Raw genomic sequence first — 54,752 nt, 5'->3', positions numbered from 1 at the left:
GAAAGCCAATCACAGCATCCGGAAGAAGTCACCATGTCCAAGCCACGCATTCTGGTCACGCGCCGCTGGCCCGCAGCGGTCGAACGCATTCTCTTTGACCGTTTTGATACAACGCTGAATCTGGATGACGTCGCCATGAGCGGGCAGGCGTTGAGCGAAGCGCTGGCAGAGTACGATGCGGTTCTGCCTACTGTCTCCGACCGATTGCCGGCGGCTGTCTTCGACGGTGCGATGCCGCGTGCGCGCATACTCGGCAATTTCGGGGTCGGCTACAATCATATCGACACCAACGCAGCCAAGGATCGCGGGATCGTGGTGACAAACACGCCCGGCGTGCTGACGGACTGCACGGCTGACATCGCCATGCTGTTGCTGCTGACGGTCGCCCGGCGGGGTGGTGAGGGCGAGCGGCAGGTGCGTTCCGGTGAGTGGGCCGGTTGGTGCCCGACACACATGATCGGAACGAAGGTCACCGGCAAAACGGTCGGCATTATCGGCTTCGGACGTATCGGCAAGGCGTTCGCACAGCGCTGTCATTTCGGTTTCGGCATGGACGTGGTCTTCTACAACAGGTCACCAGTCGATCCTGCTGAAGCAGCGCGCCACGGCGCGCGGCAATTGCAAACGGTCGAGGACGTATTGGCGCTATCCGATTTCGTTTCCCTGCATTGCCCCGGCGGCGCGGAAAACCGGCACCTGATGAATGCTGCGCGGCTTGCGACGATGAAGCCGGGCGCGTTCCTGATCAATACGGCGCGTGGCGATGTCGTCGATGAGGCCGCGTTGATTGCGGCTCTGCAGGACGGTGTCATCCGCGGTGCGGGGCTCGACGTCTACGCGGCCGAGCCAAACGTGCCTGATGCGCTAAGAGCCATGGAGAATGTCGTTCTACTGCCTCATCTCGGGAGCGCAACGGAGGAAACCCGTACGGCGATGGGGATGAAGGTGGTGGATAACGTAACCGCCTTCTTCGAGGGAAGGTCGCCGCCGGATCGCGTTGTTTGAGCTGTCGGCTCGATCTGCCGGATGGTGGGATCAGGTCTCGTGCAGGACATGAGCGGCCTTGACGGCGGCGGAGGCGCGGTTTTCGACGCCGAGCTTCACATAGATCTGTTCGAGATGCTTGTTTACGGTGCGCGCCGACAGGCCGAGAATCTCGCCGATATCGCGGTTGGCCTTGCCCTTCGCAATCCACAACAACACTTCGGATTCTCTCTGTGTTAGCGAGAAATGCCGGCGCAGCACCTCGTCATCGGCGCGCGCATTGTTTGCCGTCAGGCGAAACAGATATTCGTCAGCACCGATCGCGCCCAAAAAGGCAAGCTGAAGCACCTCCTTGCCGGCATGCGAAAGCGAGATCGCGCCGTCGCGAGCTGAGGCCGGGCGGGTTTTCATCCACTCGGCAATCTTAGTGACCACCGTGTCCATGGCGTCGTCTCTGTCCATTGCAGCGTTGACGAGGCGTGTTGCCTGTGGCGTCGACCAGTGAATGTCGCCGTCGCCCTTGACCGCAAGCAAATGCCGGCCGGCAGCGTCCAGCGCAACGCGCGCGCTCTGTGTCGAACGTGCGTTGCGCAGGTGGACACCGATCCGCGCTCGCAGCTCGTCGATATTGATCGGCTTCGTCAGGTAGTCGACGCCTCCGGATTCAAGAGCGCGAACGACATGCTCGGTTTCCGTCAGACCGGTCATGAAGATGACCGGTATCTGGCTGATTGCCGGGTTCGATTTGAGTTTCCTGCAAGTCTCAAAGCCGTCCATAGATGGCATGACCGCATCCAGGAGAATGAGGTCTGGGGTAATGCGCTCCACAATATTCAGCGCAGCCGAGCCCGATGTGGCGATCAGTACGGAGAAGCCGGACTGCTCCAGAGCATCGGTCAGGAACCCCAATGCTTCCGGCGAGTCATCCACCAGCAAAACGATATCGCGCGGGAGCTCAGCCAAGGGTTTCTACCTTCTCATCAAAACGGTGGAGGAAGTTCATGAGGCCATTCAGATCGAATGAGGCCGCATAGGAACGAAGCTCCTCTGTAAATGGCTGATTTGCCTCATCCTTGGCAAGGTCGGTGAGCTTTGCTTCGATGCCTCTGATGTAGCCGATCTCGGCGAGCCGCAACAATTCCTGGACGTGTGCAGGCCCCGGGCTGACCAACGGTTGTTCGCGCTTGACAGCGGGTGGCTGGACGTCCTCCGCATAGAGCCATTTCAAGCCGAGATGGAGCGCAAGCTTGTCCCGCAGCTGCCTGATGTCGACGGGTTTTCCGATCGCATCGTCGTGGCTGTCGTCACTGTCGCGGTGAGCTGCAGCGTCGCCGATATTGGCGGACAGCATGACGATCGGAGCGGTTTGTCCATTGGCACGCAGGCGAGAAACGAGTTGCCAGCCATTCATGCCGGGCATCGAGATGTCGACGAGGAACAGATCGGGCTGAATGCCTTCGATCAAGGTTAGGCAGTCCGCCCCGCTCGCCGCCGTCAGGACGATGAAATCAAGTGGGGCAAGCACCTCGCGCATCATTTCGCGGTGATCCTCGTTATCGTCCACGACGACGATCGTGCGTCGAGGGCCGTTGTAACTGACGATCTTTTTTTCCTGCGGCGGGACGACCATTTCGCGAAGGACCGCTGAAAGCATGAGCCGAACCCGGAACACGGTTCCATGATCCTTCTCGCTGCTCACCGAGATTTCGCCGCCGAGCGTGTTGGTCAGCAGTTGCGTGATTGTCAGGCCAAGACCGAGGCCTGGCATCGGCCGGATGCTGTCGGCTTCTCCACGCTGGAACGGCTCGTAGATGCGGGTCAGATCCTTCTCGGCGATGCCGCGCCCGGTGTCGGTGACGGTGAAGGTCGCGACTTGGCTGCGATAGCCGACGTCGAAGGTGACGCTGCCTTCGTCCGTGAACTTGATGGCATTGGAAAGCAGGTTGACCAGAATCTGGCGCAGCCGCTTTTCGTCGGTGCGCACGAAATGGGGCAGGGCGGGCGAGCGGTCGTGATGGAAGGTCAGTCCCTTGGCTTGCGCCTGCGGGCGGAACATGTCGACGACCTGATCCAGGAAATCCTGGATGTTGATCTCATTGGAATAGACCTGCAGACGCCCGGCTTCGATCTTGGAAATATCGAGGAGGCCATCGATGAGGCCGGACAGATGTTCCGCGCTGCGGCGGATGACCTTGATCGAGGACTGGCGTGGAGCCGGGATCGTTTCGTCGCGCTCGAGAATCTGCGCGTAGCCGAGCACCGCGTTCAGGGGCGTGCGCAGTTCATGACTGAGACCGACCACATAGCGGCTCTTGGCCCGGTTGGCCGCCTCCGCCGTCTCCTTTGCGGTCTGCAAGGCGGCGTCAGTCTTCTTGTGGGCAGCGATTTCCTTCAACAGCAGCGTGTTTTGGCGGGACGACTCCTCTTCGGCTACCACGCGGCTGTCGTGCGCCAGGACATAGAACCAGCAGACGACGCCCGCAATCACGGCAAAGACGAAGAAGACGACGAGGATCGTTCCGTTGACGACCTCGGCGGTCTCCGGGGACGCTGAGGAAACCTGATGGGCGATCATCGCGAGGATGACGCCGACGGCCGTCAGCGCCAGCACGACGGCAATGCCGTAGCGACCGAGGCGGGTGGTCAGCTTCTCGACCACGGTTTCCGGCAGCACTGCCTTGGCGACCGTGCCGATCTGCGCGTTGAAGTGCGCCTTCGGCTTGCACATATCGTGGCAGCGGCTGTCGAGCGAACAGCAGAGCGAGCAGATCGGCGCCGCATAGGCCGGGCACCAGGCCATGTCTTCCGGCTCGAAGGGATGCTCGCAGACGGAGCAGGTGATGTTGGTGAGGTTCTTCCAGCTGTGGCGCGGCTTGCGGGCCAGATAGAACTGGCCTCTTGTCCCCCAGGCAATCAAGGGCGAAGCGATCAGCGCGACGACAAGTGTGATGTAGGGCGCCAGCGATGCGGCGATGGAGCCGAACACACCGAAATGCGCGATTAGCGCAATGCTAGCCGACAGCGTCATTGCGCCGAGGCCAACCGGGTTGATGTCGTAGAGGTGGGCGCGCTTGAATTCGATGCCGGCAGGGGCCAGGCCGAGCGGTTTGTTGATGAAGAGATCGGCCGAGATCGTGCAGAGCCAGGCCATGGCGATGATCGAGAAGATGCCGAGCGTTTCCTCGAGCAGCTTGTAGATGCCGAGTTCCATCAGCAGAAGGGCGATCGCGACGTTGAAGACGAGCCAGATGACGCGACCGGGATGGCTATGCGTGAGGCGGGAGAAGAAGTTCGACCAGGCGAGCGACCCCGCATAGGCGTTCATCACATTGATCTTCAACTGCGAGACCACCACGAAGGCCGCCATCAGCAAAAGCGCGGCATTGTGCCAGGGGATCATGTAACCGAAGGCCGTCAGGTACATCTGGGCCGGATCGGCGGCACGATCGACCGGCACGCCCGAAGCGAAGGTGAGTACGACGAGGAAGGAGCCCGCTAGCAGCTTCGGCGCCCCGATAATCACCCAGCCGGGACCGGCCAGAAACACCGCGAGCCGGTGGCGCCAGTTGCGCTGCTTTTCCGGCGGCAGAAAGCGCAGGAAGTCGGCCTGTTCGCCGATCTGCGACATCAGCGCCAGGATGACGGCCGAGGCGGCACCGAACTCGACGAGATCGAACGGTGCTACGGTGCCCGGCGGCCCGGAAGCATGGCGGATACCGGCAAAGGCACGCCAGAGATCGAACTTCTCCCAATCCATCACGGCGATGAAGAGGAAGGGCAAAATGTTGAGGACGATCCAGAAAGGCTGAGTAAGCAATTGGAACCGGCTGATCAGTCGGACGCCGTGCGTGACCAGCGGAATGACCATGACGGCGCTGATGATGTAACCGATCCATAACGGGATTCCGAGCGTCAGCTCCAGCGCGCCGGACATGATCGATGCCTCGATCGCAAACAGCATGAAGGTGAAGCTGGCATAGATCAGGGATGTGACCGTCGAGCCGATATAGCCGAAGCTTGCGCCGCGGGTGAGCAGATCGATATCGACGCCGTGGCGGATCGCATAGCGGCTGATCGGCAGGCCGATGGCGAGCATGGCGATGCTAGCGACGACAATGGCGAAAAAGGCGTTGGTCGTACCGTAAGAAAGGGTGATCGCACCGCCGATCGCTTCCAGCGCCAGGAAAGAGATGGCGCCGATCGCCGTCTGCGAGATGCGCTGCGACGAGAACTGCCGGGCGCTCTTTGCGGTAAAGCGCAGCGCGTAGTCTTCCAGCGTCTGGTTCGCCACCCAGCGATTGTATTCGCGCCTGACCGGAATGATGCGTTGCCGCGCTGCCATGCCTTGGTGCCAGCCCCTTTGTTCCCCTTGTCATGCGTTCGTAACACGGAACGACACGAGGCTTAAGAGTGCGGTGCAGCGCAAAACTGCACATTTCGCCCCGTCCACTACGTCATATTACGTATACGCTTTCGCAGTGCAGCACCGGATAGTCCCTTAAGCAACAGTTAACTGCCGTTTCGGCCTGTTGTCCAACAAGAAGAGGGGATCAACCAGATGAATCTCAAGTCCTATATCACGGGCGCCGCACTCGGCGCCGTCCTGTCGGCCACGGCCGCTTTCCATGGAGCCGTTGCGGCTGACGACACCATCAAGGTCGGCGTTCTGCATTCGCTGTCCGGCACGATGGCGATCTCCGAAACGACGCTGAAGGACGCCATGCTGATGCTCATCGACGAGCAGAACAAGAAGGGCGGCCTTCTCGGCAAGAAGCTCGAAGCTGTCGTCGTCGACCCGGCTTCCGACTGGCCGCTGTTTGCCGAAAAGGCACGCGAACTGATCGAAAAGGACAAGGTTGCGGCCGTCTTCGGTTGCTGGACGTCCTCGTCGCGCAAGTCGGTTCTGCCTGTATTCGAAGAGCTCAACTCGATCCTCTTCTACCCAGTCCAGTATGAAGGCGAAGAGTCTTCGCGCAACATATTCTACACGGGTGCTGCTCCGAACCAGCAGGCGATCCCTGCGGTCGACTACCTGATGGAAAAGGAAGGCGTTAAGCGCTTCGTTCTCGAAGGCACCGACTACGTCTATCCGCGCACGACGAACAAGATTCTGGAAGCCTATCTCGAATCCAAGGGTATTCCGAAGGAAGACATCATCATCAACTACACGCCGTTCGGCTTCTCCGATTGGCAGACGGAAGTGAAGAAGATCAAGGAATTCGGTTCCGCTGGCAAGAAGACGGCTGTGGTCTCGACCATCAACGGTGACGCGAACGTTCCGTTCTACAAGGAACTCGGCAACCAGGGCATCAAGGCAACCGATATCCCGGTCGTCGCCTTCTCGGTCGGTGAAGAAGAGCTTGCCGGTCTCGACACCAAGCCGCTTGTCGGCCACCTCGCTGCTTGGAACTACTTCGAGTCGGTCGAAAGCCCGGCCAACAAGAAGTTTATCAAGCAGTGGCACGAGTTCACCAAGAACGACAAGCGCGTGACGAACGACCCGATGGAAGCCGCCTATATCGGCTTCAACGCCTGGGTTAAGGCTGTTCAGGCTGCCGGCACGACCGACACGGATAAGGTTCTCGACACGATCATCGGCACCACCGTTCCGAACCTGTCGGGCGGGTATGCGACCGTTATGCCGAACCACCACATCACGAAGCCGGTGCTGATCGGCGAAATCCAGGGCGACGGCCAGTTCGAAATCGTTCAGCAGACCCCGGCGGTCGTCGGCGACGAATGGTCCGACTACCTGCCCGACTCCAAGGACCTGATCTCCGATTGGCGCAAGCCAATGAACTGCGGCAACTTCAATGTTGCCTCGGGCAAGTGCGGCGGCAAGGGCTCCTGAGTGCGTTCCACCCCGTCACTCTGACGCCTGAAGACTTCCGCCCGGTCTCTCCTGTCCGGGCGGAAGGTCCATCTCCGAAGCGCAGCCTTGATGCTTCGGACGGCGCCGGTTCCACGGTTAGGATCGATGCCGATTTGAAGGCTTAATTTTCTCGCTTGCGCCGGAAGGCCAACGATAACCGAGGCAACAAAGCCGATGTATCGCGCCATCAAGATTTTGCTTTTGACCCTATGCCTGGCAGTGCCGGCTTTTGCGACTGCGCTCAAAGCGCAGGAAGATATTCATCCGCTTATCGATGCGCTTGGCGTCGGCGATTTCCCTGAGCGCGAAGCCGCGATCAAGGCACTGGTCGCCTCCAAGGACCCGCGTGTCGGTGAGATTCTGCAGCTGCTGAGCGACGGCCAGCTTTACGTGAATTCCGAGACCGGCGGCCCTGTGCTGGTGCAGGGCGGCGCAGAGGATGAGCCGACCTACGCCGACCCGATTTCCGGTGAGGTCGTCTCCGACGTCGATCCGGATTATATGTCCAAGGTCAAGATCAACAATTCGTTGCGCACGGTGATTGCCACCGCTACGAGCCAGCTGACGCTGCTGAGCCCGGATCGCGGCGCGCGGCTTGCGGCGGCTCAGGGATTGCTCAAGGACGCCGATCCAGCAAACCTTGATCTTCTCACCTCGGCGCTGGCCGAAGAGAAGGACGCCGAAGTTAGGAATGCGATGGAAGCGGCGCGCGCCGTTATGGTGGCGAAGAGCGACGTCAGCGCCGAAGAGAAAAAGGCTGCGATCGATACGGTCGCGGCGCGCGGTGGGCGCGATGCGCTGACCATCCTGAATTCGGCGATGGCAACCGCGCCTGACGAACTGAAGGGCGCCATCCAGACCCATATCAATGCGATCAACCGCAGCCTCGCCCTTTGGGATGTCGGGCAGAATGTATGGTACGGGTTGTCGCTCGGGTCGGTGTTGCTGCTCGCGGCGATCGGCCTTGCCATCACCTTCGGCGTCATGGGCGTCATCAACATGGCGCACGGCGAAATGGTGATGATCGGTGCCTACACGACCTACGTCGTGCAGGAGTACATCAGCTCCGCATTTCCGCAACTTGGAAACTACTCGCTGGCCTTCTCCGTTCCCGCGGCCTTCCTCTTCACTGGCTTCGTCGGCCTCGTCATCGAGCGCGTCGTCATCCGCTATCTCTACGGCCGCCCGCTCGAAACGCTGCTCGCCACCTGGGGCGTGTCGCTGATCCTGCAGCAGGCGGTGCGGACAATCTTCGGCCCGACCAACCGCGAGGTGCGCAATCCGAGCTGGATGTCCGGCGCATTCGAACTGGGCGGTCTCTCGATCACCTGGAATCGTCTCTGGATCATCGTCTTCTCGATGGTGGTGTTCTTTGCGCTGCTTGTTCTCTTGAAGCGCTCGGCATTCGGATTGCAGATGCGCGCGGTTACTCAGAACCGCCGCATGGCGTCGTCGATGGGCATCCGTACCGGTTGGGTCGACGCATTTACCTTTGCGCTGGGTTCCGGCATTGCCGGCATCGCGGGCGTCGCACTCTCGCAGATCGACAACGTGTCGCCGAACCTCGGCCAGAGCTACATCATCGACAGCTTCATGGTCGTGGTCTTCGGCGGAGTCGGCAATCTCTGGGGCACGCTTGTCGGTGCCCTGTCGCTCGGCGTCCTCAACAAGTTCCTCGAGCCCTTCGCTGGCGCCGTGCTCGGCAAGATCCTGGTGCTCGTTCTCATCATTCTCTTCATCCAGAAGCGTCCGCGCGGGCTCTTCGCACTTAAAGGAAGGGCGGTGGAAGCATGATTACGGCCTTCCTGCTCCGGTCTCTCGACCGCAAGATCATCGCTGCGATCGTCATTCTGCTCGCGGTCGCCGTGCTGGTGCCCGTGCTCAACCTGATGACCGCACCGACCAACCGCCTGCATATCCCGACCTACATCATGGCGCTGTTTGGCAAATACCTGACCTATGCGCTGCTGGCACTGGCGCTCGACCTGGTCTGGGGCTTCTGCGGAATCCTCTCGCTTGGGCACGGTGCTTTCTTCGCGCTCGGCGGCTATGCGATGGGCATGTATCTGATGCGGCAGATCGGCTCGCGCGGCGTCTACGGTGACCCTGTTCTGCCCGATTTCATGGTGTTCCTGAACTGGAAGGAACTGCCTTGGTTCTGGTACGGCTTCGACAAGTTCTGGTTCGCAGCGCTGATGGTTCTGCTGGTGCCCGGCCTGCTTGCCTTCGTCTTCGGTTGGTTTGCGTTCCGCTCGCGCGTCAACGGTGTCTATCTCTCGATCATTACGCAGGCGATGACCTACGCGCTGCTGCTTGCCTTCTTCCGCAACGACATGGGCTTCGGCGGCAACAACGGCATGACCGACTTCAAGGAGATTGTCGGTTACAGCGTGCAGGCCGATGGCACGCGCGCAGCGCTCTTTGCTGCGACCGCCATCTTGCTGGCGTTGTCGCTCTTGATCGCCTCCGCCATCGTGCGCTCGAAGTTTGGCAAGGTGCTTGTCGGCGTACGCGATGCGGAAAGCCGTACGCGCTTTCTCGGCTACCGCGTCGAACACTTCAAGCTCTTCACCTTCGTCGTCTCGGCGATGATGGCCGGCATCGCCGGGGCGCTCTATGTGCCGCAGGTCGGGATTATCAACCCTGGCGAATTTGCTCCTGCCAACTCGATCGAGGTTGTCATCTGGACGGCGGTCGGTGGACGTTCGACGCTGATTGGCCCGATCATTGGCGCCATTCTCGTCAACGGCGGCAAAACCATCTTTACCGGCCTGTTTCCGGAATTCTGGCTGTTCGCGCTTGGCGGTCTCTTCGTGCTCGTCACGCTGTTCCTGCCGAAGGGCATCGTCGGCACGATCGGCCAGTATCTGTCACGCCGCAAGCCGAATATGGAGGCCACACCGCCCGCGCTTCAGGAAGAGGGCGTCGACGCAAAAATCCAGCCGGCGGAGTGAGCGATCATGATCCCTGATGTCAAACCAAACAGCGTTCTCTATCTCAACAACGTCTCGGTTTCCTTCGACGGCTTCAAGGCGCTGAATTCGCTCTCGATCGTCATCGAACCCGGCGAACTGCGCGCCATCATCGGCCCGAACGGCGCCGGCAAGACGACGATGATGGACATCATCACCGGCAAGACCCGACCGGACGAAGGCGAAGTGTACTTCAACGGCGACGTGGACCTGACGAAGAGAGACGAGGCCGACATCGCCCAGCTCGGGATCGGCCGCAAGTTTCAGAAGCCGACGGTCTTCGAAAGCCACACGGTATGGGACAATCTGGAACTGGCGCTGAACCGCAAGCGCGGCGTCTTTGCGACGCTGTTCTATCGGCTCTCCGCCGACGACAAGGCACGTATCGAGGAGATCCTTGAAACGGTGCGGCTGACGCATCGGCGTGACGAGCTGGCTGCCAATCTCTCGCACGGCCAGAAGCAGTGGCTGGAGATCGGCATGCTTCTGGCGCAGGAGCCGAAGCTGCTCCTGGTCGACGAGCCGGTCGCCGGCATGACGGACGCCGAGACAACGGAAACCGCGATCCTGCTCAAGGAGATTGCCAAGACGCGCTCGGTGGTCGTCGTCGAGCACGACATGGGCTTCATTCGCGAACTGGGCGTCAAGGTGACCTGCCTTGCGGAAGGTTCTGTGCTGGCCGAAGGGTCGATCGATTTCGTAAGCTCCGATCCGAAGGTGATCGAGAATTATCTGGGGCGGTGAGATGCTGACAGTCGAGAATGCAAACCTTCACTACGGCGCGGCACAGGCGTTGCGCGGCATCTCCATCAAGGCTGACATGGGCAAGATCACTTGCGTGCTGGGGCGTAACGGCGTGGGCAAGAGCTCTCTTCTCCGCGCCGTTACCGGCCAGCATCCGCTGTCGGCTGGCAGTGTCAGCTTCAACGACGTGAAGCTGAACGGACTGCCGCCATTTGCCCGCGCCAAGCAGGGCATCGGCTATGTGCCTCAGGGCCGCGAGATCTTTCCCTTGCTGACGGTCAAGGAAAACCTCGAGACCGGCTTTGCGCCGCTGGGGCGCCGGGACCGTTCCATCCCTGATGATATTTTCAGCCTGTTTCCGGTGCTGCAGTCGATGCTCGGGCGGCGCGGCGGCGATTTGTCGGGCGGACAGCAGCAGCAACTGGCGATCGGCCGGGCGATGGTGACGCGGCCGAAGATCCTCGTGCTCGACGAGCCGACCGAAGGCATCCAGCCGTCGATCATCAAGGATATCGGCCGGGCGATCCGCTATCTGCGCGACAGCACCGGCATGGCGATCCTGCTGGTCGAGCAGTATCTCGATTTCTGCCGCGAGCTCGCCGACTATGTCTACATCATGGATCGCGGTGAGATCGTTCATGAGGGGTTTGCCGAAACGCTTGATACACCGGAAGCGCGTCGTCATCTGACAGTCTGATCCTGCGGCAATCCATTGGGCAGATGCTGCTTTCTTCGGCAATTCCTGAGTGCGTCGAAGCTGCTGGTCCGAAGGCGCGGAACGCATGGGCGCGGCACAGGAATTGCTTGCTTTCGGCAGGTTACCGACTTCAATGAAAACGGCTGGGGTCAACCGGCGGTGCACTGGAAAGGGATGGAATGACGAACCGGGCGGTAGCCACGAGACCGCAAAGAGCCGAGGGGTGCGGGCATCTGGCTGCAAAGACGCTCGACGGGCGCACGCGCCTGCAGGAGCTTTATCAGGAGGGAGCGGCAAAAATCCGCCTTCCCGATACATTCGATTCCTCCATGGAGGCTGTCATCATCAATACGGCAGGCGGCCTCACCGGCGGCGACCGGATGAGCTGGAACGTAAATGCCGGTCCAAGCACGCGCATCGACGTCACCACCCAGGCCTGCGAGAAGATTTACAAGGCGTCAGCGGGAACGGCCGAGGTCAACACCAGCATTTCTGTTGGCGCCAACGCTCGGCTGGACTGGCTGCCGCAGGAAACCATTCTGTTCGATCGCTCGTCGCTGTTTCGAAGACTCGACGTCGATCTCGATGATGATGCCGAATTCCTGGCCGTCGAAGCGATCCTGCTTGGCCGCAAGGCGATGGGGGAGGCGGTGGACACCGGCCTCTTTCGCGACCGCTGGCGTATCCGCAAGGCAGGCCGACTCTGCCACGCGGAAGACCTGCAATTGCAGGGGAGTGTCGCATCGCTTGCCTGTGCGGATGCTGTGCTCGGTGGCAAGGTCGCGTTTGCGACGGTGCTCTATGTCGGGCCGCGTGCGGAAGCTTATCTCAGCGCAGTGCGTCCCTTGCTCGAAGATCATATGGGCGGCGCCAGCAGCTGGGCCGGCAAGCTCGTCGTGCGTCTTTCGGCGCCCGACGGTTTCGCCTTGAGAAAAATCCTAATCCCGATCATTTCGACCTTGCGCAATGGAGCGCCGGTACCGAAAGTCTGGAATCTCTAGAACCGGATGATTGCAGGTTCTCCGACCTGAAATCTGAATCCGGTTCTAAATTAAGAAGTAGAGCATGATGTCGTCCGAAAACCGCTTCAGACTTTTCGGCATCATGCACTGACCAAGCAGATGGATGCACGATGAACCTCACACCGAGAGAAAAAGACAAGCTGTTGATTTCGATGGCGGCCATGGTCGCGCGGCGGCGGTTGGAGCGGGGCGTCAAGCTCAACCACCCGGAAGCGATCGCGCTGATCACCGATTTCGTCGTCGAAGGCGCGCGTGATGGTCGCCCGGTCGCGGAACTGATGGAAGCCGGCGCCCATGTCATCGGCCGTCACCAGGTCATGGAAGGCATCGCCGAGATGATCCACGACGTGCAGGTCGAGGCGACTTTTCCCGATGGCACCAAGCTCGTGACGGTCCACGAGCCGATCCGCTGAGGTTCACATGCTGGAGCTGCGCCCCAATTGCGAATGCTGCGACAAGGATCTGCCGCCTGACAGTTCCGAGGCGATGATCTGCACCTTCGAATGCACATTCTGCACCGATTGTATCGCCGATGTCCTCGGCGATGTCTGCCCGAATTGCGGCGGCGAGCTCGTGCGCCGCCCGGTGCGCCCGGCGGCCAAGCTTGCCAAATACCCCGCCTCGACAAAGCGCGTTCTGAAGGCCGATGGCTGTATGCCCATCAAGGCCACGTGAGGAGAAAATCATGATCCCAGGAGAAATCATTGCCGCAAGCGGCGAGATCGAGCTGAACGTCGGTGCGCCGACGGTAACGCTCGAGGTCTCGAACACCGGCGATCGCCCGGTGCAGGTTGGCAGCCACTATCATTTCGCGGAAACGAATGCGGGCCTGTCCTTCGAGCGGGAGAAAGCGCACGGCATGCGACTTGATATCCCGGCAGGCACTGCCGTGCGCTTCGAGCCCGGCCAGACGCGATCGGTAACGCTGATCCCGCTTTCCGGCAAGCGCGAGGTCTATGGTTTCCGCCAGCTCGTGATGGGCAAGCTCTAAAGTGGCCCGGGAGGAAACGATGCGCGCGAGCTTGCATCTTCTGGCGGCCGGCGTTGCGATGTTCATCGCCTTCGGCGCCAGTGCCGAAGATCTGGACTGCAAAAATCCCGTCACGCAGGCCGACATGACCGCTTGTGAGCAGGTGCGTCAGGAAACCGCCGACAAGGCGCTGAACGCCCAATACAAGATTACGCGCGCGGCGCTTGCTACGCTCGACAAGGATCTCGGCGCCGATAGCGGTGCCGAGAAGGCGCTTGTAAAGGCACAGCGGGCGTGGGTCGATTTTCGCGATGCGGAGTGCGAGGCGGCAGGCTTCCAGGCGCGCGGCGGCACGATGGAGCCGATGCTGGTCGCCGGCTGCATCGCCGAGTTGACGGACGAACGCACCAAGCAGCTCAAGGAACTTGCAGAAACGATGGGCAACTGAGGTGGTTGGCAGGATCATGATCGTCGGCAACGGAGAGATCGGAGCAGAAGCGGCGGCCGCGGTGGTGGATGCCGCATTCGTGATCCGCTTCAACGAATGCCGGTCCTATGAGGCGAGCCCGGGCCGCACCGATGTCGTCGCGATCTGCAATACGGGGCGGCCAGCAAAGGCAATGCTCGGCTCCGATGCGTGGCGGGAACATCCCGGCGTGCGGGAAGCGGCGGCGATCTGGAGCGTGCGCGATCCGGAGAAATTCGCGGAGCTGCGTGCGCCACTTGCCGTATCGCATCCCGAGCTGGATGATTTCTGCGACGATTACACGAGTCAATTCAATGCGTTCTGCACGGCCGTTGGAAAGGCGCATGTGGTCGTTGATAAAGTGATTCATGAGGCCGTCGACACGGCGCTCGCGGCTTACCACCCGGCGCCTTACGTCGTGCCGAGCAGCGGCATGATCGTGATCGCTGAAGTGATGAACAGATTTCCCGAGGCGGCCATCGATCTCGCGGGCTTCGGCCACGCGGGTTGGGAATGGCACCCCTTTGCTGCCGAACGGCAGCTTGTCGACAGTTATGTCGCCGCCGGCCGCGTCACGCGGCTGCCGGCGAGCACGTCCCTTTCTTCCTCCCAAGGAGCCTGACATATGCCTTACAAGATTTCCCGCGCCGCCTATGCCAGCATGTTCGGCCCGACCACCGGCGACAAGGTGCGTCTTGCCGATACGGAGCTCTTCATCGAGATCGAGAAGGACTTCACCAGCTATGGCGAAGAGGTGAAGTTCGGCGGCGGCAAGGTTATCCGTGATGGCATGGGGCAGAGCCAGGCAACGCGGGCGCAGGGTGCCGTCGATACCGTTATCACCAATGCCGTGGTTATCGATCACTCCGGCATCTACAAGGCCGATATCGGGCTCAAGAACGGCCGTATCGCGGCGATCGGGAAGGCGGGTAATCCCGATACCCAGCCGGGCGTCAACATCATCGTCGGTCCCTCGACCGAGGCCATCGCGGGCGAAGGCAAGATCATCACGGCCGGCGGCATGGACGCGCATATCCACTACATCTGCCCGCAGCAGATCGAAGAAGCGCTGATGTCCGGCGTCACCTGCATGCTGGGCGGCGGCACGGGCCCCGCACATGGCACGCTGGCCACCACCTGCACCGGCGCCTGGCATATCGAGCGGATGATCGAGAGCTTCGACGGCTTTCCGATGAACCTCGCGCTTGCCGGCAAGGGCAACGCCTCGCTGCCGGCGGCGCTCGAGGAAATGGTGCTGGCCGGCGCGTCGTCGCTAAAGCTGCACGAAGATTGGGGCACGACGCCGGCGGCGATTGACTGCTGCCTTTCGGTCGCCGACGAATACGACATCCAGGTGATGATCCATACCGATACGCTGAACGAAAGCGGCTTCGTGGAGGATACGATCGGCGCTATCAAGGGCCGCACAATCCACGCCTTCCACACGGAGGGCGCGGGCGGCGGACATGCGCCTGATATCATCAAGATCTGTGGCCAGTCGAACGTCATTCCGTCGTCGACCAATCCGACCCGGCCCTATACCGTCAACACGGTTGCCGAGCATCTCGACATGCTGATGGTCTGCCATCACCTGTCGCCGTCGATCCCGGAAGATATCGCCTTCGCCGAAAGCCGCATCCGCAAGGAGACGATCGCCGCTGAAGATATTCTTCACGATATTGGCGCCTTCTCGATCATCTCGTCCGACAGCCAGGCCATGGGCCGCGTCGGCGAGGTAGCGATCCGCACCTGGCAGACGGCCGACAAGATGAAGCGTCAGCGCGGACGCCTCAAGGAAGAGACGGGCGAGAACGACAACTTCCGCGTTCGCCGCTACATTGCGAAATACACCATCAACCCTGCGATCGCCCAGGGCCTCAGCCACGAGATCGGTTCGGTCGAAGTGGGCAAGCGCGCCGATCTGGTCCTGTGGAACCCTGCCTTCTTCGGCGTCAAGCCGGAGATGGTATTGCTCGGCGGTTCGATCGCGGCAGCTCCGATGGGCGATCCGAACGCTTCGATCCCGACGCCGCAGCCGATGCACTACCGGCCGATGTTTGCCGCCCACGGCAAGCTGCGCACCAATTCGTCGGTAACCTTCGTTTCGCAGGCGTCGCTCGACGCCGGTCTGAAGAGCCGTCTCGGCGTCGCCAAGAATCTCGTCGCGGTGAAGAACACCCGTGGCGGTATTTCCAAGGCGTCGATGATCCACAACAGCCTGACGCCTGAAATCGAGGTCGATCCCGAGACCTACGAGGTCCGTGCCAACGGCGAGTTGCTGACCTGCGAGCCGGCGACGGTGCTGCCGATGGCGCAACGTTACTTCCTGTTTTGACTGTTTGGAGCCGACCGGTGTCAAAGGCCGGCCGGTCCTAACATCTTGCGTTAGGACTGAATCTTCCCTGGGTTGTTTTTTATTTTTCGATGTTCCACCTTGAGGCGGCCTGTTCATATTGGAACATTGTTGTTGTTGCGGCTTGAAAACATAGGCAAAAACAGTGGCTTATGATTTCGGCTTTATTGGTTGATTCACGGCAGAAAGCGTTGCGTTTTCGGGCACTTTTCAACCGGCGATCAATTCATAAAACTCGCTCAAATCTTAACAATTGACTTAAGAACTCGGCAGGAGTTGGCCTCTAAGCAATCTCCCTGGCGGTAGGCAAGAGGGTCGATTCGCATGAGAATTTCACTCCAGGCGGAGCTTGGCGATTTTCAGGATCGCCACACAATTTACGTGTTCGCTCTCAAGATGAGCTTCCTGGCGGTGACGCTGTCGTCGGTCGTGATAACGCTTGTATTGCCTCCGCTCGACTGGATGGGAATGTTGCCCGTCCCGCTCGCTCACGGCGTTGTCTATGGCGTCTTGCTGTCGTGGCTTATCGGCGGCGCGGTTTCGAGCATGTTGTCTCTCGTGGCAGGTCACGCGATGCATCAGCTCAGCGTCTCGCGCGCAGAGTTCGAGCACTTAAGCCGTACGGACGTGCTGTCAGGTCTTCTCAACCGACGCGCCTTTACCGAGGCATTGGGGCAGGTTGATGGAAATGCCTGCCTCGCGATCTTCGATGTGGACCGTTTCAAGGCCATCAATGACCGCTTCGGTCATGGCTGTGGCGACGCCGTGATCGTGGCCGTGTCGGCCATTTTGGCCGCCGCCTTCGACGGGCACTCCGTCGCGGGGAGGCTGGGCGGAGAAGAGTTCGGCGCGATCGTTGTCGGTGGCTCGCAGGAACAGCGGATCGAGAGAGTGCGGTCGGTCTGCGCACGTTTGGCGGCGCATCCCGTCGTTGCCGACGATTGCGTGGTTGCACTTACTGTGTCGGCCGGTATTGCCGAGCTCGAGCCGGGGCGCAGCAAGGAGGGTGCCTATTCAGCGGCAGACAAGGCACTTTACCTGGCAAAGGCGCTCGGTCGAAACCGCGTGGTGCATGAGAACGAGGGACTGCATCCGGGTTGGCGCAGGCATCTGCCGGCGGAAGCTGCGGCTGCTCGCGCGATGAATATGGATTGCGATGAGGCGCGGCTGGCCTGAAGAAATTCGGGCGGCGCTATTGTCCAGCGCCTCATTCCATCTTGCATCGTACGGGGCTATTTTGCATGGTCGCAATCTCAAGCGAATTGGACATGTCATGCAACGCGTTACTTCCTATCTGCCTGCCGGAACGCCTTCCTCGAACCCGATCGGAAAAGTCGTTCTGCCGCACGACTTGAGGCATTTGCGGCGGAAGCTGCTCCATCTCGAAGACGGCGAGATGGTCATGCTCGATCTCAAGGAGCCGGTGCTTTTTGCAAGTGGCGATATGCTGGTTCTCGAGGACGGCGAACTCATCGAAATCGTGGCGGCCGACGAGAAGCTTTTCGAGGTCAAGGGCAAGGATCGCCTGCACGTGATCGAGCTCGCGTGGCACCTCGGCAATCGGCATCTCGGCGCGCAGATCGAGGAAGACCGCATTCTCATCCTGCGGGATCATGTGATCCGCTCCATGCTGGAAGGGCTTGGTGCGACGGTCCGGGAAGTTGCCGAGCCGTTCCAGCCGGCGCGCGGCGCCTATCATTCGCACGCACCCTCGCATGGGCATGACCATCACTCGCACGACTGAGCAAACATGACTGATGACGCTGATCTGCAAGCTCTGCTGCGGCTGATGGCATGGCTTTCGCCAGCCTTCCCCGTCGGGTCGTTCGCTTATTCAGGTGGTTTGGAGCGTGCCGTCCACGATGGGTTGGTCACCGATGCCCATTCGCTTGCGGGGTGGGCATCGAACCTGATCGCGCGTGGGGCTGCGTGGAATGATGCCGTTCTTCTCGCTGAGAGCCACCGCTGTCACGGACAACTGGAGCGGCTTGGCGAACTGGCGGAACTCGCTGAGGCGCTTGCCGGCTCGCGCGAGCGTCATCAGGAAACGATGCTGCTTGGCGATGCGTTCCTGTCTGCCGCCAGTGCGTGGCCAGACGAGGTCTTCGATCGATTGCCACGACACGTGGCGTATCCAGTGGCCGTCGGCGCCGTTGCGGGTGCGCATGGGGTGGCGTCGGAGAAGGCGATCGCGGCATTCCTCCATGCCAATCTCTCGCAGTCAGTTTCCGCAGGCATCCGTCTCGGCGTTGCCGGGCAGAAGGATGGCGTTGCCATTTTGTCGCGGCTGGAAGGCGAAATAGCCTCCGTCGCGAAGCGGGCAGCCGCGTCGACACTCGACGATCTCGGATCGGCGACCATCCAGGCCGATATCATGTCGCTGCGCCACGAGACGCAGCCGACGCGGCTCTTTCGATCATGACTTTATCCAGGCAGGTCCGGCCAGCCGTCACGACCTGCGTCATTTGCCGGTGGTCGCTCTTCGAGCGGGGCGCTATCATCGGCTGTTATTGGAGTTCAGAACATGAAATCAGGAAACGGACCCTTACGCGTAGGCATCGGTGGGCCGGTTGGCTCCGGCAAGACGGCGCTCACCGAAAAACTCTGCAAGGCCATGCGTGACGAATATTCCGTCGCCGTTGTCACGAACGACATCTACACGACTGAGGATGCCGAGGCGCTGATGCGCATGCAGGCCTTGCCGTCGGATCGGATCGTTGGCGTGGAAACCGGCGGTTGCCCGCATACGGCAATCCGTGAAGACGCTACGATCAATTTGCAGGCCATCGCCGGCCTCAACGAGCGGATTCCCGATCTCGATGTTGTTTTCATCGAGTCGGGCGGCGACAATCTGGCTGCCACCTTCTCTCCTGATCTGGCGGATATCACGATCTACGTCATCTCGGTTTGCCAGGGCGAGGAAATCCCGCGCAAGGGTGGCCCCGGCATTACCAAATCCGACCTTCTCGTCATTAACAAGAAGGATTTGGCTCCCTATGTCGGCGCGGACCTGGAAGTCATGGACCGCGATGCGACCCGCATGCGCCAGGCACGCCCCTTCGTTTTCTCCGACATGAAACGCGGCGATGGCGTCAATTCCATCGTCAGCTTCCTGAAGGAACACGGTGGCCTGTAGAGGTCAGACCTGTCTCAGCACATTGACATCCTCGATCGCGATGGCGCGGCCGCTAACGCTTACGCCTGATGTGCGCAAGGTGGAGAAGGCACGTGACAGTGCCTCCGGCGCAAGGCCCAGCTTTCGTGCCAGAAGGCTCTTCTGGAATGGAAGGCGCAAGGAGGCGCGCGTGCCTTCATTCGTGCAGTGTGTCAGCAGGTAATGCGCGACGCGCTGCGGGCTCGTCTGCATGCGATCCCGCGCCAGGCAATCCATGGTCGAAAGCAGATGCTGCGAGAGGCTGCGCGCGATCGCGCCGCCAATGCGCGGGCGCGCGTCCAGTAGCGCTTTGACCTGTGCGATGTCGAAGCGGGCGAGGATCGCGTGTTCCATCGCTTGGGCGTTGTAATTGTATCCTTCGCCGGCAAGCACCAGGCATTCGCCGAAGCTGTCGCCCGGCTCGCAGATGCTGATATCGGCTACGCGGCCTTCGGCGTCGCGAAAGAGGCGAACATAGCCGCTCAGCACGCAGTAGAAGTAACGTGCCTTCTCGCGTTCGCGGAAGAGAACGTCCTGCGGCTCATAACGCACCGCCACCGCGCAAGACAGCAGAGCATCTCGCTCCTGCCGGTCGAGGCTGGACGCGATCAATGCACCATCAAGCACCGCACGCTGCGCGCCGCTCAGTTTCAAAGCTCTGGTCATCTGTTTCTCCCTGTGGCGCGGCAAGCGCCGCCCCTACCTGATACTGGTAAGGGTAAGCGGGAGGTGCAGTTCAGAACTTGATCTCGATCAAATGTGGCCTAATAAAAAAGCCGGGGCGTGACCCCGGCTTCTGAATTGGCGGCTACTCCGCCGCGAAAGGCGGCAGGCGCACGACATTGCCTGATTTGCCGCGCTTGCCTTCCGGCGTCTCGATTGCGGTTACCCGGCCTTCAAGGGCACCAACAACCTGCGTGAGCTCTTCGCGGGACATTGCCAGATCTTCCTTGTCCTTCCTGCCCACCAGACGGCCGAACATCCAGGCAAGCAGACGGGAGAGATCGTCCATGATCAGGAAGAACGAAGGCACGACGACCAGCGAAAGCACGGTCGACACGATAATGCCGCCGATCACGGCAATCGCCATCGGCGCGCGGAATGAACCGCCTTCGCCAACGCCGAGCGCCGACGGCAGCATGCCTGCCGACATCGCGATGGAGGTCATGATGATCGGGCGGGCGCGCTTGCGGCCTGCCTCGACCATGGCCTCCACCCGCTCCATGCCGCGATGTCGCATCTCGATCGCGAAGTCGACGAGCAGGATGGCGTTCTTCGTCACGATACCCATCAGCATCAGGATGCCGATCATGACGGGCATGGAGAGCGGGTTCTGGGTGACGAGCAGCCCGACTGCCACGCCGCCGATCGCAAGTGGCAGCGAAAACAGGATGGTGAAGGGCTGGATCACGTCCTTGAAGAGGAGGATCAGCACAGTCAGCACCAGCATGAGGCCCATCAACATGGCGTTGACGAAGCTCTGCTGCATTTCGGTCTGGACCTTCGTATCGCCGCTTTCAGCCAGCTGGACCGTCGGAGGGATCTTGGCCTCAGTGACGATCTGCCGGAACCGAGCGGATGCCGTGTCGAGCGCCACACCCTGCGGCAGGTCGGAGCCGATCGAGACCACGCGGTAGCGGTTGTTGCGCTTGATTGAGCTGACGCCCTCCGAATAGTCGATATCGGCGACGGTGGAGAGCGGCACGGTGCCGCCGCTCGCGGTCTGGATCTTCAGTGCCCGCAGGGCGGCAAGATCGCGGCGCATGTCGAGCGACGCCTGGACGCGGATCGGAATCTGGCGATCGTCCAGGTTGATCTTGGCGAGGGCCGCATCAATGTCACCGATGGTGGCGACGCGGATGGTCTCGGAGATTTGTTGCGGCGTGATGCCAAGACGGGCAGCCTGGTCCTTGCGGGGGCGGACCTGAAGTTCAGGACGGGGCAGGGCGCCCTCGGCGCTGACGTTTGCCAGCAGCGGATCGGCACGCAGCTTTGACTCCAGGATGCCGACAGCGTCGTTCAGGTCCTTCTCGTTCTTCGAGAGGAAGTTGAACGACAAGTCGCGCTCGCCGCGATCGTTGAGCTTCAAGATACGCACGTCAGGGATATGGCGGAGTTTGGCAAAGACCTCCTTTTCGATATCCCACTGCGGGCGAACGCGACCCTTCGGTTCCACCTTCGGCAGATACGGGCCGATGATCGGCAGTTTCCCAAGGAAATCATCGACAAGCTTTTTCGAAAGCCTCTGGTCGAGCTTATGGAGCGTGAGCGTAACGGTCGCGCGGCGCAGTTCGAGGTCGCCCTTCGGAGACGCGCCGCCGAGGACGAATACGCTTTCAACGCCGTCGATATCCTTGACGTCTTTGTAGATCGCATCCGTTGTCGCATCGGTATCGTCGAGCGTCGCGTTCGGCGGCAGTTCGACGGACAGCACGATGCGCGATGCATCTTCCGGCGGCAGGAAGCTGCCGGGCACTTGCGCAAGCAACATGACGGAGCCAACGAGGAACGCGATCGCCGCAAGCAGCGTCGCATAACGCGTCCACCACCGCCGGGTCGTGGCGCGCACGAGGCGCGTGTAACCGCGGAAGAAGAGACCATCATTGTCGTGATGGTCCTCGATGCCGTCTTCCGCACGCATTAGGTATGCGGCCATCATCGGCGTGATGAGGCGTGCCACCATGAGCGAGAAGAAGACGGAGAAGGCGACCGTGAGACCAAACTGAATGAAGTACTGGCCTGGGATGCCGGGCATAAACGACACCGGCACGAACACGGCAATGATCGTGAAGGTCGTTGCGATGACCGCGAGGCCGATTTCGTCGGCGGCCTCGATTGCCGCGCGATAGGGAGTCTTGCCCATCTTAATATGACGGGCGATGTTCTCGATTTCGACGATCGCATCGTCAACGAGAATACCTGTCGCGAGCGTCAGGGCCAGGAAGCTGACTAGGTTCAGCGAGAAGCCCATCAGGTCCATAATCCAGAACGTCGGGATCGCCGACAGCGGCAGTGCGACTGCCGAAATCAACGTTGCACGCCAGTTCCGGAGGAACAGGAAGACGACGATGATTGCAAGTACCGCGCCTTCGATCAGCGTATCGATGGCCGCTTCATAGTTGCCGTATGTGAAGTAGACGGAGTCGCTGATCAGCTCGATACCGACGTTCGGGTTCTCGGCCCGAACCTTGTCGAGGCTCTTGGCGACAGTCTCCGCAACGCTGACCTCACTGGCGCCCTTCGAGCGGAACACGCCGAAGGTGACGACTGGCGTATCATCGAAACGCGAGAAGGACTTCGGCTCCTGATAGGTGTCCTTGATGGCGCCAAGGTCGGACAGCTTGACGAAACGACCGTTCGGCAGCGCGATCGTTGTGTTGGCGAGTTCGGCCACGTTGCGGGCATCGCCGAGCACCCGGATCGCCTGCTCGCTACCCGCCACCTGGCCGCGGCCGGAGCCGAGGTCCACGTTGGTGCCGCGCAGCTGCTGGTTTACGCTCGCGGCGGTTATGCCGTGGGCGTTCAGCTTGTCGGGATTGAGCTCGATGCGTACTTCACGCTCTGCGCCGCCGTAACGGTCCACGCGGCCGATACCGGCCTGCCCCTGAAGGGCGCGCTTGATCGTGTCATCGACGAACCAGGAAAGCTCTTCAAGCGTCATATCGGGTGAGGAGACGGCGAAGGTCTGGATCGCCTGGCCCTCTACGTCGACCTTCGAGACGATCGGCTCTTCCACGTTTGCCGGCAGGTCGCTGCGGATGCGGTCGATCGCATCCTTGGTGTCCTGAACAGCCTGCTCGGTCGGAATTTCCATGCGGAACATGACGACCGTCTGCGACTGGCCATCTGTCACCGTCGACTGGATCTCATCGATCCCGGTTATGCTGGCAACGGCGTCCTCGATCTCCTTCGTCACCTGTGTCTCGAGCTCGGCGGGCGAAGCGCCGCTTTGCGTGACGACGATGGAAACGAGCGGAACGTCGATGTTCGGAAAGCGCGTGATCGGCAGCTTGTTGAAGGACTGGATGCCGACGAAAAGCAGAAGTGCAAACGCCAGAAGCGACGCGACTGGATTTCGGATAGACCAGGCTGAAAAGTTCATCGGTCGTCTCTCAGTTGGAAGCCGGTGGCTGTTCACGAACCGGCGTAATGCGGTCGCCATCACGGACATAGGCGCCCGCCTTGGCTACGACTTCGTCGCCGGCTTTCAATCCCTTTACGATTTCAACATAGGCACCGTCCTGGATGCCGGTTTCGACCTTGGCAAACTTGACGACGCTGTTTTCGACTTTGCGGGCCGAGGATCCCTCGCTGCTCGACAGCACGGCTGAGACCGGGAGCGCCACGTTTTCCGTGGTGCGCACGACGATGTCAGCGCTGCCGTACATGCCCGAGCGTGCCTTGCTGGAGTCATCGATCAAAATATGGACCAAACCGAGGCGTGTGAGCGGATCGACCGTTGGCGAAACCAAGCGTACGGAGCCGGTAACCTTCTCGCGACTGCCGGAGAGCGAGAGAGTGGCCTTCTGGCCGGGCTGAACCTTGACGATGTCGCTCTCACCCACTTCCGCTACCAGCTCGATCTCGTCGTCGCGAATGATCGTGAAGAGCGGGTCGCCGGTAGCCAGTGCAATCGCGCCGATCTTGGCGTTCTTGGCTGCGACGGTACCGCCGACGGGCGTCTTGACATCGGTGCGCGCCAGCTTCAGATCGGCATCCGCAATCTGGCTTTCAGTCACCTTGATCTCCGCGACGGCGACCTGGATCGCCTGCTTTGCGGAATCGACACGGGCATTGGCTGATGCCGCTGCGGCATCAGCCTGCTCGACGGTCGCCGTGGAAACCGTGCCCTTCTTGCCCATTTCCTGGGCGCGTGCCTGCTGTTGGCGCGCCTGCTCTGCATTGGCCTGCGCCTCGATCAACTGAGCGCGAAGCTGCGCAAGGCTCGCTTCGTTTTTGGCCTTCGTGGCCTGCATCTGGCTCTTCTGTAGGATGAGTGCGTCGTCGTTCAGGGTCGCCAGCGTGCTTTCAGCTTGAACCCTGTCGCCAACATCGGCATTCAGCCTGCGGACCGACAATCCTTCGACTTGAGGCTGAATGTAAACTTCCTCGACAGGCTTTACCGTACCGGTCGCAACAACGCGGTCGACGAGGGTGCGGGTGGACGCCTTCGTCACCACGATTGCCGGCAGGTTCTGCTGCGGCTTTGCGACCGGCTGTTCCTGGGCAAATGCTGCCGAAGCAACAGCTGCCGCGATCAGCAGGGTTGAGGCGCGAAGTATCTTAACAGGCGTACGTGCCATGCGACGTCATCCAGTTTTGCTCGGCCCGACTCGCGCGGTGTCATCAGCTCGCGAATGGCCGGTTCCCGTATTGGTGTTCTCAGAAGTATTTCCGCATCCTTTGCCGGTTCTTACTTAAGAAGTCCCTCGTCCGGCAAACTCGGTTTGTACGTGGTAGCGATTTGCCCATCGCGCAAGCCCAGCAGAAAATAATTCCTCATTTGAACACAATAATTACCGTTGTGATGCAGATCAATCACTGTCCGGTTATGCAAGTATTCCGTTAGTTGATCGCGCATCGCCTCCATATGACGTGCGAGCCACGCCTGATGCGACATCGATCGCGAACTTTTCGCCAAATAAGCAAAACGCGCGGAAGCTCCGCGCGTTTCGCCGTTGCAGTCACTGTTTTACGTCACTGTTTTACTTGGAAGCCGCGTCCGTGACGTCGTGCGTCCAGGCGCCGGTCGGCTCCTTGTTGATGATCTTCTGATCAAGGAGAGCCTTGGCCGTGCGATCGTAAAGGGTGGTGTCGAGTTTGCCCGTGCCGTCGCCGATCAGCTTGGCGACTTCGCCCATCATGCGCTTCTGGTGGTTTTCGTCCTGGCCGCCGGCATCAACGACGATTTCGGCAGCTTCATCGGGGTTCTCGGTTGCGTATTTCCAGCCCTTCATCGAAGCCTTGACGAACTTGACCATCTTCTCCTTGAAGGCAGGGTCCTTCAGTTTGTCTTCCATGGCATAGAGACCGTCTTCGAGAAGGTCGTTGCCCATGGCGGTGTAGTTGAAGACGAGCAGTTCTTCAGGCTTGAAGCCGGCATCGATCGCCTGCCAGTATTCATTGTAGGTCATGACGGAGATGCAGTCGGCCTGCTTCTGCAGCAGCGGCTGCACGTCGAAGCTCTGCTTCAGCACGGTCACGCCGTCAGCACCGCCATCGGTCTTCAGGCCGAGCTTGTTCATCCAGGCGAAGAACGGGTACTCATTGCCGAAGAACCAGACGCCCAGCGTACGCCCCTTGAAATCGGCTTCGGACTTGATCGGGCCGTCCTTGCGGCAGATCATTTCCATGCCCGACTTCTGGTAGGGCTGGGCGATGTTGACGAGCGGAACGCCCTTTTCGCGGGCAACGAGCGCACCGCCCATCCAGTCGACGATGACGTCGGCGCCGCCGCCGGCGATCACCTGTTCCGGCGCGATGTCAGGGCCGCCCGGCTTGATGGTGACGTCGAGACCCTCTTCTTCGTAATAGCCCTTTTCCTTGGCGACGTAGTAGCCGGCGAACTGCGACTGCGTCACCCACTTGAGCTGCAGCGTCACCTTGTCGGCAGCCATCGCCTGGGCTGCTGCGAGCGACATCGCGCTCGCCATCATCGCAATAACCAGTTTTTTCATTTTCTTTTTCCCTCTGAAGTTATGCCCAATCCCATTTGCGGGAATAAAGCGACGCCTAGCCACCACGGATAGACGGATGCCAGAAAGTCACCGCCCTTTCGGCGAGGGCGACGACGCCATAAAAGATCGAGCCGACCAGCGCCGCAACGGCGATTTCGGCCCAGACCATGTCGACATTCATGCGCCCGATCTCGGTGGAGATACGAAAGCCCATGCCGACGATCGGCGTACCAAAGAACTCCGCAACGATGGCACCGATGAGCGCCAGCGTCGAGTTGATCTTCAATGCATTGAAAATGAAGGGCATGGCCGCCGGAAGCCGGAGCTTCAGCAGTGTTTGCCAATAGTTTGAAGCGTAGGTCTGCATCAAGTCGCGCTCCATCGGACCAGATGCAGCGAGGCCGGCGACGGTGTTCACCAGCATCGGGAAGAAGGTCATGATGATGACGACGGCCGCCTTCGACTGCCAGTCGAAGCCAAACCACATCACCATGATCGGCGCGACACCGATGATCGGCAGTGCCGACACCATATTGCCGATCGGCAGCAATCCCAGGCGCAGGAAGGCGACGCGATCGGCGAGGATCGCGACGGCAAAGCCTGCACCACAGCCGATAATGTAACCGGCGAATACCGCCTTGAAGATCGTCTGGCGTACGTCGTCGGCCAGGATCGGCAGCGAGCCGGCGATCCTGGCGCCGATGGCGCTCGGCGGCGGCAGCAGAACGAAGGGAATGCCGGCGCCGCGCGTCAGCGCTTCCCAAATTATCAGGATCCAGGCGCCGAAGATTGCCGGGATCAGCAGCCGGAGGCAGGAGCGGACAAAACTGGAACCTGGCGTCATCGCCGAAAGCTCGGTGACGCAGCGCCAGGCAAGCAGCCAGCAGGCTGCCATCAGCAGGAAGAAGGATTGGGTCGCCAAACCTTCGTTTCCGGTCACGTCCGCGAGCAGCACCCACGCCGCCCAATGCGCACCGACCAGCAAAACGGCGGCGATGTATGGCTTCGGCAATGGTGCAAAGGAAACGAAGGCGAGGGCGACGATCAGCGCGATCGTCAGGCCCACCGTTATTGACGACACCGGGTCCGGTGCGCCTTCGGCCATGATCGGCAAGGCGATGATCGCAATCGCCGCCAGCACCAGGGCAAGAACGCCCTGCCATGAGAAGGTCATCTGGTTCATGCCGCCCTCCCGCCCATCGAACGATCGACGATCTTTGCGACAAGACCGACGATGGCGACCAGGCTTGCGGCCAGTACCGAGCCTGCGACGAGAGCCGCCCAGATGTCGATCGTCTGACTGTAGTAGGAGCCTGCGAGCAGCTTCGAGCCGATGCCGGCGACGGCACCGGTCGGAAGCTCGCCGACGATTGCGCCGACCAGGCTTGCGGCGATCGCGACCTTCATCGAGGTGAAGAGGAATGGCACGGAGGCGGGAACGCGAAGCTTCCAGAAGGTCTGCGAGGCTGTCGCGTTATAGGTCCGCATCAGATCGAGGAACATGACTTCGGGCGAACGAAGACCCTTCACCATGCCGACCGTGACCGGGAAGAAGGAGAGGTAGGTCGAGATCAGCGCCTTAGGGATCAGGCCGGTGATGTTGATGGCGCCGAGGACGACGATCACCATCGGCGCGATTGCCAGGATCGGTATGGTCTGCGAGGCGATGACCCATGGCATGAGGCTGCGCTCAAGCGCCTTGATGTGCACGATCCCGACGGCGATCACGATGCCGAGCAGTGTGCCGAAGCCGAAACCGAGGAGCGTCGAAGAGAGTGTGACCCAGCTATGGTAGACGAGGCTGCGATTGCTCGAAAGCTTCCGCAGGAACGTGTTCTCGAAGACGTTCTGCACCACCTGATGCGGCGCGGGCAGCAACGGCTTTGGCTGCGAGAGCGTCTTTTCGATGAATTCGATGGTGCCAGGCGTCTGGTTGGCCCGCTGATCCATGTCGCGCTGGAAGGAGGCGTTCATCAAGACCGCCGCGACGTACCAGATCGCGATCAATGCCAGGAGGATTGTGAGGACGGGAACGATCCGATCCTTGAGGGTATCTGATTTCATGAGCGCCCCCGCGCACCGGTTTTAACACCCAATGGCCTAGTGCTCATAGCTGTGTCCCGATCTCAGGCCCTCGCGCACGCGATGGGCGATTTCAAGGAACTCGGGCGACTCGCGAATGTCTAGCGGCCGCTCCTTGGGAAGGGGCGAGTCAATGACGTCAGTGACGCGGCCGGGGCGGGGTGACATGACCACGATCTTGGTGGAGAGGTAGACGGCTTCGGGGATCGAGTGGGTGACGAAGCAGATGGTCTTGTTCGTGCGCGTCCAGAGCTTGAGAAGTTCCTCGTTCAGGTGGTCGCGGACGATTTCGTCGAGGGCGCCGAAGGGTTCGTCCATCAAGAGCAGGTCGGCATCGAAGGCGAGTGCGCGGGCGATGGAGGCGCGCTGCTGCATGCCGCCGGACAGCTGCCAGGGGAATTTCTTCTCGAAGCCGGATAGGTTCACCAGATCGAGCGCATCGGCGATGCGTTTCTTCTGGTCAGCCGAGGCGTAGCCCATGATTTCGAGCGGTAGAGCGATATTCTTCTCGATCGTACGCCAGGGATAAAGTGCCGGCGCCTGGAAGACGTAGCCGTAGGCGCGAGCCTTGCGGGCTTCCTCCGGCGTCATGCCATTGACCGTGATCTCGCCCGATGTTTTCCTTTCGAGATCGGCGATCACGCGCAGGAAGGTCGTCTTCCCGCAACCTGAAGGGCCGATGAAGGAGACGAAGTCGCCCTTGCGCACGTCGAGATTGACGTTTGTCAGCGCATGCACGGGAGCATCGCTGGCATCATAGGTCAGACAGAGGTCCTTGGCGGATACGACGGAGGCAGCTTGCGTCAATGCTTGTGTATCCTGTTTTCCCCGCGCTTCTGCGCTTTGCATGATAGTATGAGTAGCTGTTTTCATTGTTCCGGCAAGGTCCATGGAGGATGACGATGGACGCGACATCAAAGCCCACCTGTCACATTGTGCGTCCCAGTCATGCCTACGACGGCAAGCAGGGGCTCAGTTACTTCGAAGGCATCGCGGCCGAGACGGTCGGCGCCAAGGGCATCTGCATGCATTTGCTGACGATTCCGCCCGGCGTTCGGGCCAAGGCGCATCTGCACGAGTCGCACGAAACGGCGATCTACATGCTCTCCGGCGTGGCTCACACCTGGTATGGCGACGAGCTGGAGCATCATGTCGTCGTGCACGCCGGCGAGCTGTTCTACATCCCCGCCGGTGTGCCGCATCTGCCCGCCAACCTCAGCAGTACCCCCTGCACCGCAATCATCGCCCGCACCGATCCGAACGAGCAGGAAAGCGTCGTTTTGCTTCCGGAGCTTGATCGGCTGGTGCAGGAGTGATGCCAAGGATCAGACCCCCGTCGCCGGAATGCCCGACCGTTCGACCTTGCGGGGCGCCACAAGCTCCTTCCATGTCGAGAGCGCCTTATTGACTGCCTGGAACGGCTCGCGCTTGACGAACTGGCCGTGGCCCTCCTTCGTCTTGACCGTGCTTTCCTCGATCGCCACTTCGCCGCGCGTCAGCGTGTAGCGCGGCAGGCCGGTGACTTCCTTGCCTTCGAAGACGTTATAGTCGATCGACGATTGCTGCGTCTTGGCCGAGATCGTCTTCGAGCGCTTCGGATCCCAGACGACGATATCCGCATCGGCGCCGACGAGGATGGCGCCCTTCTTCGGATAAACATTGAGGATCTTGGCGATGTTGGTCGAGGTGACCGCAACGAACTCGTTCATTGTCAGGCGGCCAGTGTTCACTCCATAAGTCCAGAGCATAGGCAGTCTGTCCTCGAGGCCGCCGGTGCCATTGGGGATCTTGGCGAAGTTGCCGACGCCGAAGCGCTTCTGCTCGGTGGTAAAGGCGCAATGGTCGGTCGCCACCACAGACAGCGAGCCGGACTGCAGGCCGGCCCAAAGGCTGTCCTGGTGCTGCTTGTTGCGGAAGGGTGGAGACATGACGCGGCGGGCGGCGTGATCCCAGTCCTTGTTGAAATATTCGCTTTCGTCGAGCGTCAGGTGCTGGATCAGTGGCTCGCCGTAGACCCGCATGCCCTTCTGGCGGGCTCGGCGGATCGCTTCGTGCGCCTGTTCGCAGGAAGTGTGCACGACATAAAGCGGCACGCCGGCCATGTCGGCGAGCATAATGGCGCGATTGGTTGCCTCGCCTTCGACCTCGGGCGGGCGTGAATAGGCATGTGCCTCGGGACCGTTGTTGCCTTCGGCGAGAAGCTTCGCGGTCATCGAGGCAACGACGTCGCCGTTCTCGGCATGGACCAGAGGCAGGGCGCCGAGCTCGGCACAGCGCTGGAAAGAGGCGAACATCTCGTCGTCGTTCACCATCAGCGCGCCCTTGTAGGCCATGAAATGCTTGAAGGTGTTGATGCCCTTGTCCTTGACCACCGTCTCCATCTCGTTGAAGACGCGCTCGTTCCAGCCGGTGATGGCCATGTGGAACGAGTAGTCGGCGTTTGCGCGGCTCGTCTTGTTGTCCCACATTTGCAGCGCTTCAAGCAGCGACTGTTCCGGTCCCGGGAGGCAGAAATCGACGACCATGGTCGTGCCACCGGCAAGGCCCGCACGGGTGCCGCTTTCGAAGTCGTCGGAGGAGTAGGTTCCCATGAACGGCATTTCGAGATGGACATGCGGGTCGATACCACCCGGCATGACGTAGCAGCCCGTGGCATCGAGCGTTTCGGTGCCGGAGAGGTTGGGGCCGATCTCGGCGATCTTGCCGCCTTCGATCCTCACGTCCGCCTTGTAGGTCAGGTCCGCGGTGACGATGGTACCGTTCTTGATGATCTTTGATGTCATGATGAACCTCCGCTCAGGCGCGCATGGTTGCGAGTTTTAGACCGAAGCCGACGAAGACGACGCCTGTTGCCGCCTTGATCCAGCGTTGCACTCTGCCTCCACGCGTCAGCGTAGCAAGGCGCGAAAACACGACGACCATGGCGCTAAACCAGACCAGGTTGATCATCGAATGAATGAATACCAAAAGGAAGATATTGGCGGCGGTCGCTTTTTCCATCGGCACGAACTGCGGGAAGGCCGCGAGATAGAACATCGCAACCTTGGGATTGAGTGCATTGGTCAGAAAGCCCTCGATATAAGCCGCCAACAGGGTCCGTCGGCGTTTTGAAGGGGCGGCGATCGGCTGCGATGAAAGCGGATTGCGCCAGGCCTGCGCCAGCGCCTTGACGCCAACCCAGCACAGATAGGCGGCGCCAAGCATCTTGACTGCAAAGAACAGCTCGGCCGAGCGCGCGAGAATGACCGAGACGCCGAAGACGACAAACGCCCCATGCAGGTAAAAGGCGGAGACGAAGCCGGCGACATTGGCAAAGCCCGCCAATCGACCCGAGGTGGGTACGGTCTTGGCGATCAGAACACCGTTTGGGCCCGGGGAGATAACGAGCAAGGTTGTCACTGCGACGAAGGCAAGGATAGTTGTCAGATCCATGAGTGCTTTTCCTATGTCAGCCGCGGGTCTTCATGAAGAATGTCGTCCATTGCCGACTGGCAGTCACGCCACGATCTCCGCTGTCTCGACGACGGCGTGGAAGAGGACGTCAGCGCCTGCTGTTGCCCATTCCTTGGAGATGTCCTCCGCCTCGTTGTGCGAGAGACCTCCGACGCAGGGGCACATGACCATCGTGGTCGGGGCGACCTTTGCTGCCCAGCAGGCGTCGTGGCCAGCGCCCGAGATCAGGTTCATGTGGCTGTAGCCGAGCCGTTCGGCTGCGCCGCGCACGCGGGAAACAAGCGTCGGATCGAAAGTCACTGGCGCGAAGTGGCCGATCGCCTCGATCGTGCAGCCGACGCCGAGTGCTTCGCAAATCTTTGGCGCTTCCGCTTCGATCCTGGCACGCATGCCGTCGAGTTTTGCCTGATCCGGCGAGCGGATGTCGACGGTAAAGACGACCTTGCCCGGCAGGACGTTGCGGGAGTTCGGGGTGAAGAAGACCTGGCCGACGCCGCCCACGGCGCCCGGCTGGTTCTCCATCGCCACGGTCTGCACCATTTCGATGATGCGTGACATCGCCAGCCCGGCGTTCACGCGCATGTTCATCGGGGTCGAGCCGGTATGGGCTTCCCTGCCGGTCAGCGTGAATTCAAGCCACCAAAGACCCTGACAGTGCGTGACCACGCCGATCTGCTTGTTCTCGACCTCGAGGATTGGACCCTGCTCGATGTGGTATTCGAAATAGGCGTGCATCTTGCGCGCGCCGACCTCTTCGTCGCCGACCCAGCCGATGCGCTTCAGCTCGTCGCCGAAGCTCTTGCCTTCGGGATCCTTGCGATCATAGGCATATTCCAGCGTATGGACGCCGGCGAAAACACCAGAGGCCAGCATGGCCGGGGCAAAGCGGGCGCCTTCCTCGTTTGTCCAGTTGGTAACGACGATCGCGTGCTTGGTCTTGATGCCAAGGTCGTTCATAGTGCGGACGACTTCCAGTGCGCTGAGCACGCCGAGCACGCCGTCATACTTGCCGCCGGTCGGCTGGGTGTCGAGGTGCGAGCCGACATAGACCGGCAGAGCGTCCGGATCGGTGCCGGGGCGGGTCGCGAACATCGTGCCCATCTTGTCGACCCCGAGCGTCAGGCCAGCGCCTTCGCACCATGTCCTGAAGAGGATGCGTCCTTCGGCATCGGAATCCGTCAACGTCTGGCGATTGTTGCCGCCAGCAATGCCTGGGCCGATCTTTGCCATGTCCATGAGGCTGTCCCAAAGACGATCCCCGTTGACGCGCATGTTCTCGCCTGGTGCTGCCACCATGTCTAAAGTCCTCACCTGTTTTCTGCGGTCATGCAATGGGCATGCCCGCTTGTTCCCGTGGTCAGTTTCTCGGCGCGCTTGTTTGTTTTGTTAGCGCCGGAAAATCGCCAGTTGCCTTTGTTTTGCATCTGATCGATAATTTGACCGATTGGTAAACATTACAACTTCCGGCGCTGGGCTCAAGACGAAAATCAGGAAAAATACAGACAAAATTACCGGCATCTGCTCAATTTTGCGGCAAGGTGCCCTGCCTGTCCAATCTTGAGTGAAACGGTTGAATTTGAAGGGGAAACAAGGTCGACATGGCAATCCCGAGAGCAGCCAAGACCCAGCGGCGCACACGCATCCAGGAGGAGAAGGAAGAGCAGATTCTTGAAGCCGCGCTCGATGTGTTTTCGGTCAGCGGCTTTCGCGGTTCCACCATCGACCAGATCGCCGAAGTCGCCGGCATGTCGAAGCCGAACCTGCTCTATTATTTCCGTACCAAGGAAGCGATGCATCGGGCGCTGATCGACCGCGTGCTTGATACATGGCTGGAGCCGCTGAGAGCCTTCGACGCCGAGGGCAATCCCGAAAGCGAGATTCGCAGCTATATCCGCCGCAAGCTCGAAATGGCCCGCGACTTCCCGCGTGAGAGCCGGCTTTTCGCCAACGAAATGCTGCAGGGCGCACCGCATGTCGAAGATGAGCTGAAAGGGCCGCTGAAGGAACTCGTGGACGAAAAGGCCGAGGTCATCCGCGCCTGGGCAAAGGCGGGGAAGATCGCCAAGTGCGACCCCTATCATCTGATCTTTTCGATCTGGTCGACGACGCAGCACTATGCCGACTTCGACGTTCAGGTAAGGGCTGTGCTCGGGCAGGAGCATGCAGGCGCCGGTCGCTTCGAGGATGCGGCTCGCTTTCTCGAGCAGCTGTTCATCGACGGGCTGAAGGTCAAGTCCATGCCAAACGCGTCATGATGTCATGGGCGCGCTAGCGTCCGGCATGGTGCGTCATTCCTCTAAATCGAAGAGCGTGTCGATTGCCGCACGTGCCTTCGCATGGCGGGTGCGATAGGCTTGGCGGATGACCTTGCGTCTTGCGTCCAATGCCGGTCCCGGCGCCACGGCGGACAGCCATGCCAGTGCCGTCGGCACGAACTCGTCGTCGGCGGGGGCAAGCAAATCGCTTTCGTCCAGTTGCTTCCTGATACAGCCGCGGTCGGTGGAAATCACCGCGTTTCCGGCCGCCTTCGCCTCGAAAATCACCAGCGGCTGCGCCTCGTTGCCGTACGTTGTGGGGAGGACGAGCACGTCGATCTCGCGATAGAAGGCGGCTTTCGCGTCGTCATACAACGCACCCCGGTAATCCAGCATATCGCCCAATTCCATGACGGCGGCGTCAATCGCCGCGCGCTCGCCAGTGCCGGCCGGACCCGCGAGGATCGCCCTGATCGACAAGCCTTCATGCCGCGCTTGCCTTGCGAGATCAAGGAAGGTGTCGAGACCTTTCTCGGTACCGAGATGGCTCAGCATTCCGATCACAAGAGTCGTGGCGTATCGCGGTGCGTCGTTCTGCTCCGTTGGTACCACGTAAGCAGCATTGGAGACGATGCTACTGCGCATGCGACGCTGGTAGGTGTCGGTGAAGCGGTCTCGCATGACATCGCACGAAAAGATGTGCCGCAATCGGCTATCGCCGAAAGCTAGGACACATCGCATCAGTAAGCTCGCCCTATCGATATAGCTGAAACTGTGATGATGCAGATAGATTGGGTAGGCCAACAGTCTCGCGACCAGCACGATCAGCGCCGTGTAGACCAAACCAGGGCCGCCTTCACAGGCAAGATAGCAAATCCGGTTGTCATGCTTGCGATCGCGGACGAGCCGGCGGCAGGCGCCGAGGACACGGTTGAGCCTGATTGGATGCTTGAGCAACGACAGTTTGCCGAATGGCGGGGAGACGTCGTGGTTGGTGACGCTGTTTCCTTCCTCGAGAAGCGCGATCATGCTCCTGGTCGCGAGCGAGAAGCCGTTGAACGGCGGAGGCAACTGGCCGATCGCAATAATGTGACGTGTCATGCAGGAGGCTACCCTTTGCGCCTCCCGACTATCGCATCGATGAAAGAAAATTCAATCTCGCGCGCATGGGCTGCAGTTCTGGCCCACAGCACATGCGACGTTAGGCTGCAGCGGTTTCCGAGCCGCCATCGAAGGCAAAGCCTTCGTCGGCCCAACCCGTCATTCCGCCAATCATGACCTTCACCTGAAGCCCGAGCCGGGCAAGGCGCAGGGCTGCCTTGTCGGTGCCGTTGCAATGAGGGCCGGCGCAGTAGACGACGAAGATGGTATCTGCGGGCCACTCCGACATGCGGTGGGCCGTCATCTTCCCGTGCGGCAGGTTGATGGCGGACGGAACGTGAGAGGCGGCATAAAGCGTCGGGGAACGGACATCCAGCAGCACGAAGTCGCGGTGGCCGGCGGCGAGCGATGCGTGAACATCCCAGCAGTCGGTCTCGAAAGCGAGCTTGCGGGCATAGTAGGCGGCGGTGGCTTCCGGAGAGGCGGCAGGGGTTTCGGTGACGAAGCTCGGCATGGCATGTCCTTTCGGTTCGAGTTGTCGCCGACCATTGCTGATGTTATGTCTTGGCGAAATTGGCCAGAATGACGGTTAGCGTAAAGATCATGCCAAATGCGCTGAAGGGACCCCATGTTGCGGTGCTAGCCTATGACGGGCTGTGCACCTTCGAATTTGGAATTGCCTACGAGGTCTTTGGTCTGTCGCGTCCGGAAATGGGCGAGGGCTGGTATCGCTATTCGGTCTGCGGGATAGAGCCCGGTCCGCTTCGTGCGGCAGGCGGGTTGACGGTTTCCGTCGATCATGGGTTGGAGGTGCTTGAGGAGGCGGACCTGATCGTCGTGCCTGGCTGGCGCGCGATCGATGCAGAGGTTCCGGAAGTGGTCATTGATGCTTTGTGCTTAGCCCATCAGCGTGGTGCGCGGATCATGTCCCTCTGCTCAGGTGTTGCGGTGCTTGCCGCCACCGGGTTGCTTCGCCATCGGCGAGCAACCACGCATTGGCGATACGTCGCTTCCGTCTCGGAACGCTATCCCGACATCAGCTTCGATGCCGATGTGCTTTACATCGACGATGGCAGTATCCTGACGGCGGCCGGCAGCGCCGCCGGTATTGATCTCTGTCTGCATGTGGTTCGTGGTGATTTCGGTGCGGAGGCTGCCAACAGCGTGGCACGGCGCCTGGTGCTGCCGCCACATCGCGAAGGCGGGCAGGCACAGTTCATCCAGGCGCCAGTACCGCAACAGCGCGAGGGCATCAGGCTCGGCCCGCTGATCGACTGGATGCGGCAGCAGCTGGATGAGGAGCAGCCGATCAGCCTGCTTGCCGCGAAGGCCGGGATGAGCCAGCGGACCTTTCAGCGCCGGTTCGAAAGCACGACCGGGCTCAGCGTCGGTGAATGGTTGCTCAAGGAGCGGCTCCGCTATGCGCGCGAGCTTCTCGAGCGACAGATTGGTGCAACCCTCGATGACGTTGCCGTTGCCAGTGGGTTCGGAACGCTGGCAACGATGCGGCATCACTTCCGCAAGCGGCTGGGGACGAGCCCCGGAGCATATCGGAAGACATTTGCGGCTGGCAGTTGAGGTGGGAAATTGGTCTTTCTGGCTCCCCACGCTTCTCTGACAGCGCAATAGGAGAGGGATTCAGCAAGCAAAACGCCGCGGAGATATTTCCGCGGCGTTCGTCTTTAACCTACTCTGCTGCCTGGCGAGCCATCGGGTTGTTCGGATGGGTCGTCCAGTTCGCATAGTTCGGATCGACGATCTTGCCAGTGCGTTTGTCGAGATCGCCGACTGGCAACTGTTCCATGGTGATGCAGTTCTCGACCGGACAGACGTTGACGCAGAGATTGCAGCCGACGCATTCCTCTTCCATCACCTCGAAGTGCCTGACGCCATTGACGAACTGGGTGATCGCCTGATGTGAGGTGTCCTCGCAGGCGATGTGACAGCGGCCGCACTTGATGCAGGCGTCTTGGTCGATCTTCGCCTTGGCGATGTAGTTGAGGTTGAGATACTGCCAGTCGGAGACGTTGGGAACGGCGCGACCGGTGATATCGTCGAGGTTCCGGTGACCCTTGGCGTCCATCCAGTCGGAGAGGCCTGTGATCATCTCCTGCACGATCTTGAAGCCGTAGGTCATCGCCGCCGTGCAGACTTGCACGTTGCCAGCGCCAAGCACGAGGAATTCCGCTGCGTCGCGCCATGTGGTGACGCCGCCGATGCCCGAGATCGGCAAGCCGTAGGTCTCCGGATCGCGGGCGATCTCGGCGACCATGTTGAGCGCGATCGGCTTCACCGCCGGGCCGCAATAGCCGCCGTGGCTGCCGCGTCCGTCAATGGACGGCTCCGGAGAGAAGGTGTCGAGGTTGACCGCGGTGATCGAGTTGATCGTGTTGATCAGCGATACCGCATCGGTGCCGCCGGCCTTGGCAGCCCGCGCAGGCTTGCGGATATCGGTGATGTTGGGCGTCAGCTTGGTGATGACGGGCATACGCGTGTATTGCTTGCACCAGCGCACCACCATTTCGATATATTCCGGCACCTGTCCGACCGCGGAGCCCATGCCGCGTTCCGACATGCCGTGCGGACAGCCGAAGTTGAGCTCGATGCCGTCGGCGCCGGTTTCCTCGACCAGCGGCAGAATCGCCTTCCAGGCATTTTCCTCGCAGGGAACCATGATCGAAGCGATCAGTGCGCGGTCCGGCCAGTTCATCTTCACCTGCTTCATTTCGCGCAGGTTGGTGTAGAGGTCGCGATCGGTGATGAGCTCGATGTTGTTCAAGCCCAGCAGCCGGCGGTCGGCGCCCCAGATCGCGCCGTAGCGCGGGCCGTTGACGTTGACAACAGGCGGGCCTTCCTCGCCGAGGGTCTTCCAGACGACGCCGCCCCAGCCGGCCTTGAAGGCGCGCTCGACATTGTAAGCCTTGTCGGTCGGCGGTGCGGAGGCCAGCCAGAACGGGTTGGGCGACTTGATGCCGACGAAATTATTGCGGAGATCAGCCATTGTTCATTCTCCCCTTCAAGCGACGGCAACGGCCGGCTGCGCGCCGACAGCAAGCACGCGGTTGATGGATTCAGCGGCATCGCGGCCTTGCGCGACGGCCGAGACGGTCAGGTCGTCACCGCCGAAGACGCAATCGCCGCCTGCCCACACGCCATCCAGTGAGGTCTTGCCTTCCGCGTCGATGGCGATGCGCCCGGACTCCATGCGCAGCGCGCCGAGGCCGGAAGCGTCGAAGGTCTGGCCGATCGCCTTGAAGATCTGATCAGCGGCAATGACGCCGGTCTCGCCCGTTGTCGACAAGCGGCCATCGATCAGCTTGGTGTATTCCACCTCGATCGCGGCAACCTTGCCATCCTGTGCGAGAATGGATTTTGGCGCCAGCCAGTGGCGGATGATGACGCCCTTGGAGGTAGCGAGATCCTGTTCGAATTCCGAGGCGTTCATGTGCTCCTTGCCGCGGCGATAACAGATCGTCACTTCCTCGGCGCCGAGGAGCTTTGCCTGCACGGCGGCATCGATTGCCGTCATGCCGCCGCCGAGAACGACGACGCGGCGGCCGATCGCAACGTCACCCTTGTCTGCGGCCTGGCGCAGGCCGGCGATGAAATCGACGGCGTCATCGACGCCTGGCAGGTTTTCACCATCGACACGCAACGCATTGACGCCGGCAAGGCCGATGCCGAGGAAAACGGCGTCATACTGCGATTGCAGATCGGCGAGAGAGAAATCGCGGCCGAGCTGCTGGTCGTGGCGGACGTCGATGCCGCCGATCGCCAGAACGTAGTCCACTTCCCGTTGCGCGAAGTCGTCGACCGTCTTGTAGGTGGCGATGCCATATTCGTTGAGGCCGCCGGATTTCGGCCTGGCGTCGTAGATCACGACATCATGGCCCTTCACGGCAAGGCGATGGGCAGCAGCAAGGCCGGCGGGGCCCGCGCCGATGACGGCAATCTTCTTTCCGCTCGAGGGAGCACGGCTGTAAAATTGCTTGTCCGCCTGCATGGCCGTGTCGGTGGCAAAGCGCTGCAGGCGGCCGATTTCGACGGGACGCTCTTCCGCTGTGTTGCGCACGCAGGCCTGCTCGCACAACTCTTCGGTGGGGCAGACGCGAGCGCACATGCCGCCCAGAATGTTCTGGTCGAAGATCGTCTTGGCTGATCCGAGCGGGTTGCCGGTGGCGATCTGCCGGATGAAGAGCGGAATGTCGATGGAAGTGGGACAGGCCGTCATGCACGGCGCGTCGTAGCAGAAATAACAGCGGTCGGCGGCGACCAGCGCCTCGTGCTTGTCGAGGCGCGGATGAAGATCGGAGAAGTTCGACTCGTACTCGGCGGGCGAAAGCCGGCCTGCACGAATCCCAGTTCCCAGTCGTTCCATTGAAGTTCCCTCATTATTGGTAAACGGCCAGTGAGGGAAAGCGTAACTCAGGTTCAAAAATTTATCAAACGGTAAAATTATTGCTTCGCATACTTGTTATCCTATTGTTTTTATATGGCTATTTTCCCCACTTTGGAGTGCCGTCCGTCCTCGATCGTGTCCTGCAAATAAAAAAATGAAAAAATCAACTTTTTCTCGTCCGTTCGGGGAACCATTCGGATACTTGCCCGTTACTGCGGTATCCGAACGATGACCGCATCGACCCAACATGCGCGCCCCCAACCCATCGTTCGGACGTACTCACGGTCCCCTCCCGGTGAGTGAAAGAACAGCCGGTGCGCCGCCCTCGCACTGGCTGTTCCTCGTTTAGTGCATGGCTGCCTGCCGAGGAGGACGCCGGAGAATCTCGAACTCGGCGTCGGGAATGACCAGATGATATTCGATCCGGCCTGGTACCAGCGTGAGTTCGGCCTTGCCGTTTACGGAGGAGGGGACGACCCGCTCGAGCACCGTCTTACCGAAGCTGTTTTCGCTGAATTCATGAATCTCTGTCGGATCGCACAGCGTCTCCGCCCATGAAACCTCGATTGCCTTTCGCCCGGCGGAGGCGACTTCCTGGCAGCTCAAGGTGACAGCAGGTTTGCTGCCGGCGATCGCTCCATAGGAGGCCGAATTGACGATCAATTCGTGCAGTGCCAGGCCGACATGCACGGCGGCATTGGGTGTCAGGTGGACGTTTATCCCGGAGATCGGCAGCGGCCCTGCGGTCTCAGGCCAATAGGGGGCGAACTGCTTTTCAGCGAGTTCGAACAGGAAGGCGCCGCGCCAACTGGAGTCGGTAATCAAGTCCTGCGAATTCGACAGTGATTGCAATCGCCCGCGGAATTTCGCCAGGAAGCTATCCAGCGATATGGTGTTGCGGGCCGTTTGTGTGGCGATGCCCTGAATAATGGCCAGGAGGTTCTTCGAGCGGTGCGATAGCTCGCGAAGAAGGGACTTCAGCACTTTTTCGCGATGCCGCGCCTCCGTCACCTCGGATATGACGGTAAGGATGCCCATGGCGTGATCCGTGCCAACGCGCTGAATCTTCAGTTCGTACGTGCGCATTTCCCCGTCGATCGAAATGTCGGCCTCGGTTGTCGTCTGCTTCCCGGTTTCGAATACCTGCTGCTTGAGCTTCTCCAGATTGCGCCCATGTGTCTCGCCGAAGAGATCGGCGTCAGTTCCGCCCGGTATTGCAAGCGGCTGAAAATATGGAGGAAGGTTATCGGCATAGGTGATCGACAGGCCAGGATCTTGGTAGATCACTGAAATCCCGGCACTTGCGAGCGAGCGTTGCAGTAGAAGCACTCTGCCTTCCAGCGCGAAGGGCATGCCGGGCACCGGTTCATTCCTGTTCACCTAGTCGCCTTTCCCATTTTGATCCTTCCTCACGGCGGAGGAGGGTGCCCATTGATCGGGAAACTTATCCTAGAAGAAAGCGCTAAAAAAAAACTTTAAGGCCGGAAAAGCGTTCCAGATTCTCCGAAAACGCGTTTCCGTTCTCTTTGTTCCTCGAGTCGCCATTTCCTCAGGCGGCGGCCTTGGTGGATTGGTTGAAGAAAAGTGCCTGACTGATCAATGCTTTGACCATGTCCGGATTGAACGGCTTTGTGACCAGGAACGTCGGCTCCGGCCGTTCGCCCGTCAGCAGTCGCTCCGGAAAGGCGGTGATAAAGATCACTGGCACGCTCGCGGTCTTGAGAATGTCGTTGACCGCATCGATGCCGGAGCTGCCGTCGGCAAGCTGGATATCTGCCAGAACCATGCCCGGCCGTGTTCTGTTATAAAGCGCAACCGCTTCGGCATGCGTGCGGGCGATGCCGGTAACACGGTGGCCGAGGCTTTCCACCATTTGTTCGATGTCCATCGCGATCAGCGGCTCGTCCTCGATGATCATGACATCAGTGGCAACCTGTCGAGAGATCTCGCGCGATGCGTTGTCGAGCAGGCTGACGACTTCGTCTTCTTCCACGCCCAGAATCTCCGCAATTTCTCCAACCCGAAAGTTCTCGACGGAGGCGAGGATAAAGGCCTGGCGGGCGAGCGGCGAAACCTTGGCGAGGTTCAGCGTTGCGCGCTGCTCCCACGCGTAAGGCGAGGCAGGTTCAGGAATCTGGACCGTTACGGAACCAAACAGCGAGGTGAAAAGTTTGTACAATGCAACGCGGTCATCCGCGGTATCCGGGAAAATGGATATATCGGTAATGATCGCCTCAAGTACGGCGGCTACGTACGCGTCGCCTGACGTCTGCGTTCCAGTAAGCGCGCGGGAATAACGACGCAGATAAGGAAGGTGCGGCGCAATTCGAGTCGAAAGTGTCATTTATAGCTCCCAACAGGCCGGTAAGGGGCCTCAATGGCGATTAAAACGCGACGGACTGTAAAAATGTTCCTGAGATATAGGAACTTTTTTTTCTCAGCAGCATTATCGTGCCTACAAACAGAGGGCTCATCGCATTTGTTTCATGACACGCGACGGGATATTCGCCAATCAGCCGGCCCAAGCGGCTGATGTAGTTAAGACGAACTTAATCATGGCGGCGTGGCAGAACGTGCGGATAACAAGTAAAGTGACGATTGATGACGACACGGAAGAATGAAAAAGATCGGCAGCGGCTGGAAATGCGCGCAAGCGATATCCTCGACCCGAACAGCCAGATCGGGGTGAAGTTGCGATCGCTTTATGCTGCCGTGCAGGACGAGGCAATTCCGGAGCGCTTTCTCGATTTGCTCGAGAAGCTTGACCAGGCTGAGCTGGTCGCTTCGGCCAAGGCCGCGAAGTAAGGTGGCTCCATGGAAAAGCAGCAGCCAAGCTTCAAGCGCGAGCTCCTTGCGTCGCTCCCGAGTCTTCGAGCCTTTGCCATTTCGCTGATTGGACGTCACGATAGGGCGGATGATCTGGTTCAGGACACCATCATGAAGGCCTGGGCAAAGCAGGACCATTTCGAGATGGGCACCAACATGAAGGCCTGGCTCTTCACGATCCTGCGCAATGAGCTTTACAGCCAGATGCGCAAGAGCGGACGCGAGATTCAAGATAGCGATGGTTTGTTCACTGAGTCGATGGCGATGCACCCGGCGCAGTACGGGGCACTCGATCTTCAGGATTTTAAGAAAGCGCTCGATCAGTTGCCCCCGGATCAGCGTGAAGCGATCATTCTGGTCGGTGCGTCGGGGTTCTCCTACGAAGAAGCCGCGGAAATCTGCGGATGTGCCGTCGGCACGATCAAGAGCCGCGTAAACCGCGCTCGCCAGCGCCTGCAGGAGCTCCTTCAGATTTCGGGCGAGGCGGATTTCGGACCTGACGCGACATCGTCGCCGCTTACGTCCAAAGCTTTTGCCTTTTGACACTTGACCAGATACCGAGAAAGAGGCCGGCTGCCTCGAGGCGCCGGCCTTACTGGTGTCGCGCCGTAGCAGAAGAGTTATCTAAGTGTCAGTCGTCTCGCTTGGAGCCCATGAGATTAGCCATGACGATCGCTGCGAGAACCCCGGCCGTCAATAGGGGCTGAGCCCGGACGAGGCCAATGCCCACTGCGGCAAGCGATTCCAACGCCTGCTTGCGTTCCTTGGCGCGACGCGCCTCCTGCGCATTGATCACCATCATGATGATGAGAACGACGACGGCGATCAGCAGCGCAGCGGCAGCCAGGAATAGCGCCGCGCCTATGGGCCCATAAATGCCTGAGAGCCATATCGCGCCAGCGACCACCGCGAGCGTATAGGCGGTCAACAAGAGTACGACGGCAATCGCAATGTAAATACCGTTGCGCTTCGTCCGCGCAACGGTTCGGTGAACACTCGTGCCTACCAGCAGGCTGAGAAGCGGGAAGAGCATCTCGCCTCCTTAACGGCGAGCGAGGAGGGCGAGGACGAGCCCGAAGGCTGCCGCCGCGCCGATGGTGGCTACGGGGTGCCGGCGTACCGTGTTGCGCACTTCCTGCGCGCCGCGAAGGTAGCCCTCCTGCAATTCGTGGATCAGGTCTTCGCTGCGTGACAGTAGATCGTCGTAGCTGGTTGCTGCCTGATAGCGAAGTCGATCACCAGACTTCCGCGACTGCTTTCCAGCGATCTTCGTCAGGGCCGCGATGTCATCGCGAAGAGCCTCGATCTGTTCTTCGATGGTGGATTCAATGTTGTGAAGCGCGCCGCCATTGCGCCGGCTGCGAATGGGGTGGAGGAGCGAAGAGGCCACGATTTTCTCCATCTGTAAGGCGCGCTTTGACGCGGCCTGGTTCAACACAGGGCCGTCGCCGAAGTTTGCATGAAGATTGTCCCCCGGCAATGACCTACATGATCAGTTGCTTAACGCGGTCGACCTTCAAAAGTTCCGCTACGCTGGATTGTATCAGGCCTGAACTGCACTATGAGCAAGCACGAAGGGTGTGCCGTCTGCTGGAACCTGATTGATCCGCAGGGCACAGCCAAAGACGGAGCCCATGGTCTCATCTGTCAGTACGTCGCGAACGCTGCCTCTCGCAACCACTTGCCCGGATTTCATGAGGATGATCTGGTCGGCGAAGAGCGCGGTCAGGTTGAGATCGTGCATGACGGCGATGACACCGCCACCGGCTTCGCAGAATTTGCGCGCCAGCGTCATGATGGTCAGCTGATGGCTGATGTCGAGGCTCGACACCGGCTCGTCGAGCAGGAGCCAGCACGGCTTTTCGTCGACGACGGGCTCAGTGATCTGGCAGAGAACGCGGGCGAGCTGCACGCGCTGCTGCTCACCGCCGGACAGCTCCTGATAAAAACGTCCTTCGAAGCCCCCGAGATCGACAGCGGCCAGTGCGTTCGCCGCAGCCTGCTCGGCTTTCTCAGGGTTGCGATTGACACCGGTGGTCAAGCCCATCCGCACCACTTCGCGTACCGTGAACGGGAAGGAGATCGAGTTTGCCTGCGGCAGCACGCCACGCATCGTCGCCAACTGCCATGGCTGCAGCGCGCTCACATCCTGCCCGTTGAGGCGAATGGAGCCCGCATAGGGGAGTTCGCCAGAGACGGCCTTCATCGTCGTCGTCTTGCCTGACCCGTTCGGACCGGCGATCGCCGTCAACTGGCCAGCCTGCGCGGTGAAGCCGAACTCGCTAACAATGGTCTTGCCGGAAAGGCGTACGGAAGCGCCGGATACTTCGATCATTGCTTGATACTCAAAGGGCAAGGCGTGCACGATGCCGCAACAGAATCCAAAGGAAGAACGGGCCGCCGACAGCGGCCGTAATAATGCCGATCGGCAGTTCGGCCGGCGCGACGATCGTCCTGGCAAGGACATCGGCGAAAATCAGCAGCGAGCCGCCGAGAAGCGCGGAGGCGGGCAGCAGGAAGCGATGATCGGGGCCGATCGACATGCGCAGCACGTGGGGAACCACGATGCCGACGAAACCGATGCCGCCGCTGACGGCGACCGAAGCACCCGTCGCTGCGGCGACGCTGAGGATGGCAATGTTCTTCAACCGCTGTACGGGGATGCCCATATGGAACGCCGTCGCTTCACCGAGCGTCATGGCATTGAGGCCGCGGGTCATGAACGGCATGGCGGCAAAAGAGAGAAGAATGATCGGGGCGGCGGTGGCAATCTTTGCCCATGTCGCTCCGGCAAGCGATCCCATGCCCCAGAAAGTGAGGTCGCGCAGCTGCTGATCGTTAGCCATGTAGATCAGCAGCCCGGTGAGCGCGCCGGCAAGCGAGCCGAGCGCGATGCCGGCAAGCAGCATCGTGGCAACCGAGGTCTGGCCGTTGCCGGTCGCAATCCGGTAGAGTAGCCACGTGCTGGCAAGGCCGCCGCAGAAGGCTGCGAGCGGCAGCGCATAGATGCCAAGCAGAGCGTAGAGCGGCGCGGCAAAGGTGCTGGCGAGCACGATGATCACCACTGCACCGAGGCTCGCACCCGAGGAGACGCCGACAAGGCCCGGATCCGCGAGCGGATTGCGGAACAGGCCCTGCATGACGGCTCCCGAGACGGCAAGCGAACCGCCAACCAGGAAGCCCAGGATCGCGCGAGGCATGCGGATATCGACGATGATGATCCGGTCGCGCGCATTCAGCGCCTCATCCGACCCCGCCATGTTGGCAATCACGTCGAGGAACGAAGCGTTAGAAGCGCCCGTTGTCACCGAAAACAACAGGGACAGGACGGAGCCGACCGCAAGCAGAGCGATCGCCAGCAGAGCGAGGCGGCTCCGGTCACCGGCCCTGTGAAGCTCCCGGAGACCTGTCAGCGAAAACATGGCGCGTTTCTGTCCCATGGCGTCTTGCAGGGCCATCATCAGCTTCCGTAGATCGCCGCGTTCAATTCACGGACGGCGCTCGCGGTGCGGGGGCCGAAACCGAGCAGGTGCAGGCCGTCCATGCGGATGATCGCCTTGTTCTGTGCCGCGGGTGTCAAGGCCAGTGCGGGCTGCTTGAGAAGATCTTCATTCTTCGTGGCCGAGCCGTCGCCGCGGTTCATCATCAAGATCACGTCGGGCTTGGCTTCCACGATCGCTTCGTCGGTCAGCGGCTTGTAGCCGGGGAAGTTGCCCACTGCATTGACGGAGCCCGACAGCTTGATGATGCCGTCGGCCGCCGTGCCGGTTCCGGAGGCCATGATCTTGCCGCCCTGCATGCTGAGAATGAAGAGTACGCGCTTGCGCTTGCCTTCGGGGCGCTTCTCAGCGTCGGCGATCGCCGCGTCGAGGTCCGCGCCGACCTTTTCTTCCAATGCCTTTGCCTTGTCGGGCTGACCGAGGAGATCGCCGACCCGGTCGATCTTCGCGAGGATGCCTTCGCGCGTATAGGCGTTAGGCACGGTCTCGAAAGGGACGCTCGCGCTCTTCAGCACGTTCAGCGCTTCCGGCGGTCCGGATCCCTCGATGGCGATGATCGCCGTCGGGTTCATCGCAAGGATACCTTCCGGCGACAGGGCGCGCATGTAGCCGACATCGGGCAGCTTCATTGCCGCTTGGGGATACATGCTTGTCGTGTCGCGCGCGATCAGCCGGTCCTGCTCACCAAGCGCATAGATGATCTCAGTCACGTCGCCGCCGACGGATACGAGGCGCGTCGTATCCAGTTTCTCGGCCGCCAGGGCATCCGAGACAGGAGCCAGCGACAGCGCAATAGCCGCCGCCGAAAACGCCAGTGCCCAAAGCCAGTTGTGGCGCGGTTCCTTACGCATCGTCATCCCTTTCTCAAGCTGCGACGCTGGTTCCTGCGCGCGGCAGGTTTTCCATGATCGAGCGCCAGTCGTCGCGCTCATCGGTGCCTTCCTTGCGCTTGCCGAAGAACTGGATGATCATTTCTCCCTCGACATTATAGGCCTCGAGCGACGTCACATGGCCGTCCTTTGTCGGCTTGCGTACGGCCCAGGTCTCGGCAATGTGATCCCGCCGAAGGTGCAGGTGGAAGGTCGGGTCGAGAACGTTGATCCAGGGACCCATCGGCTGCACGTTGAAGATCGGGCCGGAATGGATCTGCACGATGCCGTTGTTGGCGACGAAGCACATGATCGGCAGGCCTGCCTTGACCGAAGCATGCATCATCTCTGCCGTCGCCGTGTTGTCGAGCTGCCAGGCATAGTCGTCGCCAACGGTACGCACGGCGGCCTGGCGGCCGATCTTCAGCTTGCGCAGCATGCCGAAGAACTCATGTGTGTCGGTGAGCTTGCTCCAGTGCTTGCGCAGCTCGTCGCGCGAGACCTCACCGCTCTCGTCCGTCGACGACGGCGCCAGACCGGCGACGAATTCCTGCGACTGATCCTCAAGCTTCAGATCCCGGACGATGGCGTGATAGGCCTCGACATTCGAGGTCGGGCGAAGATGTACCTTGTGAACTGCGTTCCCGGCTCTGTCGAAGTACTGCAGGCTGAGACGCTCCTGGTCGCCATCCTTCTTGGAAACGGCAAAGCCGTGCGCCCAGCGATTGGGGAAAATGCGCAGGTCGATGTTTTCCCCAAGCACGATCGAAGCGTGCGGTCCGGCGGTGATGTTCTCGTAGACGCCGATCTTCTCGTGAACGGCACTTTCGTTGCGGGAAAGGGCCATGACTTCGCCGAGTTCAGCGACCCGCTCCAGAAGCTTCAAGGCGCTGCCGTCGATGCGGGTTGCGCTGATGCCAACCTCGGCCGCGACGAGTGCAGCTTCCGAAATCTGAAGCTGAGCAGCGATATCGCGCTCACGCATCTTCGGATTTTCTGTGCGAAATGCGCGAATGTCGGCGGGAGACGGTTTCGTGGTTTCAGTCATGTCCTAGCCCTACTTATTGAGAATGAGTTTGCCCTGACGGGTGATTTTCATGCGGTAGACCACGCCGTCGTGACGGATCATGATCTCGCTCGCTCCGCGAAAAATGTCTGCACTTTCCAGAACGCGCATTTCTGCCGTTGGTTCGCGCTGCTGCGACGCGTGACTAAAGCTACCTGGCTTCTCAACCATTTTTTCGGTCGGTTATTTCGCTCGATCCGCGGCGCCCAGCGCCGGGAAAATCCATAATTATCTTGACTTTCATAGTCATCATTTTTTAATGACGCAATAGCGGAGTTTATAAGTCAAGTTTTAGTGTCTACTGATGGAAGGACTGGCAGTGAGCAAGGTTGCAGCGCTTTTGACAAGCGGTCTGATCGCGGTTGCAAGTGCATCGCAGGTTTTTGCTCAGGATGCTGCAGCGGCCTCGCCGGCCAAGGGCCTTGAGGTCGAGCTGAACGGCCTCGTGGCGTCGCAGAAGGGCTGCATGATGACCTTCGTTGCGCTCAACAATCTCGCGGCGCCGATCAACAAGATCTCTTTCGAGCTTGCTTTCTTCAACGACAGGAATGCGGTCGACCGGGTCACCGTGTTGGACTTCCGCGATCTGCCGCAAGGTAAGAAGCGCGTGCGCCAGTTCGATATGCCGAACGTCAAGTGCGAGAGCGTGACGCGCCTGTTGATCAACGATGCGCCGGTCTGCGATGGGCCGGCTGCGGGCGAGTGCATGAAGGGTCTTGTCACCCGTTCACAGGTTTCCGTTCCCTTCGAGGGTTGAGTAGTTCGCCGGCATGACAGCCGGCGGTTTTCTGTTTCAACTGGCCGAGGCAGGCGCAAATGGCAGTTTCAGCAAAATCCAAATCGAGAATCATTCTCGTTGAGGAACCGGTCGCTGAGGGCGGAATGAACGACAACAATCCCGGCATGCATCCCGGGCATGAATTGTCTGATCTTCGCAATGTGCCACGTCAGCCTGCCGCAGAAGTCTCCATTCACTACGCCCGCCTGGCATTGATTGAATCCTTCCCGCAGGATCCGCAGAGTGCGAGCAACACCATCGTTGCCGCGCCATCGATGGATGCGACCGTCGAAAAGGAAGAGAGCGCAAAACCACGTCAGCGCGATGTGGTGATGGCTTGTCTCAGCTCTTTCGCTTGCCATGCGGCTGTCATTGCAATCCTGACCGTCGGGTTCGTGGTCACGCCACACGATCCAGTCGAAGAGGCTGGCGAGGTGGTGAGCGTCATCATCCTTGGCGATTCGGAGGCGGATCAGGCGGCAGCAGGCGAGAAAGCTGAGGAGCCTCAGCCCGAGCAGATCGTGGCCGAGACCGTGCAGACCCAAACTATACGGCCGACGGCAGTAACGCCGACGCAGACAGAGCCAACGGAACCGGTGACTGTTGCGCCCACGCAAGAGGTGACGCGCGTTTCCCCGGAGAATGTGGTCGCTGTGGAGCCCGAGGTTCTGACCTCTCTGTCGCCTGCAGAGACGTCCGTCGTGCAGCCGATGGCGACGCAAGTGCCGGCCGAGGTTCTTGCGGAGACGCCTCCCGTCGCCCAGGCGGCGCCGGAAGAGGTGAAGCCGGTCCAGCCGATGGAAACGGCGACGCTCGCTCCCGAACCGGATAAGCCCACACCTGACCCTAAGCCGAAGGCTGAAAAGCCAGCTACACAACCCGCCGAGAAGAAGGAGCAGCCGAAGAAGGCCAAACCATCTGCGGGGTCCGGCGGCGAAAACAAGCAGGATTCCAAGAAGGGATCGGCCGAGGGGACCGAGACAGCAACATCGAGCCAAAATTCGCGTGGCTCCGGTAGCAGCGGCGGTGCCGGGAGCGCAGCCGTTGCCAACTATCCCGGCAAGGTGCAGGCACGGATCCGTCGCTCTGTCAGGGTGCCGTCGGAGTACAAGCGTATGAGCGCGTCCATGAGTGTTCGCGTTCGCCTCACAATTGGAGCCAGCGGCGATCTGAACGGTCTTTCGATCGCGCGCAGTTCAGGTATTCCCGAGCTGGATCAGGCTGTTGTCGACGGTATTCGCCGAGCGGCGCCGTTCCCTTCGCTCCCCACCGAGTGGGGTAAGCCGGTCTGGTCTTTCAGTCAGGATGTTCAGGTGACGGGTCGCTGACAAAATATGACTTATACAATCAACTTTATACTTTACTCTAAAAATCAAGTTTAATAAGGTCCCCCGGCACACGCAGGAATCGTGTGACGATCAACGAGCGAACGGGTGGGCAATGGCTCGAAAGACGAAGAAGGGTTCCAACCGCGAGATCCGCGTCCTCGCTGGTATCGAGACGGTTCAGGAAGCGTCCGGGCGGTCCAAACTTGATGGACGCAGTTTCCTGTATGTCGGCGGACGGGATTGCCAGGTGGCGCATCTTCGCCAGATCGCAAGCAACTTTGGGGCAGAGCTGATCCACCACGACGGCGGCTTGCGCGAGGCGGTCTCCCGCATCGATACCGTGCTTCCCTCGGTCGACTGCGTTTTCTGCCCGATCGACTGTATCAGCCACGATGCCTGCCTGCGCGTGAAGACCGGCTGCAAGAAATTCGGCAAGGCCTTCATCCCGCTTAGAAACGGCAGCAAGTCCAGTTTGGAACGTGCGCTACAGACAATGAACGAACGAGACAATTCCCGATGAACGAAGAACGCCCCGACGGGGTCATGATGATCGGCCTGCACAAGCTTGCCGCTCAAAGAGGTGACGGCCTTGTGCCGGAGCTTTACGATCTGCTGCTGCGGAATGCCGAGCGGCGTAGAGACTATCCCAACGTGTCGGAGTTTCCCCTGTGGGAGACACGGATGCCCGGGCAGCAGCCCGAAAGGCCGCTTGGTTTGGAGGCGGCAAACGGCAATAATGTTGTGGCCTTCGCGCCGGCGCGCGCCAGTGTGAAAAACAAAGCGTAGGGATCATTCCATGTATATTGCGATGAACCGCTTCAAGGTTGCGATCGGATCCGAGGCGGACTTCGAGGAAGTCTGGCGCAATCGCGATTCCAGCCTCTCGCAGGTTCCCGGCTTCGTCGAGTTCCGCCTGCTGCGGGGCAAGACGAATACGCAGGAGGAATACACGCTGTTTTCCTCGCATACGCTCTGGCAGAGCGAGGAAGACTTCGTGAACTGGACGAAGTCCGAAAACTTCCGCGCCGCGCACCGCAGTGCCGGTGAACGCAAGGCCATGTACAAGGGGCCGCCGGTTTTCGAAGGTTTCAACGTGGTGCACGGCATCTGAACGGCCGAGGTCGATCCTGATCGAGTTGAAATCCTGCCCGTTCTGCCATCGCTTGATCTCGATGAGACACTGGCCTTTTATCGCGACGAGCTTGGCTTCAACCGGACCATCCACCCGTCTCCAGCCTATCTGATCCTGCGCAGGAACGAAATGGAGTTGCATTTCTGGCTGGCGCGCGACGAAGCGCTATGCGAGGCGACGCCCGTCTACCTGCGTGGCGGTCGGATAGCCGCGCTCCATGCGGAATATCAAGGGAAGCGCGTGGCGCATCTGGCCCGCTTGAGGGACGGCCGTGGGGCATGGAAGAATCCTATATCCACGATCGGCACGGCAACCTGTTGCGGTTTGGGCGCATACCCGTCAGCTGATCGATCAGCCCCGGCGAAAGAAGGCGCCCACCGCGATCGCCAGCCAGCCGAACATCATGGCAAATCCGCCCGTGGGCGCCGCCATCCGAAACAAGCCGAAACCCGCATAGCGCAAAGCGACGAGATCGCCGGCAAACAGAAGCGTGCCAGCGCCTATAAGTATGCCGGCAAGCCAGGCGGTCCTTAGTTTCTCGGCGCCGATGGCAAGAGCCAGCAGGGCAGGTGCGTGCGCCAGGCACATTGCCGAAGCCGAAGCAACGAGATGCGCGTCGCCGCCGCCATGCGCCGCGGCTGCGGACAGCGCCACGCCAGCAAAACCGAACAGGCCGGCGAACAGATAAAATAGCGGCGCGATACGCGTGTTCAGCGTCATGGTTGTTCCTATTCCTTGTTCTGCATGTGATATGCGAGCCGTTCGATGGGCGGCAGGATGATCTCGCGCAGCTTCGGATTGGCAATGGTTTCTTCAAGCGCGCGACGAAAGCAGTGCAGCCACTCATCGCGTTCCACGGGGCCGATCTCGGCAACGAAATGGCGGCGTCTGAGTCGCGGATGGCCGCGTTTGTCCGTGTAGAGCGGCGGGCCGCCGAGATATCCCGTCAGGTATTCGTAGAATTTCACTTCGCTGGCTTCCAGCGTCGGCGGATGGACGGCGCGAACGTGCCTTGCCTCCGGCAGCGTCTCCATCAGCTCATAGAAGCGGTGCGTCAGCGCACGCACGGCCGCGTCGCCGCCAATTGCCTCGTAAAGCGTAATGACTTTTTCCGTCACGGTTCCATTCCTCGAAATCGAACTCTTAATGCACTGCGAGGAAGAGGACTGCAACCGCTCGGATCAGGACGCGGCAATTCGTCCGTCGTCGGCTTGGTGATGACAAATTTCTAGACAAAACCGTCTGGACGGTATCTTTTGTCGATATGTCACTTGCTCATCATCGCCGCAAACAGCCTCTCGTCGTGCGCCAGCAGCTGCTGGACGTGGCCGCTCGGCTGACAATGGAGCAAGGTATGGGTGCCGTGACACTGGATGCAGTGTCCGGCGCATCAGGCGTCAGCAAGGGCGGGCTCTTGCACCATTTCCCGACGAAGAACGCGCTGCTTGATGCCCTCTTCGAGAGTCTTCTGGATCGGTTCGATGCTGATATCGATGAGCGCATGCGCGAGGATCCGGTGCCGCATGGCCGTTTCAGCCGCGCCTATCTTCATGCTGTTGCGGATCTTAGAGACAGTCCCGATGAGTCCGCGCACTGGGCGCAAGTAACGGTTGCGCTGCTCGCCGAGCCGCGGCTTCGGCGCCGCTGGCGCGCATGGGTGCAGGATCGGACGGAGGAATACGTCGGCACGGATTCGTCCATCGATGCGCAGATCGTTCGGTTCGCTGCCGATGGGCTCTGGCTCGCCGACATGCTCGGCAGTCATGATAACGGCGGAAACCGCCAGGCGCTGATCGCCCGTCTTGTCAAATGGACGAACAAGTAGAGTAGGACCCCGCCATGGCTCCAGCTGTTGTTTATGCGCTGCTCGTTGCTGCGATCGCGCTCGAGGTGATCGGCACGACGGCGCTGCAGCTGTCGCAGCAGTTCACCCGCGTCGGACCGACCGTTGTTCTGGTTGTCTGCTACATGGCGGCATTCTATTGCCTGTCGATGACATTGAAGATCATTCCCGTTGGCATCGCCTATGCGATCTGGAGCGCGCTCGGCATCGTGCTGATTTCCGCCGTCGGCCTCATCTATTTCAAGCAGCGGCTTGATGCGCCGGCGATCATCGGGCTCGGGCTGATCATTGCCGGCGTGCTGGTGGTCAACCTTTTCTCGAAATCCATCTCCCATTGATTTCGCCCACATCCGGGCTTATCTGGCTAACCACCTTCGCCCGCCCCGGACGTCGTCGCGACATTTGACCGCCGCCGCGCGGGCTTGTGAAAAATGCTGCCATATCCATATCTTCTTGAACTTTTCACCGCTTATTCTACGCATTGGACACCCCATGACTGACGGTACCGCTGACGCAGGTCTTTCCGAAAATCCATCCGCAACCGCGGGCCAATCCTTCAACACCGCCGGCATCGCGCCGATGGATCGACCGAGCGCGATCACGCGCTTTTTCATGGGTATCGTCGCATGGGCGGAAAAGCTGAACTTCAGATACGCCAAGCTCGGCAATCCGCCTGTCTACGATGCCGCCACATTTCCCTGGGCCGCCGAAGTGGAGAAGGCGTGGCCGCAGATCCGGTCAGAGCTGGACCGTGTGCTCGTGCGGCAGAGCGAACTGCCGACATTCCAGGACATCTCCACTGACGTGAAGACGATTTCCAGCGATAGCGGCTGGAAGACCTTCTTCCTTGTCGGCTTCGGCGTGAAGTCGGAACAGAACATCAAGGCGTGCCCGCAAACCTGGGAAGCGGTGCAGAAGATTCCAGGATTGAAAACCGCCATGTTCTCGATCTTCGAGCCCGGCAAACATCTGCCGGCTCATCGCGGACCTTATAACGGCGTGCTTCGCCTGCATCTCGGCATGATCGTGCCGGAGCCTGCGGACAAGCTGGCCATCCGGGTCAAGGACCAGATCTGCCACTGGCAGGAGGGTAAGGCTCTGATTTTCGACGATGCTTACGAGCACGAAGCCTGGAACCACACCGAAAAGACGCGTGTCGTGCTGTTTGTTGACTTCGTGAAGCCGTTGAAGTTCCCGGCCCGCGTCGTCAACTGGGCGCTCATGAACCTTGCCGTGTTTACACCCTTCATTCGTGAGGGGCTGGATAACCACAAGGAATGGGAAAAGAAGTTCTATGCAGAAGCGGAAGCGTTCAGAAACAGGCCGCAGAATTGAGCGTGACCGCAGAACCAATAGATAGCCCCCACGCGCCAGTTGTTTGAGGATTGGTCGAGAACCTGCACGCGCGGTGCGTCGGGGGCAACGATGATGTGGCGGTCATCGATCACAGCGTAGGCCCATTTCGGATTGTCGCGGGAACCGGGGCGACGACGACATCGGCCGGAATGGATTGCCGACGACGTCGGCTGCTGGATCACAACGGGCGCGAGATAGGTGGCGACTTGCGCCGGCGCCCACCACACCGTCAACGGCAGCCCCAACGGGACCCGCCAGCGCTCGACGGCGCTCAGTTGCTATTGGCCGCCATCACCTTGCGTTTCGCTTTGGTGGCCAGATACATGACATAGTTTTCCGCAGCATCCGCGAGATGAAGAGCAATTTCCTCTTCCCGCCATCCCGCCGCTACCGCGCGACGGACAACTTCGGTGATTGCCGTTTTGCAGACGGTTTCGCATTCCCGCGAGCGTCCCAGATCTTCGGCGCTGTAATTCGGAGAATTGATGTTCGTCATGGCAGCAAGGTGCCACAATGCGACGCGTTTTCAACAGGATGCTAATAGAGTGGTTAGCCGGTATGGTTAAGCGCATGGCGCAGCCAAGTGCGTATATCCCAATTAAAGCGGCAGTTTAGCGTCTGATTTTTGTATCGTCGCAAAATCGGAGTCCGGCGGCAACCGGCTCAACGAAGATATCTTCGGCAGGTAGCACCAACTAAAACGGACCATCAGCAAGCGGTTCAAGCGCTTGCTGATGGTCCGATTCTACATGAGGCTGCCCGCGATTGCGGGGCTTTTTGTCTGCTGTCGTTCAGCTTGCCTTTGGCGGCGCGGTGGTCCTGGGTGCGCCGGGATTGTAGCCGCCGCCGATGG

General features: G+C 60.4%; 59 protein-coding genes and 1 pseudogene. 31 read left to right on the top strand and 29 right to left on the bottom strand.

The features are described from left to right. Positions 1 to 33: 33 nt before the first annotated feature. Positions 34 to 1,005, top strand: coding sequence for a D-glycerate dehydrogenase (locus FHX09_RS24730; protein ID WP_132593441.1), 972 nt, complete (start codon positions 34 to 36; stop codon positions 1,003 to 1,005). A gap of 30 nt (positions 1,006 to 1,035) precedes the next feature. Here FHX09_RS24730 and FHX09_RS24725 read toward each other — a convergent pair whose 3' ends face one another. Both FHX09_RS24725 and FHX09_RS24720 read right to left on the bottom strand, forming a co-directional pair. After that, positions 1,036 to 1,947, bottom strand: coding sequence for a response regulator (locus FHX09_RS24725; protein ID WP_007790282.1), 912 nt, complete (start codon positions 1,945 to 1,947; stop codon positions 1,036 to 1,038). Next, the gene (locus FHX09_RS24720) at positions 1,940 to 5,326 is read right to left on the bottom strand and encodes an ATP-binding protein (protein WP_132593443.1); all 3,387 of its coding nucleotides are present in this window, start codon (positions 5,324 to 5,326) and stop codon (positions 1,940 to 1,942) included. The genes FHX09_RS24725 and FHX09_RS24720 overlap by 8 nt, the downstream gene beginning before the upstream one ends. Positions 5,327 to 5,542: 216 nt before the next feature. On the opposite strand from FHX09_RS24720, the gene urtA reads away from it, so the two are divergent. The 16 genes from urtA to ureG all read left to right on the top strand — a co-directional run bounded on the left by urtA (position 5,543) and on the right by ureG (position 19,216). Then, complete coding sequence (urtA, locus tag FHX09_RS24715; RefSeq protein ID WP_007790278.1) at positions 5,543 to 6,835, top strand: urea ABC transporter substrate-binding protein; 1,293 nt, start codon at positions 5,543 to 5,545, stop codon at positions 6,833 to 6,835. A gap of 195 nt (positions 6,836 to 7,030) precedes the next feature. After that, a complete protein-coding gene (gene urtB / locus FHX09_RS24710) occupies positions 7,031 to 8,650 on the top strand; it encodes an urea ABC transporter permease subunit UrtB (protein ID WP_007790276.1) in 1,620 nt (539 codons plus the stop codon). Further along, positions 8,647 to 9,810, top strand: a complete 1,164-nt coding sequence (urtC, locus tag FHX09_RS24705) for an urea ABC transporter permease subunit UrtC (RefSeq protein WP_132593445.1) — start codon at positions 8,647 to 8,649, stop codon at positions 9,808 to 9,810. Before urtB ends, urtC begins: the two co-directional genes overlap by 4 nt. A 6-nt stretch (positions 9,811 to 9,816) precedes the next feature. Beyond that, positions 9,817 to 10,572, top strand: a complete 756-nt coding sequence (gene urtD / locus FHX09_RS24700) for an urea ABC transporter ATP-binding protein UrtD (protein ID WP_132593447.1) — start codon at positions 9,817 to 9,819, stop codon at positions 10,570 to 10,572. Between the two features lies 1 nt (position 10,573). Then, the gene (gene urtE, locus FHX09_RS24695) at positions 10,574 to 11,269 is read left to right on the top strand and encodes an urea ABC transporter ATP-binding subunit UrtE (RefSeq protein ID WP_184450781.1); all 696 of its coding nucleotides are present in this window, start codon (positions 10,574 to 10,576) and stop codon (positions 11,267 to 11,269) included. Positions 11,270 to 11,448: 179 nt separating this feature from the next. Beyond that, on the top strand, positions 11,449 to 12,270 hold the full coding sequence (locus FHX09_RS24690; protein WP_132593449.1) for an urease accessory protein UreD: 822 nt from the start codon (positions 11,449 to 11,451) through the stop codon (positions 12,268 to 12,270). A 131-nt stretch (positions 12,271 to 12,401) separates the two neighbouring features. Continuing rightward, complete coding sequence (locus FHX09_RS24685) at positions 12,402 to 12,704, top strand: urease subunit gamma (RefSeq protein ID WP_007533656.1); 303 nt, start codon at positions 12,402 to 12,404, stop codon at positions 12,702 to 12,704. Positions 12,705 to 12,711: 7 nt separating this feature from the next. After that, positions 12,712 to 12,966, top strand: a complete 255-nt coding sequence (locus FHX09_RS24680) for a DUF1272 domain-containing protein (protein ID WP_132593451.1) — start codon at positions 12,712 to 12,714, stop codon at positions 12,964 to 12,966. Positions 12,967 to 12,976: 10 nt separating this feature from the next. Next, a complete protein-coding gene (locus FHX09_RS24675) occupies positions 12,977 to 13,282 on the top strand; it encodes an urease subunit beta (protein ID WP_007790266.1) in 306 nt (101 codons plus the stop codon). Positions 13,283 to 13,301: 19 nt separating this feature from the next. After that, a complete protein-coding gene (locus FHX09_RS24670; protein ID WP_007790265.1) occupies positions 13,302 to 13,709 on the top strand; it encodes a lysozyme inhibitor LprI family protein in 408 nt (135 codons plus the stop codon). A 16-nt stretch (positions 13,710 to 13,725) separates the two neighbouring features. Continuing rightward, entirely contained in the window at positions 13,726 to 14,349 is a 624-nt protein-coding gene (locus FHX09_RS24665; RefSeq protein ID WP_132593453.1) for a Urease operon accessory protein, read from the top strand. A 3-nt stretch (positions 14,350 to 14,352) separates the two neighbouring features. Then, complete coding sequence (gene ureC / locus FHX09_RS24660; RefSeq protein ID WP_132593455.1) at positions 14,353 to 16,062, top strand: urease subunit alpha; 1,710 nt, start codon at positions 14,353 to 14,355, stop codon at positions 16,060 to 16,062. A 342-nt stretch (positions 16,063 to 16,404) separates the two neighbouring features. Next, positions 16,405 to 17,256, top strand: a complete 852-nt coding sequence (locus FHX09_RS24655) for a GGDEF domain-containing protein (RefSeq protein ID WP_007790262.1) — start codon at positions 16,405 to 16,407, stop codon at positions 17,254 to 17,256. A 97-nt stretch (positions 17,257 to 17,353) separates the two neighbouring features. Continuing rightward, positions 17,354 to 17,824 carry an urease accessory protein UreE gene (gene ureE, locus FHX09_RS24650; protein ID WP_184450780.1) on the top strand — a complete coding sequence of 157 codons (471 nt, stop codon included), beginning with the start codon at positions 17,354 to 17,356 and terminating at the stop codon, positions 17,822 to 17,824. A 6-nt stretch (positions 17,825 to 17,830) separates the two neighbouring features. After that, on the top strand, positions 17,831 to 18,502 hold the full coding sequence (locus FHX09_RS24645; RefSeq protein ID WP_184450779.1) for an urease accessory protein UreF: 672 nt from the start codon (positions 17,831 to 17,833) through the stop codon (positions 18,500 to 18,502). A gap of 102 nt (positions 18,503 to 18,604) precedes the next feature. After that, positions 18,605 to 19,216, top strand: coding sequence for an urease accessory protein UreG (gene ureG, locus FHX09_RS24640; protein WP_007790259.1), 612 nt, complete (start codon positions 18,605 to 18,607; stop codon positions 19,214 to 19,216). A gap of 3 nt (positions 19,217 to 19,219) precedes the next feature. On the opposite strand, the gene FHX09_RS24635 is transcribed toward ureG, so the two are convergent. From FHX09_RS24635 to FHX09_RS24605, 7 genes are all read right to left on the bottom strand, one after another. Further along, positions 19,220 to 19,900 carry a Crp/Fnr family transcriptional regulator gene (locus FHX09_RS24635; RefSeq protein WP_184450778.1) on the bottom strand — a complete coding sequence of 227 codons (681 nt, stop codon included), beginning with the start codon at positions 19,898 to 19,900 and terminating at the stop codon, positions 19,220 to 19,222. A gap of 142 nt (positions 19,901 to 20,042) precedes the next feature. After that, complete coding sequence (locus FHX09_RS24630; RefSeq protein WP_132593463.1) at positions 20,043 to 23,336, bottom strand: efflux RND transporter permease subunit; 3,294 nt, start codon at positions 23,334 to 23,336, stop codon at positions 20,043 to 20,045. Positions 23,337 to 23,346: 10 nt separating this feature from the next. Next, positions 23,347 to 24,537, bottom strand: coding sequence for an efflux RND transporter periplasmic adaptor subunit (locus tag FHX09_RS24625; protein ID WP_132593465.1), 1,191 nt, complete (start codon positions 24,535 to 24,537; stop codon positions 23,347 to 23,349). A gap of 402 nt (positions 24,538 to 24,939) precedes the next feature. Beyond that, complete coding sequence (locus FHX09_RS24620; RefSeq protein ID WP_132593467.1) at positions 24,940 to 25,911, bottom strand: ABC transporter substrate-binding protein; 972 nt, start codon at positions 25,909 to 25,911, stop codon at positions 24,940 to 24,942. A 55-nt stretch (positions 25,912 to 25,966) separates the two neighbouring features. Beyond that, complete coding sequence (locus FHX09_RS24615) at positions 25,967 to 27,094, bottom strand: ABC transporter permease (RefSeq protein ID WP_132593469.1); 1,128 nt, start codon at positions 27,092 to 27,094, stop codon at positions 25,967 to 25,969. After that, positions 27,091 to 27,975, bottom strand: a complete 885-nt coding sequence (locus FHX09_RS24610; protein WP_132593471.1) for an ABC transporter permease — start codon at positions 27,973 to 27,975, stop codon at positions 27,091 to 27,093. The genes FHX09_RS24615 and FHX09_RS24610 overlap by 4 nt, the downstream gene beginning before the upstream one ends. A 36-nt stretch (positions 27,976 to 28,011) precedes the next feature. Continuing rightward, entirely contained in the window at positions 28,012 to 28,842 is an 831-nt protein-coding gene (locus FHX09_RS24605) for an ABC transporter ATP-binding protein (protein WP_183722459.1), read from the bottom strand. Between the two features lie 53 nt (positions 28,843 to 28,895). Between FHX09_RS24605 and FHX09_RS24600 the strand changes: the two genes are divergently transcribed. Then, positions 28,896 to 29,309, top strand: coding sequence for a cupin domain-containing protein (locus tag FHX09_RS24600; RefSeq protein WP_007790241.1), 414 nt, complete (start codon positions 28,896 to 28,898; stop codon positions 29,307 to 29,309). 9 nt (positions 29,310 to 29,318) lie between these two features. Here FHX09_RS24600 and hydA read toward each other — a convergent pair whose 3' ends face one another. The 3 genes from hydA to FHX09_RS24585 form a co-directional block, all read right to left on the bottom strand. Beyond that, complete coding sequence (gene hydA / locus FHX09_RS24595; protein WP_132593475.1) at positions 29,319 to 30,776, bottom strand: dihydropyrimidinase; 1,458 nt, start codon at positions 30,774 to 30,776, stop codon at positions 29,319 to 29,321. Between the two features lie 13 nt (positions 30,777 to 30,789). Further along, positions 30,790 to 31,425, bottom strand: a complete 636-nt coding sequence (locus FHX09_RS24590; protein WP_007790238.1) for a LysE family translocator — start codon at positions 31,423 to 31,425, stop codon at positions 30,790 to 30,792. A 63-nt stretch (positions 31,426 to 31,488) separates the two neighbouring features. Beyond that, the gene (locus tag FHX09_RS24585) at positions 31,489 to 32,742 is read right to left on the bottom strand and encodes a Zn-dependent hydrolase (protein WP_132593477.1); all 1,254 of its coding nucleotides are present in this window, start codon (positions 32,740 to 32,742) and stop codon (positions 31,489 to 31,491) included. A 302-nt stretch (positions 32,743 to 33,044) separates the two neighbouring features. On the opposite strand from FHX09_RS24585, the gene FHX09_RS24580 reads away from it, so the two are divergent. After that, a complete protein-coding gene (locus FHX09_RS24580) occupies positions 33,045 to 33,701 on the top strand; it encodes a TetR family transcriptional regulator C-terminal domain-containing protein (protein WP_007790235.1) in 657 nt (218 codons plus the stop codon). A gap of 33 nt (positions 33,702 to 33,734) precedes the next feature. Here FHX09_RS24580 and FHX09_RS24575 read toward each other — a convergent pair whose 3' ends face one another. Together FHX09_RS24575 and FHX09_RS24570 are read right to left on the bottom strand one after the other, a co-directional pair. Then, positions 33,735 to 34,802, bottom strand: coding sequence for a glycosyltransferase family 4 protein (locus FHX09_RS24575; RefSeq protein ID WP_183722418.1), 1,068 nt, complete (start codon positions 34,800 to 34,802; stop codon positions 33,735 to 33,737). Positions 34,803 to 34,902: 100 nt separating this feature from the next. Then, positions 34,903 to 35,316 (bottom strand): rhodanese-like domain-containing protein, encoded by a 414-nt coding sequence (locus tag FHX09_RS24570; RefSeq protein ID WP_132593481.1) that lies wholly within the window; start codon positions 35,314 to 35,316, stop codon positions 34,903 to 34,905. Positions 35,317 to 35,384: 68 nt separating this feature from the next. Here FHX09_RS24570 and ftrA point away from each other — a divergent pair, with 68 nt between their 5' ends. Further along, complete coding sequence (gene ftrA / locus FHX09_RS24565) at positions 35,385 to 36,380, top strand: transcriptional regulator FtrA (protein WP_007790227.1); 996 nt, start codon at positions 35,385 to 35,387, stop codon at positions 36,378 to 36,380. 109 nt (positions 36,381 to 36,489) lie between these two features. Here the strand turns inward: ftrA and preA are convergent, their stop codons facing one another. The 4 genes from preA to FHX09_RS24545 all read right to left on the bottom strand — a co-directional run bounded on the left by preA (position 36,490) and on the right by FHX09_RS24545 (position 41,545). Continuing rightward, positions 36,490 to 37,803: an NAD-dependent dihydropyrimidine dehydrogenase subunit PreA gene (gene preA, locus FHX09_RS24560; protein ID WP_007790225.1), complete on the bottom strand. Its 1,314-nt coding sequence runs from the start codon at positions 37,801 to 37,803 to the stop codon at positions 36,490 to 36,492. Positions 37,804 to 37,818: 15 nt separating this feature from the next. Beyond that, on the bottom strand, positions 37,819 to 39,180 hold the full coding sequence (locus tag FHX09_RS24555) for an NAD(P)-dependent oxidoreductase (RefSeq protein WP_132593485.1): 1,362 nt from the start codon (positions 39,178 to 39,180) through the stop codon (positions 37,819 to 37,821). Between the two features lie 366 nt (positions 39,181 to 39,546). After that, positions 39,547 to 40,554, bottom strand: coding sequence for a sensor histidine kinase (locus FHX09_RS24550; protein WP_132593518.1), 1,008 nt, complete (start codon positions 40,552 to 40,554; stop codon positions 39,547 to 39,549). A 196-nt stretch (positions 40,555 to 40,750) separates the two neighbouring features. After that, on the bottom strand, positions 40,751 to 41,545 hold the full coding sequence (locus FHX09_RS24545) for a response regulator (protein ID WP_007790220.1): 795 nt from the start codon (positions 41,543 to 41,545) through the stop codon (positions 40,751 to 40,753). A 299-nt stretch (positions 41,546 to 41,844) separates the two neighbouring features. On the opposite strand from FHX09_RS24545, the gene FHX09_RS24540 reads away from it, so the two are divergent. Beyond that, positions 41,845 to 42,006, top strand: coding sequence for a NepR family anti-sigma factor (locus tag FHX09_RS24540; RefSeq protein ID WP_224566993.1), 162 nt, complete (start codon positions 41,845 to 41,847; stop codon positions 42,004 to 42,006). A gap of 9 nt (positions 42,007 to 42,015) precedes the next feature. After that, positions 42,016 to 42,570 (top strand): RNA polymerase sigma factor, encoded by a 555-nt coding sequence (locus tag FHX09_RS24535; protein WP_007533712.1) that lies wholly within the window; start codon positions 42,016 to 42,018, stop codon positions 42,568 to 42,570. Between the two features lie 88 nt (positions 42,571 to 42,658). Here the strand turns inward: FHX09_RS24535 and FHX09_RS24530 are convergent, their stop codons facing one another. From FHX09_RS24530 to FHX09_RS24500, 7 genes are all read right to left on the bottom strand, one after another. Continuing rightward, positions 42,659 to 43,060 (bottom strand): hypothetical protein, encoded by a 402-nt coding sequence (locus FHX09_RS24530; protein WP_132593487.1) that lies wholly within the window; start codon positions 43,058 to 43,060, stop codon positions 42,659 to 42,661. Positions 43,061 to 43,069: 9 nt separating this feature from the next. Then, positions 43,070 to 43,429 (bottom strand): DUF883 family protein, encoded by a 360-nt coding sequence (locus FHX09_RS24525; RefSeq protein ID WP_183722415.1) that lies wholly within the window; start codon positions 43,427 to 43,429, stop codon positions 43,070 to 43,072. A gap of 141 nt (positions 43,430 to 43,570) precedes the next feature. Further along, entirely contained in the window at positions 43,571 to 44,362 is a 792-nt protein-coding gene (locus FHX09_RS24520; protein WP_184450777.1) for a heme ABC transporter ATP-binding protein, read from the bottom strand. A 10-nt stretch (positions 44,363 to 44,372) separates the two neighbouring features. Then, entirely contained in the window at positions 44,373 to 45,485 is a 1,113-nt protein-coding gene (locus FHX09_RS24515) for an iron ABC transporter permease (RefSeq protein WP_132593520.1), read from the bottom strand. A gap of 2 nt (positions 45,486 to 45,487) precedes the next feature. Continuing rightward, a complete protein-coding gene (locus tag FHX09_RS24510) occupies positions 45,488 to 46,384 on the bottom strand; it encodes a hemin ABC transporter substrate-binding protein (protein WP_132593491.1) in 897 nt (298 codons plus the stop codon). A gap of 7 nt (positions 46,385 to 46,391) precedes the next feature. Next, positions 46,392 to 47,444, bottom strand: coding sequence for a ChuX/HutX family heme-like substrate-binding protein (locus FHX09_RS24505; RefSeq protein WP_184450776.1), 1,053 nt, complete (start codon positions 47,442 to 47,444; stop codon positions 46,392 to 46,394). Positions 47,445 to 47,453: 9 nt separating this feature from the next. Then, on the bottom strand, positions 47,454 to 47,633 hold the full coding sequence (locus FHX09_RS24500) for a hemin uptake protein HemP (protein ID WP_132593495.1): 180 nt from the start codon (positions 47,631 to 47,633) through the stop codon (positions 47,454 to 47,456). A gap of 133 nt (positions 47,634 to 47,766) precedes the next feature. On the opposite strand from FHX09_RS24500, the gene FHX09_RS24495 reads away from it, so the two are divergent. The 6 genes and pseudogenes from FHX09_RS24495 to FHX09_RS30095 all read left to right on the top strand — a co-directional run bounded on the left by FHX09_RS24495 (position 47,767) and on the right by FHX09_RS30095 (position 51,047). Next, positions 47,767 to 48,219: a hypothetical protein gene (locus FHX09_RS24495; protein WP_132593497.1), complete on the top strand. Its 453-nt coding sequence runs from the start codon at positions 47,767 to 47,769 to the stop codon at positions 48,217 to 48,219. Positions 48,220 to 48,278: 59 nt separating this feature from the next. Continuing rightward, a complete protein-coding gene (locus FHX09_RS24490; RefSeq protein WP_132593499.1) occupies positions 48,279 to 49,568 on the top strand; it encodes a TonB family protein in 1,290 nt (429 codons plus the stop codon). Positions 49,569 to 49,680: 112 nt separating this feature from the next. After that, positions 49,681 to 50,088 (top strand): DUF2325 domain-containing protein, encoded by a 408-nt coding sequence (locus FHX09_RS24485; protein ID WP_007790196.1) that lies wholly within the window; start codon positions 49,681 to 49,683, stop codon positions 50,086 to 50,088. Then, on the top strand, positions 50,085 to 50,354 hold the full coding sequence (locus tag FHX09_RS24480) for a hypothetical protein (RefSeq protein WP_132593503.1): 270 nt from the start codon (positions 50,085 to 50,087) through the stop codon (positions 50,352 to 50,354). The genes FHX09_RS24485 and FHX09_RS24480 overlap by 4 nt, the downstream gene beginning before the upstream one ends. 10 nt (positions 50,355 to 50,364) lie before the next feature. Continuing rightward, positions 50,365 to 50,679 (top strand): antibiotic biosynthesis monooxygenase, encoded by a 315-nt coding sequence (locus FHX09_RS24475; protein ID WP_183722406.1) that lies wholly within the window; start codon positions 50,365 to 50,367, stop codon positions 50,677 to 50,679. Between the two features lie 30 nt (positions 50,680 to 50,709). Beyond that, a pseudogene (locus tag FHX09_RS30095) lies at positions 50,710 to 51,047 on the top strand (glyoxalase superfamily protein). Between the two features lie 4 nt (positions 51,048 to 51,051). Here the strand turns inward: FHX09_RS30095 and FHX09_RS24470 are convergent. Both FHX09_RS24470 and FHX09_RS24465 read right to left on the bottom strand, forming a co-directional pair. Beyond that, positions 51,052 to 51,420, bottom strand: coding sequence for a DUF423 domain-containing protein (locus FHX09_RS24470; RefSeq protein ID WP_184450775.1), 369 nt, complete (start codon positions 51,418 to 51,420; stop codon positions 51,052 to 51,054). An 8-nt stretch (positions 51,421 to 51,428) separates the two neighbouring features. Continuing rightward, positions 51,429 to 51,818, bottom strand: a complete 390-nt coding sequence (locus tag FHX09_RS24465) for a group II truncated hemoglobin (protein WP_184450774.1) — start codon at positions 51,816 to 51,818, stop codon at positions 51,429 to 51,431. Between the two features lie 146 nt (positions 51,819 to 51,964). Between FHX09_RS24465 and FHX09_RS24460 the strand changes: the two genes are divergently transcribed. From FHX09_RS24460 to FHX09_RS24450, 3 genes are all read left to right on the top strand, one after another. Next, positions 51,965 to 52,525: a TetR/AcrR family transcriptional regulator gene (locus FHX09_RS24460; RefSeq protein WP_184450773.1), complete on the top strand. Its 561-nt coding sequence runs from the start codon at positions 51,965 to 51,967 to the stop codon at positions 52,523 to 52,525. A 14-nt stretch (positions 52,526 to 52,539) separates the two neighbouring features. Next, positions 52,540 to 52,881 carry an SMR family transporter gene (locus FHX09_RS24455; RefSeq protein ID WP_184450772.1) on the top strand — a complete coding sequence of 114 codons (342 nt, stop codon included), beginning with the start codon at positions 52,540 to 52,542 and terminating at the stop codon, positions 52,879 to 52,881. 154 nt (positions 52,882 to 53,035) lie between these two features. Further along, positions 53,036 to 53,878 carry an aspartyl/asparaginyl beta-hydroxylase domain-containing protein gene (locus FHX09_RS24450; RefSeq protein WP_007790182.1) on the top strand — a complete coding sequence of 281 codons (843 nt, stop codon included), beginning with the start codon at positions 53,036 to 53,038 and terminating at the stop codon, positions 53,876 to 53,878. Here the strand turns inward: FHX09_RS24450 and FHX09_RS24445 are convergent. Both FHX09_RS24445 and FHX09_RS24440 read right to left on the bottom strand, forming a co-directional pair. Continuing rightward, the gene (locus FHX09_RS24445) at positions 53,836 to 54,132 is read right to left on the bottom strand and encodes a hypothetical protein (RefSeq protein WP_132593514.1); all 297 of its coding nucleotides are present in this window, start codon (positions 54,130 to 54,132) and stop codon (positions 53,836 to 53,838) included. The genes FHX09_RS24450 and FHX09_RS24445 overlap by 43 nt on opposite strands. A gap of 38 nt (positions 54,133 to 54,170) precedes the next feature. Beyond that, on the bottom strand, positions 54,171 to 54,395 hold the full coding sequence (locus FHX09_RS24440) for a hypothetical protein (protein ID WP_132593516.1): 225 nt from the start codon (positions 54,393 to 54,395) through the stop codon (positions 54,171 to 54,173). Positions 54,396 to 54,752 lie beyond the last annotated feature (357 nt).

This window comes from Rhizobium sp. BK538, assembly GCF_014197575.1.
Classification (GTDB): Bacteria; Pseudomonadota; Alphaproteobacteria; order Rhizobiales; family Rhizobiaceae; genus Rhizobium.
Note: the sequence above shows the minus strand (reverse complement) of the source record. Positions and strands in the feature narration are given on the sequence as shown.

Bases quoted from the DNA above. Each gene is read 5' to 3' on its own strand.
- FHX09_RS24730 (WP_132593441.1), top strand. From the start codon at position 34: ATGTCCAAGCCACGCATTCTGGTCACGCGCCGCTGGCCCGCAGCGGTC.
- FHX09_RS24720 (WP_132593443.1), bottom strand. From the start codon at position 5,326: ATGGCAGCGCGGCAACGCATCATTCCGGTCAGGCGCGAATACAATCGC.
- urtA (WP_007790278.1), top strand. From the start codon at position 5,543: ATGAATCTCAAGTCCTATATCACGGGCGCCGCACTCGGCGCCGTCCTG.
- urtB (WP_007790276.1), top strand. From the start codon at position 7,031: ATGTATCGCGCCATCAAGATTTTGCTTTTGACCCTATGCCTGGCAGTG.
- urtC (WP_132593445.1), top strand. From the start codon at position 8,647: ATGATTACGGCCTTCCTGCTCCGGTCTCTCGACCGCAAGATCATCGCT.
- urtD (WP_132593447.1), top strand. From the start codon at position 9,817: ATGATCCCTGATGTCAAACCAAACAGCGTTCTCTATCTCAACAACGTC.
- urtE (WP_184450781.1), top strand. From the start codon at position 10,574: ATGCTGACAGTCGAGAATGCAAACCTTCACTACGGCGCGGCACAGGCG.
- FHX09_RS24690 (WP_132593449.1), top strand. From the start codon at position 11,449: ATGACGAACCGGGCGGTAGCCACGAGACCGCAAAGAGCCGAGGGGTGC.
- FHX09_RS24685 (WP_007533656.1), top strand. From the start codon at position 12,402: ATGAACCTCACACCGAGAGAAAAAGACAAGCTGTTGATTTCGATGGCG.
- FHX09_RS24680 (WP_132593451.1), top strand. From the start codon at position 12,712: ATGCTGGAGCTGCGCCCCAATTGCGAATGCTGCGACAAGGATCTGCCG.
- FHX09_RS24675 (WP_007790266.1), top strand. From the start codon at position 12,977: ATGATCCCAGGAGAAATCATTGCCGCAAGCGGCGAGATCGAGCTGAAC.
- FHX09_RS24670 (WP_007790265.1), top strand. From the start codon at position 13,302: ATGCGCGCGAGCTTGCATCTTCTGGCGGCCGGCGTTGCGATGTTCATC.
- FHX09_RS24665 (WP_132593453.1), top strand. From the start codon at position 13,726: ATGATCGTCGGCAACGGAGAGATCGGAGCAGAAGCGGCGGCCGCGGTG.
- ureC (WP_132593455.1), top strand. From the start codon at position 14,353: ATGCCTTACAAGATTTCCCGCGCCGCCTATGCCAGCATGTTCGGCCCG.
- FHX09_RS24655 (WP_007790262.1), top strand. From the start codon at position 16,405: ATGAGAATTTCACTCCAGGCGGAGCTTGGCGATTTTCAGGATCGCCAC.
- ureE (WP_184450780.1), top strand. From the start codon at position 17,354: ATGCAACGCGTTACTTCCTATCTGCCTGCCGGAACGCCTTCCTCGAAC.
- FHX09_RS24645 (WP_184450779.1), top strand. From the start codon at position 17,831: ATGACTGATGACGCTGATCTGCAAGCTCTGCTGCGGCTGATGGCATGG.
- ureG (WP_007790259.1), top strand. From the start codon at position 18,605: ATGAAATCAGGAAACGGACCCTTACGCGTAGGCATCGGTGGGCCGGTT.
- FHX09_RS24635 (WP_184450778.1), bottom strand. From the start codon at position 19,900: ATGACCAGAGCTTTGAAACTGAGCGGCGCGCAGCGTGCGGTGCTTGAT.
- FHX09_RS24630 (WP_132593463.1), bottom strand. From the start codon at position 23,336: ATGAACTTTTCAGCCTGGTCTATCCGAAATCCAGTCGCGTCGCTTCTG.
- FHX09_RS24625 (WP_132593465.1), bottom strand. From the start codon at position 24,537: ATGGCACGTACGCCTGTTAAGATACTTCGCGCCTCAACCCTGCTGATC.
- FHX09_RS24620 (WP_132593467.1), bottom strand. From the start codon at position 25,911: ATGAAAAAACTGGTTATTGCGATGATGGCGAGCGCGATGTCGCTCGCA.
- FHX09_RS24615 (WP_132593469.1), bottom strand. From the start codon at position 27,094: ATGAACCAGATGACCTTCTCATGGCAGGGCGTTCTTGCCCTGGTGCTG.
- FHX09_RS24610 (WP_132593471.1), bottom strand. From the start codon at position 27,975: ATGAAATCAGATACCCTCAAGGATCGGATCGTTCCCGTCCTCACAATC.
- FHX09_RS24605 (WP_183722459.1), bottom strand. From the start codon at position 28,842: ATGCAAAGCGCAGAAGCGCGGGGAAAACAGGATACACAAGCATTGACG.
- FHX09_RS24600 (WP_007790241.1), top strand. From the start codon at position 28,896: ATGGACGCGACATCAAAGCCCACCTGTCACATTGTGCGTCCCAGTCAT.
- hydA (WP_132593475.1), bottom strand. From the start codon at position 30,776: ATGACATCAAAGATCATCAAGAACGGTACCATCGTCACCGCGGACCTG.
- FHX09_RS24590 (WP_007790238.1), bottom strand. From the start codon at position 31,425: ATGGATCTGACAACTATCCTTGCCTTCGTCGCAGTGACAACCTTGCTC.
- FHX09_RS24585 (WP_132593477.1), bottom strand. From the start codon at position 32,742: ATGGTGGCAGCACCAGGCGAGAACATGCGCGTCAACGGGGATCGTCTT.
- FHX09_RS24580 (WP_007790235.1), top strand. From the start codon at position 33,045: ATGGCAATCCCGAGAGCAGCCAAGACCCAGCGGCGCACACGCATCCAG.
- FHX09_RS24575 (WP_183722418.1), bottom strand. From the start codon at position 34,802: ATGACACGTCACATTATTGCGATCGGCCAGTTGCCTCCGCCGTTCAAC.
- FHX09_RS24570 (WP_132593481.1), bottom strand. From the start codon at position 35,316: ATGCCGAGCTTCGTCACCGAAACCCCTGCCGCCTCTCCGGAAGCCACC.
- ftrA (WP_007790227.1), top strand. From the start codon at position 35,385: ATGACGGTTAGCGTAAAGATCATGCCAAATGCGCTGAAGGGACCCCAT.
- preA (WP_007790225.1), bottom strand. From the start codon at position 37,803: ATGGCTGATCTCCGCAATAATTTCGTCGGCATCAAGTCGCCCAACCCG.
- FHX09_RS24555 (WP_132593485.1), bottom strand. From the start codon at position 39,180: ATGGAACGACTGGGAACTGGGATTCGTGCAGGCCGGCTTTCGCCCGCC.
- FHX09_RS24550 (WP_132593518.1), bottom strand. From the start codon at position 40,554: ATGCCCTTCGCGCTGGAAGGCAGAGTGCTTCTACTGCAACGCTCGCTC.
- FHX09_RS24545 (WP_007790220.1), bottom strand. From the start codon at position 41,545: ATGACACTTTCGACTCGAATTGCGCCGCACCTTCCTTATCTGCGTCGT.
- FHX09_RS24540 (WP_224566993.1), top strand. From the start codon at position 41,845: ATGCGCGCAAGCGATATCCTCGACCCGAACAGCCAGATCGGGGTGAAG.
- FHX09_RS24535 (WP_007533712.1), top strand. From the start codon at position 42,016: ATGGAAAAGCAGCAGCCAAGCTTCAAGCGCGAGCTCCTTGCGTCGCTC.
- FHX09_RS24530 (WP_132593487.1), bottom strand. From the start codon at position 43,060: ATGCTCTTCCCGCTTCTCAGCCTGCTGGTAGGCACGAGTGTTCACCGA.
- FHX09_RS24525 (WP_183722415.1), bottom strand. From the start codon at position 43,429: ATGGAGAAAATCGTGGCCTCTTCGCTCCTCCACCCCATTCGCAGCCGG.
- FHX09_RS24520 (WP_184450777.1), bottom strand. From the start codon at position 44,362: ATGATCGAAGTATCCGGCGCTTCCGTACGCCTTTCCGGCAAGACCATT.
- FHX09_RS24515 (WP_132593520.1), bottom strand. From the start codon at position 45,485: ATGGCCCTGCAAGACGCCATGGGACAGAAACGCGCCATGTTTTCGCTG.
- FHX09_RS24510 (WP_132593491.1), bottom strand. From the start codon at position 46,384: ATGACGATGCGTAAGGAACCGCGCCACAACTGGCTTTGGGCACTGGCG.
- FHX09_RS24505 (WP_184450776.1), bottom strand. From the start codon at position 47,444: ATGACTGAAACCACGAAACCGTCTCCCGCCGACATTCGCGCATTTCGC.
- FHX09_RS24500 (WP_132593495.1), bottom strand. From the start codon at position 47,633: ATGGTTGAGAAGCCAGGTAGCTTTAGTCACGCGTCGCAGCAGCGCGAA.
- FHX09_RS24495 (WP_132593497.1), top strand. From the start codon at position 47,767: ATGGAAGGACTGGCAGTGAGCAAGGTTGCAGCGCTTTTGACAAGCGGT.
- FHX09_RS24490 (WP_132593499.1), top strand. From the start codon at position 48,279: ATGGCAGTTTCAGCAAAATCCAAATCGAGAATCATTCTCGTTGAGGAA.
- FHX09_RS24485 (WP_007790196.1), top strand. From the start codon at position 49,681: ATGGCTCGAAAGACGAAGAAGGGTTCCAACCGCGAGATCCGCGTCCTC.
- FHX09_RS24480 (WP_132593503.1), top strand. From the start codon at position 50,085: ATGAACGAAGAACGCCCCGACGGGGTCATGATGATCGGCCTGCACAAG.
- FHX09_RS24475 (WP_183722406.1), top strand. From the start codon at position 50,365: ATGTATATTGCGATGAACCGCTTCAAGGTTGCGATCGGATCCGAGGCG.
- FHX09_RS24470 (WP_184450775.1), bottom strand. From the start codon at position 51,420: ATGACGCTGAACACGCGTATCGCGCCGCTATTTTATCTGTTCGCCGGC.
- FHX09_RS24460 (WP_184450773.1), top strand. From the start codon at position 51,965: ATGTCACTTGCTCATCATCGCCGCAAACAGCCTCTCGTCGTGCGCCAG.
- FHX09_RS24455 (WP_184450772.1), top strand. From the start codon at position 52,540: ATGGCTCCAGCTGTTGTTTATGCGCTGCTCGTTGCTGCGATCGCGCTC.
- FHX09_RS24450 (WP_007790182.1), top strand. From the start codon at position 53,036: ATGACTGACGGTACCGCTGACGCAGGTCTTTCCGAAAATCCATCCGCA.
- FHX09_RS24440 (WP_132593516.1), bottom strand. From the start codon at position 54,395: ATGACGAACATCAATTCTCCGAATTACAGCGCCGAAGATCTGGGACGC.